Here is a 56,731-nt window from a genome sequence, read left to right on the forward strand (position 1 = left end):
GGTGAGCCTCACCGAACCGCCGGAACAGACCCTCACCCTGCCGGGGTGATTCGGCGGCGGGCCGCCGCCCAGATCCTGTTGAGCATGTTCAGGGGACGGGAACGCAATGCGCTGCGCCGCACCTCGGACCGGGTGGAGAGCCTGCTGGTGTTCCTGCTGGTCCTCACGTTCCTGGCCGGTGCGCCGCTGCTGGCCTGGCGCGCCGGCGACGCGAGCTACCGCTCCGACCTGCGGGCCCAGCGGTGGAAACAGGAGCATCTCTTCCCGGTGGACGCCGTGCTCGTGGAGAACGCCACGGTGGAGACCGCGAAGGCGACCTGGAACGCGCCGGACGGCTCCGCGCGCGACGGAACCATCCAGGTCACGGCCGGTGGCCGGGCCGGCTCCCGGGTGCCGATCTGGGTGGACCGTTCGGGAGTCCAGCAGGCGGCACCGGCCGGTCACAACCCCGGCATGCAGGCCGTCATGGTCGGCGTGGCGGTGGTGCTGTGCCTGGCCGCGGCCCTGGCCGGGATCCATCGGATCGCCCGTGGCGTGCTCGATCGCCGCCGGGACCGGGCGTGGACCCGGGAGTGGTGCGAGGTGGGCCCACGGTGGAGCCGCGGCAGCGGCAGATACTGAACTTGGAGGCGCGACCGCGATGGCGGAACAGACCAGAGCCGGGAGATTCCCGGCGGAACTCAGGCGGGCGCTGATCCCTTTCGCGCTGGCGCAGTTCATCTGCAGCTTCGCCGGTTCCAACATGAATGTGATGATAAACGACATCAGTGAGGATTTGGACACAACCGTGGCCGGAGTCCAACTGGCCATCACCATCTTCCTGCTGGTGATGGCGGCGCTGATGATCCCCGGCGGCAAGCTGACCGACCGGATCGGCCGCAAACGCAGCCTGAGCGCGGGCCTGCTGGTCTACGCGGTCGGCGCGCTGCTCAGCGCGGCCGCCCCCGGCCTGGGGCTGCTGATCCTCGGCAACTCGATCCTCGAGGGCATCGGCACCGCGATGCTGATCCCACCGGTCTACATCCTGACCACCCTGCTGTTCACCGAGATGACCTCCCGCGCCAAAGCGTTCGGCCTGATCAGCGCGCTGGGCGGGGTCGGCGCGGCGACCGGACCGCTGATCGGCGGGTTCATCACCACGGTGATCAGCTGGCGGGCCGCGTTCGTCTTCCAGGCGGCGGTCGTGCTGCTCATCGCGGTGCTCAGCCGCCGCTGGGTGCACGACCCGCTCCCGCCGGACCCGAGCCGGCCGACCGACCCGGGCGGCGCCGTGCTCTCCGCGCTCGGCCTGGTGCTGTTCGTCTCCGGGATCCTGGCGGCCGACGACAACGGCTGGGTGATGCTCGGGCTGATGGTGGCCGGCGCGGCCGTGCTGGCGTGGTTCTTCGCGTCGATGCGGGCCAAGGAGCGGGCCGGGCGGCCGGTGCTGCTCTCCACCACGCTGTTCCGCAACCGCATGTCGAACCTCGGCATGCTCACCCAGTGCGCCCAGTGGCTGATGCTGATGGGCACGTCGTTCGTGGTCTCCGCCTACCTCCAGGTGGAGCGGGGATACAACGCCATCGAGACGGGCGTGGTGTTCACCGCGACCACCGCCGGGCTGCTGCTCTCCTCGCTCGCCGCCGAACGGTTCGCCAGACGGCGGGCGCAGCGCACGCTGATCCTGGCCGGCTTCCTGGTCACCGTGGCCGGCGTCGTACTGCTGCTGTCGCTGGTCCTCGCCTCGGAATCGGTGTGGGCGTTCGCCCCCGGCCTGTTCGTGATCGGATTCGGGCTCGGCGGGATGCTCACCCCGTCGGTGAACGTGGTGCAGTCCGCGTTCGGCGAGGACCTGCAGGGCGAGATCTCCGGGCTGTCGCGCAGCGTCTCCAACCTGGGGTCGGCGCTGGGCGGCGCGGTGGCCGGGACGATCCTGGTCGCCGGGATCGGGACGCAACCCGGGACGGCGTACACGCTGGCGATGCTGGCGGTCGCGGTGACCGGGGCTATCGGTCTGGTGGCGGCGTGGTTCCTGCCGCGGGCTCCCGAGCCTGCTCCCGTCTGAGCAGCTCCCAGGCGCGCAGGTCGGCCGCCGTCGGCCGGGCCGGATCCAGGCTTCGAGGCCAGAGCCGGGCCCAGCGGACGGCGGCCACCTCGGCCGCGAGGACCAGGACATTGCTGAGGAGATAGAGAAGCGTGAAGATGCCGGCGACGGTGGCGAATCCACCGTAGACCGGCCCGGCCTGCCGGATCAGTCGCGGCAGCACGGTCGAACCGAGCTCCAGCGTCGCGGTGATCGCGCCCGCGCCGAGCGCCGCCGCCGGCCACAGCGCCCGCGGCGGCGCCGGCCGCTCCAGCAGCAGCCAGGTCATCAGCAGCAGCGTCCCGAAAGCGATGAGGAACGCGTAGTAGCGCGGAGCTGTCGCCGTGGCAAGCAGTCCGGCCAGCAGGATCACCAGTCCGGCCAGCACCCGCAGGATCCAGGGGAGCACGTCCGACCGGTCGCGGTACGGGACCGCCGCCAGGTGGTTGAGCGTGTGATAGATCGAGAACACCACCCCGGCCGCGGTGTAGGCCAGCCCGACGGAGCCGAGCAGCAGCGCGGTGTGGGACGTCGGCAGCCCCGCGATCGCCGCGTCCACATCCGCGTGCAGGGCCGCCGGCACGAGCTCGTCGATCACCTTCCGGCGCAGCTCCGGCCGGTCGGCCAGGACCTGGGACACGATGGTCACGCCGAGCAGCAACACCGGGAAGAGGCTGAGGAAGCCGTAGTACGTGATCAGGGCGGCTTCCCGGGCGCCCGCGTCGTCGAGGTACTTGCGGAGCACCGCGTACCCGAACCCGGGAACGCGGTGCCGTCGCTGCCACTCGTCGAGGCCGTGGATCACGACCCGTACGCGTCGGCGACCTCGCGACCGTGCGCCGCGACCGCCCAGGCGATCAGCACGGCCAGTCCGATCCCGATGACCGACCAGACCGGGTGGACCGCGATGAACGCGAAGTTGACCAGCGCCGCGAGCAGCGCGAGGCCGACCGACACCACGCGCGCCCAGGTCAGGCCGCGGATCAGCCCGACCCCGGCGACCAGGGCGATCACCCCGAGCGCGACATGCAGCCAGCCGATCGACGTCAGTGAGATGTCCAGCAGCTGATCGGCGCGGTCGCCGGCGATCAGCTCCGGGCGCAGCAGCGCGATCAGGCCGACGGTCAGATGCAGGGTGCCGAGCAGCACCAGCAGGATGCCGCCGAACAGCACCCAGGCCACCCAGCCGGTGGCCGTGCTCCGCTCGATCTCCATGGTCAACGGCCCCCTCAGCAGGTTGAGATCATCGCGTTGTGCAGGGTGTTCGCCGTGCCGCGGACCGAGCTGACCGAGGTGCGCACAGCGGCGAGGTTGATCGCGCTCGGCGCTTCCTTGGCGACCCGCAGGTCCGCCGCGAGCTGCTCCACCGACGCTTTCAGAGCGTCCGCCTGCTCGCTGAACTGGCTCTTCGCGTCCGTGTAGAGCTGGTTGAGTTCGGTGCGCAGCTGCGTCAGATAAGGCCGCAGCGCGGACAGCCCGTTCTCCGACACGTTGACGTGCCGGATGTGGTCCACGGTGTTCTGCACCGCGTCCCAGCTGTCGCAGACCGGCGGCTTCGCGGCCTCCTCGGCCGAGCAGCCCGCCATCGCGAACAGTAGCAGTACGACGACGACCAGGTTGCGCTTCATGGCGCCAGCGTGCCGCGCGCCCCCGTGACGGGTCCTCACCCTTGCCGGATGAGGCGGGATCCGGGCGCCGGGCAAGAGGATCGGGTTCCTGGAGCAGTGATTGGCGAAGGAGCAGCAGATGGCCATCGGACCCGTTCAGCTGATCGTGCTGGGCTTCCGGCATCCGAACTTCCACGGCGAGGTCATCGCCGAGCTGGAACGACTGCGGCAGAACGACACCGTACGCGTGATCGACGCGCTCGCCGTCCACAAGGACGCGCGAGGAGACATCGAGGTCGAGCACCTGAGCAATCTGACCAGGGAGGAGGCCATCGAGCTGGGCAGCAAGATCGGCGCCCTGGTCGGCCTGGGCATCGAGGGCGAGGCCGGGCTGGAGGCGGGCGCGGCGCTCGGTGCGGCGGCGGCCGACGCCGCCGGACGGGTCGCGGTCTTCGACGACCCGCAGGCCTGGGACGTGCTGGCCGAGATCCCGAACGACAGCGCGGCCGCGCTGATCATGATCGAGCACCACTGGGCGGTGCCGCTGCGGGACGCGATCGCGCGGGCCGGTGGGTTCCGGATCTCGGACGGGTTCGTCAGCCCGTTCGACCTGATCGGAATCGGCCTCCTCACCGCCGAGGAGGCCAAGGAACTGCACGACATCGAGACCGCTGGATCCTGACCTCGGGATCGCTGGAGCCTGACCTCGATCCCGCTGGAACCTGACGAGAGGAGTCGCAGATGTTCGGATCACGTCGAGTAGCCCGGCGTACCGGCCGGCGTACCGCCCGGCGCGTCGCCCGTCGCCGATAACGGCGCCGGGGATCAGCGGCGGCTGGGGAAACCCAGCCGCCGCAGTCGTGTCCAGTCCAGTTGCGGGGGCGGCGCGGGGACGCCGGGCCGCTGCCGCGGGACCCGGACCCGGAGTGCACCGGGAACGATCTCGCAGCGTACGGGCGTCGAGAAGAGCAGCGCCTCACCGTCGACACCGACCGGGATCTCGGGCAGATCGGCGTCGACGGTCGCCTCGCGGCCGGTGCCGGCGCGCACCGCCCGGGCCCGGCCCCGGCGGCCGATCAGACCGGCCGCGTCCAGGGCGCCGCGCAGCGTCACGGCGAGGACCCCCAGCTCACCCCGGTCGAGACCGGAGCGCCGGCCGGAGTCGGTCCGGTAGGCGTTGTTGCTGATCAGGACCGCTTGTGGGCCGTTAACCGTGGTGCCGTCCACGGTCAGGCGCAGCGGTGACTCGCCGGCCAGCGCGGCGGGCAGCAGGTCGAGGGCGGTGCCGAGCTTGGCGTCGCGATAGTGCGGGCTCTGCACGACCGTCGCGTACGCGCCGAACGACGCGTTGTTGACGAACGTGCGATCGCCGATCAGGCCCAGGTCGATCCGGATCTCCTCACCGTCGGTGAGCGCGTCCAGGCAGGTCGCCGGGTTCTCCCGGTCCAGGCCCAGGTCGAGAGCGAAGTGGTTGCGGGTGCCCGCCGAGATGACCAGGAACGGTACGCCGTGCTCGGCGGCCACCCCGGCGACCAGGGCCTGGGTGCCGTCGCCGCCGGCCACCCCGAGCAGATCCGCGCCGTCGCGGACCGCCCGGCGGGCCACTGCGGCGACGTCGACCGCGGGACCGTCCAGGAGGAACACCTCGGCGCCGAGGGCGCGGGCGGTCTCGGCGAGGCGGAACCGGCCGACCTTGCCGCCGCCCGAGCGCGGATTCATGATCAGGTACGGCCGCTCCGGAGCCTTGGTCGGCACGGTCGCCGGCCAGTCCGCCGCAGGTGCGAGAGCGCGCCGTCCCGCGGCCACCGCGACGGTCCAGAGCAGGCCGAACAGGACGACCACCCAGACCAGCTCGGCACGCGCGTAGAGCACGGCCACCACCAGCGGGGCGAGCACCACGACGAACCCGGCCGCCCAGCGCAGCAGCCGGCGATGGGTGAGGAACCACCACGCGCCGGCCAGGGTGATCGCACTGCCGAGCGCGGCGACGAGCAGCAACCCGAGGCTGCCGTCGAGGCCGGCGACCGCGAGGACCAGCACGGTGGCGGAGATCGCCGCGGCGAACGCGAGCCGGGCCAGCCAGCGGCGCATCTGATCGGGTTCACCGGTCACGTCAGCCTCCTCGGTGGCTCCCACGGCTTTGGCGCATAACCGCTAACGGGAGTCGTAGGTCGTACTAAATTCGGAATCTGTGAGCCTGCGGCGGACCGCCCGCATCTTGGACAGCCTCTCCGGACCGTCGGCGACCGGCCTCACTCCAGTGGGATGAGGTGCCGGGTCGTCCCTGCGCGGATCGTCGGCACGAAGCCGCGGTGCCCGAAGCCGCGGGCAGGAGAGGAGGCACCGTGTCGACGTCATCAGCCGCCGGCCCCCGGTTGCGGCACCCGGCCGAGATGCCGTTCTACGTATTCATGGTCGTGCTCAACCTGATCATCGTCTGGTTGATCCTGCAGTTCGCGATCACCCTGCCCTACCTGCCGGAACGCCTGCAGGGCACACCATGGGCGACCGCGATCCGCAGCGCGTTCATCGGCCTGCTCCTGCTGGTTCCGGTCCTGGTGATCATCAGGGAGACGCAGCGCGCCTCGGTGCGCGGCACCGCGGTCGAGCTGAGCCCGCACCAGTACGGCGACCTCTACCGGACCGCCGACGACTTCGCCCACCGGCTCGGGCTGCCCCGCCGGCCGACGATCTACCTGGCCAACGGCAACGGCACGCTGAACGCCTTCGCGGCGCAGGCCACCGGGCACGACTACGTGGTGCTCGCCAACGAGCTCTTCGTCAACCTGCAGCAGAACAACCGGGAGGGGCTGCGGTTCATCCTCGGCCACGAACTCGGGCACATCCGGCTGCACCACGTCTCGCTCTGGTACCAGCTGTCGGTCGCCTACTCGGAGCGGATCCCGGTGCTCGGGCCGACGCTGTCCCGGCTGCGGGAGTACTCCTGCGACCGGCACGGCGCCCACCTGTGCCCGTCCGGCGCGTCCGGGCTGGTGCTGCTCGCCTCCGGGCGGCACACCGAGCACACCACCGACGTGGAGCAGCTGGTGCGGCAGGGCCGGGCGCTGCGCGGGTTCTGGGTCGAGCTGGCCCAGCTGCCGCAGTCGCACCCGTTCACGGTGCGGCGCATCGAGCGGCTGTTCAAGCTCGGCCTGCTGCACTCGCGGGTCCACGACAGCGTCGCGAAGTAGGGGGGCGAGTGATGCCGGACCCGACCTACCAGGTCCGAGTCTCCGGGGTGATCCCCGACGAGCTACTCGCCGAGCTGCGTGACCTGACCGTCAGCGTGGAGCCGCCGGAGACGGTACTGCACGGAAATTTGCCGGATCAGTCCGCGGTGGTCGGCCTGATCTCCCGGATCCACGGGCTCGGGCTGCGATTGATCGAGGTGCGCCGCCTGCCGGCGGACGACGACCCGGCCGGATGACACCCCGCCACGGGTACGGCCTGGTCCTGCTCCTGATCGTGAGCACCTACGTGCTGGCGATCTTCGCCGAACGGCACTGGATGGTGACGGTGCTGCTGGCGGTCCAGGCCGCCACGGTGTGGCAGTCGCTGCGCGTTGCCCGGGCCCGTCCGGGTCTCCGGCTGGCCGGGGCGATCACGCTGCTGCTGGCGCTGGCCGCCGCCGCGGCCACCCAGGTCAACCAGGGGCGGCTGCTGACCGGGCTGGCGTTCTCCACCGCCAGTGCGCTGTACCTGCTGGCGCCGATCGCGATCGTCCGGGACCTGAGCCGCCGCGACCGGGTGGACCTGCAGACGATGCTCGGGGCGCTCGCCGCGTACCTGCTGATCGGGATGGCTTTCGGGTTCGCGTACGAGTGCCTGGCGGTGATCCAGCCCGGTCCGTTCTTCGGCGAGCGCGGCGATCCGTCGCTGGCCGAGGCGCTCTTCTTCAGCTTCGTCACGGTGACCACCACCGGATACGGCGACCTGGTCCCGGCCGGCAACCCGGGACAGACGGTCGCCGTGTTCGAGGTGCTCACCGGTCAGATCTTCCTGATCACCGCGGTGGCCAAGGTGGTCGAGAACTGGCGCCCGCGCAACTGGAACCGCGGCTCATCCACCGGGGATGACGCGACCGGGCGCGAACTCCGGTGACCATGCCGTCGATCGATGAACGTGAGGGGATCCCGTGGTGACGTCACTGTTGTTCCTCGTCCTCCTCGCGGCGATCGCCGCCGTCGCCCGGGAACGGCGTCGCCGGCGGGCGTTCGCCGAGGACGGCCCCACCTTCGAGTGCCGGGTCCGGGCCTGCGGGCCGCCGCCGGCCGCCTGGCGGCGGTTGCGGCGGCGCTGGTCGCGCTGGATGTGGGCGCGCTGGGCCGGTGAGGTCCTGGTGATCCGGCGCGGGCCGGTCCTCGACCGCAACCTGAGGCTGACCGCGGAGGTCCTGCCGAAGGGCGTCTTCCGGCTGCCGGCGCAGGAGGGCCGGCGGTGCGGGCGGAATCCGATCGCGGTGCGGCTGCGCACCGACGACGGTGCCGTGATCGAAGTGGTCGCGGCCCGGGCGGCCCGGACCGAACTGGTCGGGAGCTTCGTGGCCGCGGCTTTCAGCGACCTGCCTCGGGCGCCGGTCCGGCGCCGCGAGAATTGATCTGGAGGGAGAACGGCATGTCGGACACCCAGCAGACGACCAACTATGCGGAGGAGCCCTACACCCCGCCCCGAACCGCCCGGGAGCCGACCGCGTGGGTCGGCGCGGTGGTGTTCGCGGGGGTGATGCTCCTGCTCATGGGCGGCTTCCAGGCGATCGAGGGTCTGGTCGCCATCGTCCGGGACGAGTATTACCTGACCACCAACTCCGGGCTGGTGCTCACCTTCGACTACACCGTGTGGGGCTGGACCCACCTGCTGCTCGGGGTGGTCGCCGTGGGGGCCGGCATCGGGGTCTTCGTCGGGCAGATGTGGGCCCGGGTGGTGGGCATCATCGTCGCGGTGTTCAGCGCCCTGGCAAATCTGATGTTCCTGCCCGCGTACCCGGTCTGGTGCACGATCATGATCGCCGTGGACGTCCTGGTGATCTACGCCCTGTCCGTGCACGGCCGCGAGGTCCGTTACCGCTGAGGGGGTCGGCATGGTACGCAGCGCCGGGTGGGTGAGCCTGGTCGCCGGGGTGTTCGCCCTCATTCTGGGGATCATCGCGTTCGCCTGGCCGTCGGCCACCCTCAAGGTGGTCGGCCTGCTGTTCGGCATCAACCTGTTGATCCTCGGCGTGGTCCGGATCATTCAGTTCGTCATGTCCCCGGACGCGCCGGTCGCCGGCCGGATCCTGGGCGTCGTCTTCGGCGTCCTGGTCGGGCTGCTCGGCATCCTGTGCCTGCGTGATCTGGCCGGTTCGATCAAGCTGCTGGTGGTGTTCGTGGCGCTCGGCTGGCTCCTGGACGGCCTCGCCGAGATCTTCATCGCGATCGGGGACCGGCGGGCGGGGAGCGGGTGGCGGATCGCACTGGGGTTGTGCGTGACCCTGGCCGCGGTGGCTGTCCTGATCTGGCCCGGCCTCGGGATGGCGACATTCCTCCTGTTCGGAGCGACGACGCTGTGCTTCGTCGGGATCTGCGGGATCGTTCTGGGCATCGCCGGCCTGCGGGCCCGCCCAGCCTGATCCGTGTGCCGGCGCCCCGCCTTACGCGGAGCGCCGGCCTTCCGCGTTCGCCTCTGACCACCAGACCGGTACCTGTCCGGATCGGGAAGCCGACAGCAGACACCCGCACCGACCCCGGTTGCGCCAGGATCGGCTCGCGACGCCTTCCGCGGGTTGATCAATCGGGGGTCACCGATGAATGCTGAGGACCGGACCACGAACCGAACGAGGCTCTGGTCGGAGACCTACCTGGGCGGTTCACCCGAGGCCGAGCGGCGGCTCTTCGAACAATTCGCTGTCAAGATCATGAAGACGCAGCTGAAGAACCGCACGGCTTCCGGCGGCGGGCCGATCACCGCAGGGTTCCAAGCCAAAGGCATCTTCGGCACGGAAGAAGCGGAGCTGCGGTTCCTCGACCTGCCACCTGACCTGCGGACCGGCTTCGCCCAACCCGGTGCGATCTACCGCACGGCGGTGCGGTTCAGCAACGCGGAAGGCCGGATCCGCTCCGACCATGAGGCCGACCTGCGTGGCGCGGCGCTGCGGGTCAGCGTGGCCGCCGACGAGCAGCACGACCTGCTGATGACCAACGCACCGGTGTCGCACGCCCGGGACGCCCGGCAGTTCGCCGAGGTCGCCGTGGCCACGGCCGGCGGCGGATGGCGGCGATACGCCGGGCTGCTGCGGCTGGTGTTCGTGCTCGGCCCGGGCGAGACGGTCCGCATCGTGCGCAACCTGACCGCCGCCCGCAGCCGGATCAGCAGTGTGGCGACCGAGACGTTCTGGAGCCGCATCCCGATCGCCTGGGGCGACGCGATGGCGGTGCAGTACCTGCTGCGGCCGGCGCCCGGAACACCGGCCGCGGACGCTCCGCCGGCCGGCGATCCCGATTTTCTGGGCCACGAGTTGGTGAGCCGCCTGGCGCGCGGGGAGGTGAGCTTCGAGCTGTGCGTGCAGCGTTTCCGCGATGTCCGGTCGACGCCGATCGAGGACGCCGCCGTCGACTGGCGCTCGCCCGCTGCCCCGCCCGAGCCGATCGCGGTGCTGACCATCCGTGCCGGGTCGTCCGACGACCCGGCGGTGCACGCGCTGCGGTTCAACCCGTGGAACACCACCGACGAGTTCCGGCCGCTCGGCAACCTCAACCGCGTGCGCAAGGCCGCATACGACGCCAGTGCGGAACACCGGGACCGGGAACGCTGGCTCACCGACGTCCCGATCCGCAACCACGTCGCCGGCGCCGTGCTGCGGGCGATTTTCGGCGCGGTCAACCGGTTCCGGCCGTGGCACCGCCTGCCGACCTCGTTGGCGCTGCTCAACCTGGCCGCTCTGCGAGAGGTGCTGCGCCGGGACAATCTGATCGACACCGAGGTGCGGGTGGCCCCGCCGCGGGCGCGGCCCACGCCGGTTCGTCCTGCCCGGGACGAGCGTGACTTCCGTACCCATGACGGTCGCTCGAACGATCTGTCCGAGCCGGACATGGGTGCCGTGGGCGCGGCCTTTGGCCGCAACGTGCCGGCTGTGCACCGACCCGATCTGGTCGACGAGCCGAACCCGATCGTGGTCAGCCGCGAACTGCTGCACCGCGCGACGTTCCGTCCGGCGACCTCGCTGAACATCCTGGCCGCCGCCTGGATCCAGTTCCAGGTGCACGATTGGGTGGTCCACGCCCGGCACCCGCTCGGCGTTGACGACGTCCGGGTGCCGCTGCCGGCGGACATGCCCGGCTGGATGAACACGCCGGGCGGCCCCCTCGAGCCGTGGATGCGGATCGGCGGGAACATCAGCCGAGGCACCGGCGCGGACGGGGTCGAGCAGCTGTTCGGCAACGTCGTATCGCACTGGTGGGACGGCTCCGAGGTGTACGGTTCGGACGCCGCGAAGGCCGCCGAACTGCGGGACGGGGCGAAGCTGCGGATGACCCCGGAGGGTTATTTGCCGTTGGACGTCCGCGGCGCCGAGATCACCGGCTTCAACGAGGCCTGGTGGCTCGGGCTCAGCAGCATGCACACCCTGTTCGCCCGGGAGCACAACGTGCTCTGCAATGAACTGCGTGGACGCAACCCGGACTGGAGCGACCTGCGGGTCTACGAGACCGCCCGGCTTGTCGTGTCAGCCCTGATCGCCAAGATCCATACCGTGGAGTGGACGCCGGCCATCCTGAACACCGAGGTGCTGCGCCGGGGGATGAACGTCAACTGGTACGGCGTTCCGGCCAACGACCTGCTCAGCCGGATCGGACTCTGGCTCACCGACGCGAACGCGCTGCACGGCATACCGAAGACGACACCCGACCACCATGGCACACCGTTCTCGCTCACTGAGGACTTCGTCACCGTCTACCGCATGCACCCGCTCATCCCGGACGACTACGCGTTCCACGACGCGGCCACCGGCCGCCTTCTTCGCGACGCCGCCTTCCCGCAGTTGCGCGGCGACCTGGCCGACGACGTGCTGCGCGAGCTTGGGCTGACCAACGTGCTCTACTCGTTCGGCACCGCCCATCCCGGCGCCATCACGCTGCACAACTACCCGAAGGCGCTGCTCGAACTGGAGCGCGAGGGCGAGTTGATCGACCTGTCCGTGGTCGACCTGGTGCGCACCCGCCGCCGCGGCGTTCCTCGCTACAACGACTTCCGCGCTGCGCTGCACCTGCCCCGCATCAAGCGGTGGGAGGACCTGAGCACCGACCCGGAGACGGTACGACGGCTGCGCGCCGTCTACCGCGGCATCGACGAAGTGGACACGATGGTCGGGCTGTTCGCCGAGACACCGCCGGACGGTTTCGGCTTCTCCGACACCGCGTTCCGGGTCTTCATCCTGATGGCGTCACGCCGCCTGCAGAGCGACCGGTTCCTCACCGCCGACTACCGACCGGAGATCTACACCCAGTTCGGCCTGGACTGGATCGCCGCGACCTCGATGACCAGTCTGATCCACCGGCACTGCCCTGACCTGACCGCGACCCTGCCCACCGATGCGAACGCGTTCGCACCCTGGTCCGGTCCGACCACAGCCGACCAGTGACCGGAGGGCCGAACGGGGCCGCGTCCGGCCATGGACGCGGCCCTGTTGGTTCCGCCGGCTAGCCTCCTACCTGCGGTACCGCTGGAGGAAGAGGGCCTCGGCGAGCGCCAGGTCGGCGATCTCGGACGGAGCGACACTCTCGTTCGGCGCGTGGATCAGCGCCTGCGGCTCCTCCACCCCCATCAGGACGATCTCCGCGTCCGGGTACGTGTCCGCGAAGACGTTGCACAGCGGGATCGACCCGCCCTGACCCAGCGTCGTCATCTCCCGCCCGTACGCGGTCCGCATCGCCGACGCCAGCGCCTCGTACGCCGGCCCGCCGGTCCGCGCCTCGAACGGCTGCCCGAGCGCCTCCGGAGTCACCGACACCCGCACACCCCACGGCGCCGCCGCGTGCAACTGGGCGATCAGCGCGTCCTGTGCCTTCACCGCGTCGGTCCCCGGCGGCACCCGCAGGTTGAGCCGGGCCCGGGCGAGCGGCTGGATCGCCGCGGCCGAGCCGACCACCGGCGGGCAGTCGATGCCGAGGACCGTGACCGCCGGCCGCGCCCAGATCATGTCCGACACCGTGCCGTCACCGAGCAGCCGGGCCTCGTCGATCAGGCCCGCGTCGGCACGGAACTGGATGGGCGGATACGGCGCCCCCAGCCAGGTCTGCTCGTTCTCCAGCCCGGCGATCGTGGTGTTCCCGGCCCGGTCCCGCAGCGTCGACAGGATCTGGATCAGGGCGGCGAGGGCGTCCGGTGCGGCACCCCCGAACATCCCGGAGTGCAGCTCGCCGCCGAGCGACTGCACCTCGACCACCACGTTCACCAGGCCGCGCAGGGTCACCGTCGCCGCGGGCAGGCCGACCGCCGCGTTCCCCGTGTCGCAGACCAGGATCGCGTCCGCGCGCAGCAGGTCCGGGTTGCGGGTCACGAAGTCCTCGAGGCCGCCCGTGCCCTGCTCCTCGGAGCCCTCGACGATCAACTTCAGATTGACCGGTACGTCCGGACCCAGCGCCCGTAGCGCCGTCAGATGCATCACGATGTTGCCCTTGCAGTCCGCCGCCCCACGGCCGTACCAGCGCCCGTTGACCGTGGTGAGCTCGAACGGCGGCGTCCGCCAGGCCTTCTCGTCGAGCGGCGGCTGTACGTCGTAGTGTGCGTACAGCAGGACCGTCGGCGCGCTCGGGTCGGTCCCCGGGCGTACGCCGAAGACCGCCTTGCTTCCGTCGGACGTCTCGTGCAGGCCCAGGCCGGTGAAACCGACCTGGGCGAAGTTGTCCACGACCCAGTTCGCCGCGCGCTCGCACTCGGCGGGCGGGAACTGGCGTGGGTCGGCGACGGAGCGGATCGCCACCAGGTCGGCCAGGTCGGCCCGCGCCCGTGGCATCAGCTCGTCGATGTGTTCCCGCAGCTCCATGTCAGGCGTCCTTCAGATCGTCGATCACGTCCTGGAAGGCGTCCACGTACTGCGGGCAGTACACCTTCATGATCAGGAGCTGGCCCTGGAGCAGCTTGTTGTCGACCAGAACCGGTCGCTGGCCGGGGCCGGCCGCACCGTTGGTGAGCATCCCGTAGAGGGTGCTGCGGCGCAGCGCGTCGCCCGGGTCGTAGCAGATCGCCCCGCCGTCGTCGCCGAGGACGCGGACGATCCGGTCGGTGGGCGGCACCCGCAGCCCGGCGGTCGCCAGCGCGGTCTGCAGCTGCTGCGCCTTCGCGGTGGCCTCCGCGGTCTCCTTCTTCCCGTGGTAACTGACCAGGGCCAGGCCCCCGAGCAGCAGGAAGACCACACCGAGGACCAGGTAGAGAACTCGATGCTCCTTCACGCCGTCACCTCCTCCTGCGTCTGCGTCTTCCAGCTCGGCTTACGGAACCGGTAGAACAGGTACGGCACGAGCAGGCCGAGTCCGAGCGCCCCACCGGCCACGATCGCGAGGTAGACCCCCGTGCTGCCCCCGCCGAACTGCGACGACGGTACGAAGCCGATCAGCAGTGCGGCCAGCGACGCCGCGAATCCGACCCCGCAGAGTCCGGTCAGCATCGGCGCCTTGTAGCCACGCGGGTGGTCGGGCTGGTTGCGGCGCAGGCGCACCGCGGCCACGAACATCAGCAGGTACATGATCAGGTACACCTGCGTGGTGATCACCGAGAAGATCCAGTACACACTGGACACGTCCGGGATGAGCGCGTACGCCAGCGCGATCACCGTCGTCACCAGACCCTGCGTGACCAGGATGTTCTGCTGCACGCCCTGCTTGTTGAGCTTCTGCAGGAACGGCGGCAGGTAACCCTCCTTGCGGGAGATCAGCAGCAGCCCGCGGGACGGTCCGGCCAGCCAGGTGAGCATGCCGCCCAGCGACGCGGCGACCAGCATGACCCCGAGGATCGGGGTGAGCCACTGCGAGTCGAACGCGGCGAACACCGCGTCGAACGCCTGCATCACGCCGGCGGTCAGGGACAACTCCTCGGCCGGCACGATCCAGCTGATGGCCAGCGCCGGCAGGATGAAGATGAGCAGGACCAGGCCCATGGCCAGGAACATCGCCCTGGGGAACTCCTTGCCCGGCTTGCGCAGCGAGGAGACGTGCACGGCGTTCATCTCCATGCCGGAGTACGACAGGAAGTTGTTGACGATCAGCACCAGGCTGGAGAGCCCGGCCCAGGTCGGCAGCAGGTGGTCGGCGGTCATCGGCGCGGCTGACTCGTTGCCCTGTCCCAGGAACGCGATGCCCAGGATCACCAGCAGCGCTCCCGGGATCAGCGTGCCGATGATCAGGCCACCGCTGGCCAGCCCGGCCACGCCCTTGGTGCCGCGGGACGACACCCAGACGCCGGCCCAGTAACAGACCATGATCACAATGGCGGTCCAGACGCCGCTCGACGCCAGGTCCGGGTTGATCACGTAGGCCAGGGTGCTCGCCACGAAACCGAGCAGGCTGGGGTAGTAGAAGATGGTCATCGCGAACTGGCACCAGACCGCGAGGAAGCCCATCGGCTTCGACAGGCCCTGGCTGACCCAGTTGTAGACGCCGCCGTTCCAGCCGGAGGCGAGCTCCGCCGAGACCAGCGCGGTCGGCAGCAGGAACACGATGGCCGGCACGATGTAGAGGAAGATGCTGGCGAGGCCGTAGACGGCCATGGTGGGCGACGGGCGGAGGCTGGCCACCGAGCTGGTGGTCATCAACGCGAGCGCCACCCAGGAGATGTAGGACACCGCACGTGCGGTCTTCGGTCGCGAGGTCGCCTGGTCTTCCGCCTCAGCGCTCACGCCGCCTCCCTTCGGGTAGTGGAGAGTCCGGCGGAATCATCGGCGGCCCTGGATATCGGTCGTCTCATCCCTGGTGAATGGTTCGGTTCCAGACGACCGCCGAACCAGGAGGCGGCGAACGCCGCCGCGAATCCGAGCAGCTCCAGCAGCAGGATTCCGGTGTCGGCGGTGCGGTCACCGGTGCGCACCCGGATCAGGGCGAGGGTCGCGAAGTAGAAGAGCACCCCCAGGTCGAGCAGCAGGATCGCCACCCGTGGCCGGCCGACCAGCGCGCCGAAGATCCCGCCGGCCAGTCCGGCCACGACGTTCCAGTAGGCGAGGGTGCCGATGATGGCGGGGGCGCCGAGAAGCGTTGCCAGGTCCAGGATGATCGCCACGGCGAAGAGGCCGAGCGGGAACATCAGCAACAGCGGTTGCACCGGGTTGCGGCTCTGCATGCTTTCCGAGGGTGGATTCTTTCAAGATCAAGAGCTTCATCCCGTACGGATGAAAGGCTCCGTCGTCATCGGACGGCGGCCCGGAACAGCGGGTGCCCACAGAGCACGCCGAGTGCGATCGAGATCATCGAGGCGGCCGCGCCGATCAGGTCCTCCGCGCCGCGGACGGTGTCCTGGCCGAGATACTCGGTCATCCCGATCAGGGTCAGCGCGCCCGGCACCAGCAGCCAGAACCCGGGCAGGAAGGAGACCAGCGCGGGCGGACCGCCCGGGACCCGCTCGACGGCGTACGCCACCAGGGTCAGCACCAGCGCGCCGACGAACCCGCTCAGGTATCCGCCGAGGACGAGATCGCCGAGGTACTGGCCGAGCCACCCGGCGTAGAGGACCAGCGTCAGCCAGCCGAACGAGCGCCGCGGGCCGGCGTGCAGCAGATAGTTGCCGATCGCCACGACCAGCGGGCCGAGCCAGGGAGCCCACCAGCCGATCGTGTTCGGGACGTCCTCCGGGGCGATCGGCGCCGGCACGCCGACGACGTGGGCGGCGCCGATGATGCCGAACGCGAGCAGCAGCAGTTGCAGGGTGCCGGCGACCAGCCGGCTCGAGCCGGTGATCATCTCGTACGCGGAGAGTTCGACGACCCCCATGGTCAGCATCGCGCCCGGCAGGAACGTCACCAGCGGGGCGACCATGGCCCGCAGGTCGGCGTCCGCCCAGCCGCCGCCGGCCAGCAGGAACGTCACCGCGGAGACGGTGAACGCGGCGATCACCGGCATGATCATCTGAGCGCTGGCCCACCGCGCGCCGACCAGCCGGAGCATCCCGATCACCACGCCGAAGAGCACCGCCAGGAGGATGTCCGCCCAGGTCGGCGCGAGGATCAGGCAGATCCCGCCGATCAGCACGGCATGCCCGGCGGTACGCGTCAACGCGCCGAAGCGGGGCGGCATGCGCACCGCGGCGAGCACCCGTTCACTGCCCTCGGCCGGGGTCGGCTCGCCCCGCTCGGCGGCGCGCAGCACGTCGTACACCAATGCGGTCTGATCCAACCGCAACCCACCACGCAGCTGTCTCGTCGGTTCCAGCGTCGCCGGCTCCCCGGGCTCCAGCGCCACCACCAGGTAGGTCGGCAGCACGCTGACCCGCGCGTTCGGCGAACCGTACGCGCTCGCCACCTTCAACAGGTGCTCTTCGATCTGATTGACGGCCTCCCCGGCGGCGGTCAGCGCGCTGCCCAGGTAGAGCAGGAACTGTCGCAGCTCTCGCTCGTCCATGCCGAGCAAGGTAGGCGGAACCGGCGGCCCGGCGATTCATCCGGCGCGAGCGATGCCCTGGATCGCGGGCTTCGGGAGGCTGGCCGCAGCAGACCGGAAAGGAGCGGGCCATGGCGTCGTCGACCGACTCACCGTCGCAGGTCAATCGTGCGGCAGGACTCGGCGTTCTGCTCGCGGCCTGCGTGTCCGCGCTGGTGGTGAACGCCAACACGTCCGCGGTGACGATCCTGCTGCCGGCGATCAGCCAGGACCTCGGCGCCTCGATCGACACGCTGCAATGGGCGGTGACCGGGTACATGCTGGTCGGCGCCGCGGTGATCGTCACGTCCGGCGCGCTCGGCGACGTCTTCGGCCGCCGCCGGATCTTCCTGGGCGGGCTGGTGCTCTTCGTGCTCTCCTGCGCGCTGATCGCGCTCTCCTCGGCGGCCGGCGGGGTGATCGCGGGGCGGATGATCCAGGGCGCGGCCGGCTCCACCATCCTGGCCTGCGGGATGAGCCTGCTCTCGGTGGACTCCGCCGGAACCGGGCAGATGCGGGCGATCACGCTCTGGGGCGCGGCGTCGGCGATCGGCGCGGCGGCCGGGCCGCTGATCGGTGGGGTGCTGGTCGGCTCCACCGGCTGGCAGGGCCTGTTCTGGATCGACGCCGCGATCGCCGCGGCCTGCGTACCCCTGACGTATTTCACGGTCAAGGAGTCGCGCGACCCGGACCGGCCCCGCGAGATCGACCTGCTCGGCACCGTGCTGGTCGCGGTCGCGCTGGTCCCGCTGGTGCTCGCGCTCAGCAAGAGCGGGACCTGGGGCTGGATCTCCGTGCCGACCATCGCCTGCCTGGTCGTCGCCGTGCTGGGCGGCTTCGGATTCGTGCTCGCCGAGCGGCGTGCCAAGGCGCCGCTGGTCGACCTCGCGCTGCTGCGCAACCGGGTGCTGGTCGGCTCGACGTGCGCGATCCTGCTGGTGGCCGGCGTGATCAACGCGCTGATGTATCTGCTCAGCCTCTACTTCCAGGACCCCGCCGGGTTCGGGATGACCGCCCTGGAGGCCGGCCTGGCCACCCTGCCGGCGGCCGCCGCGATGATCGCGATCACCCCGCTGATCACCCCGGTCGCGGTCAAGATCGGGCCACGGTACGCCGTAGCGATCGGATTCGGTCTCTCCGCCGCCGGCTGCGCGGCCCTGGTGTTCGTCGGCCCGTCCTGGTCCTACGGCGCCTTCGTCCTGCCCCTGATCGTGCTGTCGATCGGGCTCGGGCTGGCCAACGGCCCTGCGTCGTCGGCCTCCACCTCGGCTGTCGACGCCGATCAGGTCGGCCAGGCCTCCGGGATCTCCAACATGGCCCGCTACGTGGGTGGATCACTCGCGGTCGCGGCCGCCGCCACCGTCTCCACCGCGGTCTCCGACGGCCGGACCGCGGCCGGCGAACCCGCCGCCGACGCGCTCGCGGCCGGGCTGGCCGGTGCGGCGCTGCTGCTGGCGCTGATGTCCGCCGGTGGTGTCGCCCTGGTACTGCTGCTGCGGCGGCACCGGGCCGAGCCGGTCACCTCCGTGCACCTGGCGGCGGCCGCCGCGGCCACCAGCCACACGATCCCGACCCGGCCCCTCGGAGGTGCTCGATGACCCCCTTCACCAGCAAGGACTTCACCCAGCGAATGGAACGAGGGGTGACCCGGGCGACCGAGGCCGGCCTGACCGGGCTGCTGGTCACGCCCGGGCCCGACCTCACCTACTTCACCGGATACCAGCCGACCGCGATCACCGAGCGGATCACCCTGCTGCTGCTGAGCGCCGACCAGGAACCACACCTGATCGTCCCGGTCCTGGAACAACCGGACGCGGCCGCGGCGGCCGGGGCGCCCGCGGTCATCATGACCACCTGGGCCGACGGCGCCGACCCGTACGCGGCGCCGGCCCGGCTGCTCGACCCGGCCGGCCGGTACGCGATCTCCGACTCGGCGTGGTCGATGCACCTGCTCGGGCTGCAGCAGGCGGTGCCCGGGTCGTCGTACACGTCGATGACCCAGACGCTGCCGATGCTGCGGGCGGTCAAGGACCAGGACGAGGTGGACCGGCTCGCGGCCGCCGGTGCGGCCGCTGACGCGACCTATGAGGACATTCTCGGCGTACGGTTCGAGGGCCGCACCGAGCGGGAAGTCGGCGGAGACCTGGCCCGCCTGCTGATCGAACACGGTCACTCGCAGGTCGACTTCACCGTGGTCGGGTCCGGGCCGAACGGCGCCAACCCGCATCACGAGATGGGCGACCGGGTCATCCGGCGCGGCGACCTGGTGGTGCTCGACTTCGGCGGACTCAAGGACGGCTACGGGTCGGACACCACCCGGACCGTCCACGTCGGGCCGCCGGCCGCCGAGGAGCGGGAGATCTTCGACGTGGTGCGCCGGGCCCAGCAGGCCGCGTTCGAGGCGGTCCGGCCCGGCGTTCCGTGCCAGGAGATCGACCGGGTGGCGCGGCGGGTGATCGACGAGGCCGGTTACGGGGAGTACTTCATCCACCGGACCGGTCACGGGATCGGGCTGACCACCCACGAGCCGCCGTACCTGGTCGAAGGGGAGGAGCAGCCCCTCGTACCGGGAATGTGCTTCTCCATCGAACCCGGCATCTACCTGCCGGGCCGCCTCGGCGTGCGGATCGAGGACATCGTGACCGTCACCGCGAGCGCCGGCCGGCGCCTCAACAACACCAGCCACGACCTGCGGGAAGTGGCCTGAGGCCAAACCCTGGAGTTACGTCGCGGCCGATGGGGGTCGCCCGCGACGTGCGGGGCGCCGGCCGGTTCAGCCCATCCGGGTCCGGCCGGCGCCCCGCCCACCGTCGTACCCGGAATGAGGAATCGATGAAGTCCCTGCGATATCGGCGCACACTCGCGGCGCTCGTTCTGACGGGTCTGCTGCCGGTCGGCCTCGCGGCCTGCACCGGCGAGGGCACACCGGAAGGGCTGCCGTCGAACCGGCCGTCCGCCGAGCGCACAGCCGACCGGACGACCCGGCCGACGCCCACCGACGACGAGACCACCCGGACCGAGGAGCCGGAGCCGACCCGGACCCAGGAGCCCACCCGCACCCAGGAACCGACGAGGACCCAGGAACCGGCCAGGACCCAGGAGCCGACGAAGACGCAGGAACCGACGAAGACGCAGGAGCCGACCAGGACCCAGGAACCGACCAGGACGCAGGAGCCCACCGCCGCCGCGACCAGCATCTCCGCCGAGGTCGTCCCGATCGCCGAGGAGGACGACAGCGACTCCGGGATCTGGGGCTGGCTGCTGCTGATCGGCCTGCTCACCGGGCTGGTCGGGATCCTGCTGGTGAACCGCAATCGCAAGCTCACCGTCTGGGACGCCGAGGCCCGAGGACTGGCGGGGGAGACCCGTACCGTGCTCGGCGTCCGCCTCCCGCCGGTGCTGACCACCCTGAACAGCGCCCAGCGCGGCCTGGCCTGGCCGACGGTCCGCGACGAGCTCACCGCGCTGGAGAGCCGGTGGGCCGCCCTGCTGCCGGCCACTCCGGACGGCGAACGTCAGGCGTACGCCGGCCAGGTCAGCGGCATGCTCCGCGACCTGGTCAACGCGGTCGACGCGGAGAACGAGGCGATGGCCGCCGACCGTGACTGGCGGCTGCTGCGGCCCCGCCTCGACGCCATCCTGGCCGCGTTGACCGCCGCGCTCGAACCCGCGCCAGCCCCGGCCGCCGCACCGGCTCCGGCCCCGGCCACCGCCTCCCCGGCTTCAGCCGCCGCCTCTCCGGCCCCGGCGGCGGGAGCACCCGGCGCCACCAACGAATACGGCGAGCCCTTCGACGACGACGATCCCTACAACCCGCCGCCCCCGCCCCGGCACGCCAGATAGGCGTGACCGCTATCGGGCCGGGACGTGCCGCAGGCCGTCCAGCAGGAACCGCAACCGGCGCTGATAGTCCTCCCTGGACTGCCGGAGGCCCGCCTGCACCACCACACCCCGCTCCAGGATCAGATGGTGCAGGTCCTCCGGCGTCAGGTCGGCCCGGACAGCCCCGGCCCGCTGAGCGTCGGTCAGCACCCCGAGGGCGAACCGCTGTGCCCGCTCGCACAGGTGGACGAGGGGCTCGGAGTCCGGCATGGCCCGGAGGAGCACGTCGTTCGCGGCCGGCTCGTCGTACTGCAGAAGCCACATCCGCAGCAGGTACTCCTCGAACCGCGCGAGCGGATCGTCGAGCCGGCCGACCGCCGCGATGATCCCCTGGATCCGCTCGGCGACCAGCTCGTCCACGACCGCGTCGATCAGCCCGCGCCGGCTGCCGAACCGGTGATAGATCGTGCCCTTGCTGACCCCGGCCGCCCGGGCGACCTCGTCCAGCGGGGTGGTGAGGCCACCCGAGCGGAACACGTCGAGGGCGGCCCGGCGGATGCCCTCGACGTTGCGCCGGGCGTCGGCCCGCCGGGGCCGCTCCGGTCCGGTCATGCCGGCTGGGCGGCCCGGTCCTGCCAGGACAGGTCCAGCGCCTTGCGGAACATCTCGATCGGCTGCGCGCCGGAGACCGCCCGCTTGCCGTCGAAGACGAAGAACGGCACCCCGGAGATGCCCAGCTCCCGGGCCTGCGCCAGGTCGGTCCGGATGTCGTCCTCGAAGGCCCCGGTCGCCAGCGCCTCGGCCGCGCCGTCCCGGGACAGGCCCAGCTCGGCGGCGAGATCGGCGAGCACCCCGTGGTCGGCGACGTTCAGCCCGTCGGTGAACTCGGCCCGGAACAACCGATCCACCATGTCGTGCTCACGCCCGGCCGCCTTGGCGAAGTGGATCATCCGGTGGGCGTCCAGCGTGTTCACCATGAAGCTGCCGTCGAACCGGAACTCCACCCCCGCCTCGGCACCGCGCGACGCCAACTGGGCGTGCGACGCGGCGATCTGCGCGGCGGGCATCCGGAGGCTCTTGGCCAGGTACTCGTCGGCCGGGATCGCCTCACCGGCCGGGAAGCCCGGGTTCAGCTGGAAGCTGTGGTAGCGGACCTGGACGGCTCCGCCGTGCGGGAATTGCTCGATCGCCTGCTGCAGGATCTTGTCACCGAGGTAGCAGAAGGGGCAGACGACGTCGCTCCAGACGTCGATCGTGATCGGCTCGGCCGCGGGGCCGAAAGCGCTCGCCGTCATCACAGACACATCCCGTTCACGTCGCACACGCCGGCGTCGTCCGCCGACTCCAGCAGGATCAGCGCCGGGGCCGGGGCCGCTGCGGGCTCGGCCCCGGGCTGCTCGGCGGCGGGGGAGACCGGCTCCACCGCTGCCGGCACAGAAGTTGACTCCATGGTCAAGAAGCTAACACCAACTTGACGCCACCGGCAAAATGCTGCGGAAGGCAGAGTTTTCGCAGGTGGCGTGCGCCACTCCGGTTGTCGGCGGCGACCTGACGTTGGGGTGTCAGGTGGTGGCGATCTCGTTGACCTTCGCCTTGACGGTCAGGGTCTTGGACTTCGTGCCGTCGGGGCCGATGGCCTTCAGCGTGTACGTGTGGGTCTGGAAACTGCCCGGGTCGCCGCCGCACGGGAAGTTCAGCGTGGCCGAGCCCGTGGCGCCGTACTCGTCGTAGATGCCGGGGCCGTCGACGGAGAGCGTGGTCTTGTCGGCTCCCGTGGCCTTCCACTCGAGGACCACCGGCTGGCCCTCGTACCGGACCTGGTCGGTGCCGGACGGGCAGGACGGCTTCGTCGCGACACGGAAGTAGGCGATCGACGGCCCGGCCGGGGCGGTGGTGGCCGGTGCGGTCGAGGTCGTCACCTTGTGGGTCGGGACACTCCGCGAGGTTTGCGTGCCCGTCGCCGCCGGCGCCGACGCCGGGTCGGAGGCGGCCACGGACGGTGCGGCGAGGCTGGTGGTCGCGGTGGGGCTGGTGCCGAGGCCGGTCGCGGCCTCGGTGTCGCGCGACCGGGACAGTGCGATCCCGGCCACCACGGCCAGGATCACCATGGCGAGCAGAACCGTGATGAACCAGCGGCGTCTCGCCGCCGATGACGTGACATCCTGAGCCGACACGGTGTTCCCCCTGGTGAGACGTTTGGGGAACTCTATGGGCGACGTTCCCGGCGCGGTATCACCCGTAGGACGACCTGGCACGAAGCCGGTACCGCGAGCGCGGCGGACGTGATCGGGCAGCACGAACAAGATCCTTTATGGCAACCTGTTGCGATGCCGCGTGCCCGTCTGTCCCGGCTTGCCGGGGCCATCATGCTCATCGTCGCGTTCGTGCTGCCGTGCATCGCGTTCATGGGCGCCGCCGGAGATCTGCTGCCCGATCAGGACCCGACGCCCGAGATGCTCAAGGAGCAGGCCGCGGCTGACTTCCGATTCGGCGTCGCGGTCGCGGTGAGCTGCGCTCTCATCGCCGGCGGCCTGATCGCCTTCATCTACGCCTACAAGCAAGGACAGCCCGGCAAGGTCCGGAACAACAGCTAGACCAGCCATCGAATAGCACCTGGCCGGCGCCACAGCGGAATCAACTTGGTGGGTGGATGCCATTCGCTCGATTCGCGCTGCTGTTGGTGGTTCCGGCCGTCAGGAATTGGCCGGTGATCTCTTCGATGAACTGCTCGAGCTTGCCGAGAACTTCGACCTGATGCCGCTGTGGCAACTGTTCGTGGGTCTCTCGTACTGCGTCCGGGGTGAAAGCGTCGGAGACCAGCTCCGATCTGGCCAAGGAGACGCTGGCGGCTCTCTACGACGCTGTTCGCGACTGTGAGGATCTGCCCGAATTCCCGGTCGCGACGGCCGAGGAGGTGGTGTTCGCCGCCGAGTTGGCGAACGAGAGGTGCCTCCGTGCGATCGTCCGCCAGAAGGAATTGATCCGGGCAGCCGCAGGCGTGTCATCAGGCGGTTTGTAGGTCGGATCTGACCTGCCACCAGGCCGGCGGGCATGCGGCTGCCGAAGGAACGCGGTGGCGGTGCGGTTCTCCGCTCACTTGGTGGCCACGCATGCCTGGCCGAGGGAGTGCCAGCGGCCGCCGCTGTACGACCAGCCCTCGGCGCAGACTCTGCCGCTGCCGTGGCCCCTGTACCGCCGGGTGTTCTGGCCGGCCCGCCACGGACTGTCCGGTGTGGTCACGTTCAGGCGGGGACCCCAGATGTGGAAGCGGCCCTTGGTGACGTTGACCCTGAACTCTGCCCAGGCCTCGTAGTCGACGCCGACGTTCGCGGTGTGGACGCAGAGACTGACGTTGCAGTCCGCCGGGCCGCTGACGTGTGGCGATACCGGCGCCGCAGCCTCGTCCTGTGCGGCGATGGCACCGGCACCGCTTACGTTCTGGCCGCCATGCGTCGGTGCGGCGTGGGCGTCCCCGGATGAAAGGGCAACGCCGAGCAGGCCCGCCGAGACGGCCGCGAGGGTCGATCGCACTCGCATGCGGGGTGCGGTTCTCGTGAAGGTGGATCTCATCGTTGTTCCTTCTGCTTTGTGCCATGCCGGTGCTCCTGAACGGCCGCGACCGGGCATGGAGGATCGGCGCGTGGGCGTCACCCCGCGGCCTGGCTGGTTGATGGACGCGTGTCGAGGCATGCATCCACACCGATGGGGCCCGCTATTGGGCCATGCGTTTCCGGAACGCCGTCGAGTTGGACGGCGTTGCTCCGCGGCGAAGCCGGAGTGGGAGGCGCGCCTGACGCCTCGGACTCGGCGATAAAATTCCGTACGCCCTGCCTCTCGCCGATTCACCCAGCACTGTTGTGCGTGTGGCGTCGGCGCAAGGCATCAGGGCTTGTACTGGATGCGTCGCAAGAGAGAATACCGCGTGGTCGGGGCGGGGCACGTGGCTTCGACGACCGAGGTCTGCCGCAGGTGATCACCGGTCCGCTGGGGAACTTGTCGCTTGGCCGCATGCGTGATGGGCGCGGATGCGGGCCGGTGTCACCATTTCGGCTGCGGCGGGCTCAAGGTAGCGGGTGAATCAGTTGCCCATGATGTTCTCGGCGTGGGCCGCGGATGCGGTGAAGACGGCGATGCCTGTGACTGCCAGCGAGATCACGATGCGGATGGCCTTACGTCCCAGCGCGCGCATAGCGGAACCCTCCTTGATCGGTCTGCGTGAATGTGTCGTCACTGTAGAGGAGTCCGGGCCTTGTCGGTGGCCCGCCGATGGGGCGGAACGGGGCCGTGCGGCGCGGCTGGGCCTGGAGGCTGGGGGGCGCCGCGCGAGTGCACCAGGGGGCTTGGCCTCCGGGCCTGGTTGCGGGGCTCCACAGGTCGTACCGGGGAAAGGTTTTGAAGGCGCTCCGCGAGATTGGTAAGCAACCTGAGTTGCCTATGGTCTGATAAGCAACTACGGTTGCTTACATGTCCGTGGAGATTTCCGCAGCCGGCGAGGTCGCCGATCGGCTCGCGGCCGTCGGCGCGTTGCGGCGGCTGGCCGATCGGCTCGAGGACGCCGCCGTCGAGGAGGCCATGCGGTCCGGCTGGAGCTGGCCGCAGGTCGCCGAGGCGCTGGGCGTGACCCGTCAGGCCGTTTACAAGAAGCACGCCAAGCGACTCATCGCCGCCGGTGTCGCGCTGAGGAGGCGCTTGGGATGAGCAGTTTCGACCATTACCTCAACAAGATCCTTGTCATGGCCGGGGCGGAGGCGAACGCCGAGGGCTCGGCCATGATCGAGGCGCACCACATGCTGCTTGCGATCGCCCAGGACGGGTCGCCGACTCTGGCGGCGGCCGGGATCGATCACGCGGCCGTGCGTGCTGCGCTGGATCATGAGTTCACCAGAAGCCTCGCTGTTGCGGGAGTGCGCGTCGATGGCGGGCTTCCGCAAGCGACCCCGCAGACGGCGGGCCAGCCGGGTCTGGGCGCGACCGCGAAGGCCGCGCTCGACCGGGGCTTCGCGGGGGCACAGCGCAAGCGCGACTGCCGGCCCGGGCACGTGCTGCTCGGCGTCCTGCTCGCCCCGGTCGGCACGGTGCCGCGGGCCCTCGACTTCGCGGGTGTGGACCGGAGCCGCCTGATCGAGGACGTACGCCGGGAGATCGCCGGTGGCGACGATGAGCGCTGACGGCGCCGGGAACTCGCCGGTGGCGATGAGCGCTGACGGCGCTGGGAGCTCGGCGGTGGCGATGAGCGCTGACGGCGTTGCGAACTCGCCGGTGGCGATGGGCGGCGACGCCGGCGTGGCCGACGACGCCGTCGTGATCGACGTGGTCGGGCTGCGGATGCGGTACGGGACGGCCGACGTCCTGCACGACGTCACGTTCCGGGCCCGGCGCGGCGAGGTGCTCGCCCTGCTCGGGCCGAACGGCGCGGGCAAGACCACCACGATCGAGATCCTGGAGGGTTTCCGCACCCGCTCGGCCGGCCACGTCGAGGTGCTGGGCGCAGACCCGGCCCGTGCCGGCGAGGAGTGGCGGGCCCGGGTCGGTGTGGTCCTGCAATCGTGGCGCGACCACGGTAAATGGCGGGTCCGCGAGCTGCTGGCGCAGGTCGGCGCCTACTACCACGGGTACACGACGCCCTGGGACCCGGACGACCTGGTCGACGTGGTCGGCCTCAGCGGGCAGGCGAACCAGAAGATCCACACCCTCTCCGGCGGCCAGCGCCGCCGCCTCGACGTGGCCGTCGGCATCGTCGGCCGGCCCGAGGTGCTCTTCCTCGACGAGCCGACCGTGGGCTTCGACCCGGTGGCTCGCCGTGATTTCCATGATCTCGTGCGCGGGCTGGCCGCCGAGCACGGCACGACGATCCTGCTCACCACCCATGACCTCGACGAGGCCGAGCGGCTCGCGGGTCGCGTCCTGGTGCTGGACGGCGGCCGGATCATCGGCGACGGCACCGCCGAGGAGTTGGCCCGCCGCGTCGCCGGCCAGAACGAGGTGCGCTGGTCGCTGAATGGGGACCGGTTCAGCCGGCCCACCGACCGGCCGGCGCGACTGGTCTACGAGCTGTATCGCGAGCACGGCGACGACTTGCGTGATCTGGAAGTCCATCGGGCATCGCTCGAGGACACGTATCTGTCTCTGTTGAGACCCGTGGACGGAGGAGTGCGATGAGCCCGGTCGGGAACGCCCTGCGGGCCGGTCGCTCGCGGGGACTGGTCGAGTTGCGACAGTCGGTCACCAACGGCGGCGACCTGTTCAACCACTTCTTCTGGCCGGTGCTGATGCTGGTCACGCTCTGGTTCCTGCGGGATCGCGAGTTCGGGCAGAGCGGCTTCCCGCTCGGCGCGCTGGTCCTGCCCAGCATTCTCGGGATGAACGCGGCCATGGCCATGGTGACCATGAGCCAGCAGCTGACCGCCGACCGCGAGGACGGCACCCTGCTGCGCGCCAAGGCCACCCCGAACGGCCTGCTCGGCTACCTGACCGGCAAGCTGATCTCGGTCTCCGGCGGCCTGCTGATCGACCTGTCGATCTTCCTGCTGCCCGCGCTCTTCCTGGTCCGGGGGCTGGCGGTGGACCGGCCCGGCGCCTGGCTGACGCTGCTCGGCGTGCTCCTGCTCGGTCTGATCGCGACCCTGCCCACCGGGGCCGTTCTCGGCTCGGTCTTCACCAGCGCGCGCGGCCAGGGCCTGCTGACCCTGCCGATCCTCGCGGTGATCGCGATCTCCGGCATCTTCTACCCGATCAGCGTGCTGCCGGGCTGGTTGCAGGGCGTGGCGCAGGCGTTCCCGATCTACTGGATGGGGCTCGGCATGCGGTCGGCGCTGCTGCCGCCGGAGGCGGTCGCCGTCGAGCTCGGTGACTCCTGGCGGCACCTGGAGACGGTGGCCGTACTGGGTGCCTGGGCCGTGGCCGGGCTGCTGATCGCCCCGGTGGTGCTGCGCCGGATGGCCCGCCGCGAATCCGGCTCCAGCGTCGCCGAGCGTCGCGACCGGGCCCTGCAACGGGTCGGCTGACCCGGGACCTCAGCGACGGCGGTAGATCTCGCCCCGCGCCGCCAGTTCGTTGAACCACCCCGCTTTGGCAGCCGGCACCCAGGGGCCGCTCGATGAGCGGCTTCCCGGTCCGCGCGGCGCACCCGCCGGAGACACAGACCGCCACCAGTCCGGCAACGATCACAGTCGGGGCGATCAATGCGCGCTTCGCGACCCGCGACGGTAGCTCCTTCAGCGGCAACATGTGGAGCCCGGCGTTCGGATCTCCGGCCTGCCCGGTCCCGGATCAGACGCTGCAGGCACGAAGCGTTTGCTGTCAAGGGGTTCACCACTGCGCGTCGAGTTCGGCGAGGCGTTGGCGGAGCCGGCGGGCGTCGGGTCGGGGCAGTGCACGGGTTATGACGTGCAGGGTGCGCCGGAGTTCTCGTGGGTCCGGGCAGCACTCGACGATGCCGCAGCCGTGTGCGGGATCGAAAAGCCGGTGGGCCGGGTCGTGGAGGAATTGGCTCCAGGCGCTCAGGGCCTGGTGCGCGGCTCCTGGCCATAATCGCGTGCGTTCGAGCTGAGCGATCGTGGCCCTGCCTCGCGCTGTCAAACCGGGCAAGGTCGGGACGGTGTGGTCGAGGCGGCGGTGTGCTGCGGCGCGCACTTGCGCCGGCGACTTACGCGCCATGGGCCTCTCTGAAGATCGTCATGGCTGACATGGTGACATACCGGCCGGCTGGTGTTCCTGTGCGCTGCACGCCGCGCCGCCCAGCGGTCCATCGTGGCTCGGCCGGGCCGAGCGATCTGCAGCGTGCCGGAGGGCGCCAGAATCGCCTCGTCAGCCCTTGGCGGCGCCCTCGTTGGCGTCCCGGACGAAGTAGCGCTGGAAGACGAGGAAGATGACCGCGACGGGGATGATCGTCAGCAGGGACGCGCCGAGCTTGAGCGGGTACTGGGTGCCGGACCCGAGCGAGCCGGTGACCAGGTCGGCGAGGCCACGCGGCAGGGTGTACAGGTCCGGGTTCTGCACGGCGATCAGGCTGTGCGTGAAGTCGTTCCAGGAGCCCTGGAACGACAGGATGGTCAGGGTGATCAGGGCGGGCCGCACCATCGGTAGCACCACCGACCAGTAGGTGCGGACGATCCCGGCGCCGTCGACGTGGGCGGCCTCCTCGACGTCGATGGGGACGGCCGCGAAGGCCTGTTTCATGATGAAGATTCCGGTGGCGTCGACGAGCAACGGCAGGATCAGCGCGGTGTAGCTGTTGTAGATGCCGAGCTGGTTGAGCACCAGGAACTTCGGAATGAGCAGGACGACGCCGGGTACGGCCATCATGGCGAGGATGGTGGCGGAGACGGTGTCCCGGCCACGGAAGCGCAGCCGGGCCAGCGCGTACCCGGCGAGCGAGTCGAAGAAGACCCGGCCGAGCGTGACCAGCACGGTCATCAGGACGGAGTTGGCCAGCCAGAGCGGGAAATCCGTACCGTGCAGGATCTTTTTGAAGCTCGCCGCGGTGAACGGGTGCGGGATCGGGGAGAGCGGGTGGGCCGCGGCGTCGGCTTCGGTCTTGAAGCTGTTCGCGATCTGGATGACGAACGGATACAGGAAGATCAGAGCGAAGAGGACGAGTACGGCGTACCCCGCGGCCTTTCTCCTCATTCCTCGCTCCCGGAGCGCATCAGCCGCCGTTGCAGCAGCGTCATCGCGATGATGACGACGAAGAGGAGGAACGAGATGGCCGCCCCGGAGCCGTAGTCGAAGTCCTTGAACGCGGTGCGGTATGAGAGATACGCCGGGGTGAGCGTGGTCTTGGCGGGGTCGCCCTGGCTCATCACGTAGACCTGATCGAAGATCTGCCAGGTGCCGATGAGCCCGAGCGTGACGATCAGGAGCAGGGTGGGTCTCAGCTGGGGCAGGGTCACGAAGCGCAGGCGCTGCCAGGGGCCGGCGCCGTCGATGAGGCCGGCCTCGTCGAGCTGGACCGGAAGGTTCTGCAGGGCCGCCAGGAACATCAGCATGAACGTGCCGGAAGTGGTCCAGACGGCCAGGGCGATGATGGCGCACATCGCGACGCTCGGCCCGGCCAGCCACTCCCACCAGGAGAGGCCGAGCAGGCTGTGGCCGGTCAGCATGGCCGGCGGTGCGGCCGGGTCCACCAGGCCGACGGTCCCGAGCAGCAGGTGCAGGACGCCGCGCGGGTCGGCGAACCACTGCGGGCCGGCCACGCCGAACAGGGCCAGCAGCTGGTTGACGGCGCCGGTGCTGGTGAACAGGAAGAGGAAGACCACGCTGATCGCCACCGAGCTGGTGACCGAGGGGAAGTAGAACGCGCTGCGGAAGAACGACTTGGCCCGGAGCAGCTTCTGGTTGACCACGAGCGCGAGGAACAACGCCAGCACCGTCTGCGCGGGCACCACGATGAGCACGTAGTAGCCGTTGTTGCGGATGCTGGTCATGAAGTCCTGGCGGGCCAGGCTGTCCACGGTGAGCAGGCCGGTGTAGTTGTCCAGCCCGGCCATCGGCACGCCGGAGCGGAACGGGCTGCCCTGGCCGTTCCACGCGGTGAAGCTGACCCACAGCGCCATGCCGATCGGCACCACCAGGAACAGGGTGATGATCACGATGGCGGGTGTGACGAACAGCCAGCCGACGGAGCGCTCGGGCCCGCGGATTCCACCGGCGCGCACGATCAGCCGCTCAGGACGGCTTGGGTGTACTTCTGCAGGCGTGCCAGGATCGTTTCCGGGTCAGCGGTGGCCAGTTGCTGCAGGCCGGTGTCGAAATCGGACAGAACGCTGTCCATCTTCGGGGCGTTGACCGGGCCTCGCGCGTACGCGGCGCCGTCGATGAAGGGCCTGTCGGCGGGGAACCGGGCGATGTATTGATCCTTGGCGGACTGCCGCGACGGCATCACACCGAAGGCCTCGGCGAACCTGAGTTGTTGCCGGCCGGTCGTCATCGCCTCGACGAACTCGATCGCCTGCTGCTTGTACCTGCTCCTGGCCGCGATGCCCCAGCACTTGGTGAAGGCCAGGGTGCCTCTGCCCTTCGGGCCGGCCGGCAACGGGTTGATCGTGTACCTGACGGCCGGATAGTCGGCCCGCAGCGCGCCTTCGATCCAGTTGCCCTCGAACGTGATGGCCGCCTCGCCCCGGCCGAACGCCTCCCCGGCCCAGCCCGCGTCCAGCTGCTTCGGGTATTTCAGGAGGTCTTCCCTGAGCAGCGCTTGTACGTACCGCAGGGCCTGTAGATTCTCGGGGGTGTCGGCGGTCGCCCGGGTGCCGTCGTCGCTGATGATCCAGCCGCCGGCCTGCACCAGGAACGCGCCGATCCGGTCGCGGCTGTTGCCCAGCACGATCGGCGTGATCCCTTTCGCCTTCAGCCGCTGCGCGGTCGTGGTCAACTGCTCCCAGGTGGTGGGCACATCGGTGGGGGAGAGACCGGCGGAGGCCCACAGCGCGGTGTTGATCTCCATGGCGAGGGTGGAGAAGTCCTTCGGGACGCAGTACAGCGTTCCGTGGTAGGTGAACGACTGGCGCAGCGCCGGGTAGAAGTCGTCCACATCGGTGATCTTGTCCGCGTACGGCTCGAGCGCGCCGACGCTGACATAGTCGGCGAAGCGGGCCGCCTCGACGTAGAACACGTCCGGCGGGATGCCGCCGGCGAAGGCCTGGCCCAGTTGCTGGGCGAGGTCCTGCGCGGGGATCACCGTCGCCGTGTTCCCGCTGAATGCCGCCCACGCTGTAGCGGCACCGGTGACGGCCGTGGTCTCAGCCTCGCCGGAGGAGGCGATCAGGATCTGCAGCGACGCCGGACCGCTACGCTGAGCCGGCGGCGTGCTGTCAAAGCCGCTGCCGCCACAGGCGGCATTCGCGAGGAGCACAGCAGCTGTTAGTACGGCCAGCGTGGTGTCCCGAAGCGGTACGGCAACCACACAAACCACTTTAGTCGGGTGGAGCGGGCCAGACGCCCGAAACGGGGAGGCCGCCGAGTCGACGGCCGGCGCAGCCGGCCCGTGGGGGTTAGCTGCCGCTACAGAGTCGTCGACTGGCGATAATGTCGGCAAGCCGGGCGGTGTGGTAATAACGGTTGCCTGTTCCGGGCAGTTGGTTGCCGGACGGTATCCGGCTTCGACCAGTTCCCGTCCGAGCAGAGTTGATTGAAGTGTCTCTATCTGGCCACCCGGTCGCTGGACCCGGCTGGGCGGGGCCGGGGACGATGGGCGATGCGCGGGAAGGCGGCCCTGAACGCCCTCTCGATCACTTTCGGCGACGGGTTCACGGCTGCCGAAATCTACTAACCGAGAAGCCGGAAACACCGCTAGCGAGCGAGACAGTCCCGACGCTAGCCGTCGGCTGACACTGTTGCTGTCGGTTGAGTAGCCGACGTGGGTATGGTCGGTCCGGGTGTCCTTGACGTCACGGGCGTGGTGGCCGTGCTCTTTGGTTTGTTGCGCTCCTGCTCGTCGCCACGGTAGGCGAGATAGGCGATCCAGGTCCCGATCAGGGTGATTAGGAGCCCCGCAAGAGCGATCATGGCGCCGACTTTCGGCAGCCCGAGAACACGAAAGCGTTCGACAGCTGGCTCTTCCTTCGGCTCGAGGGCAAGCTGTGGGGCATGCGGCGACGGGTGAACTGGAGCTCTGGAAGACTGGTCTTCCACGCCGTCGAGCAGCAGGCTGATCGGGAATTCATCAATCATCCCTTGTGGGGTGACCTTCTCGATGCCGGCCGATTCCAGATTGAATAAGTGGGTATAAGGAACCCAGAATCCGGGGTAGCCGGGCACGGGAACCTGCCCTTCGCCCGTGAGACCTGGAATGGTGAGTTCAATTGTCCGCAATTGGACGCGAATGGCTTGAAGAAGGCCGCGGCGTCCCTTGGCTGGACCCGACACTCTGATCGTAATCACTGCGTCCTCGCGGTCGGCCTTGACCAGTGCCCTGTTGCCATCCAGAGCGAACACCACACCGGTCCGCCAGACTGTTCTCTGGCTGATTAGGTAGTGCAAGCGAACAATGAGCCGCCCGATAATGCTGGACGGCAGAACGCCGTAGCGCACTGTAAAGTCGAGGGTGTCCTCCCACCGCCCCGTGTCCGGTTCCTCTTTGGTAAGAAGGTCCGGGATCAGGAATACATCGTCAGATTCGAAGCACAGTTCGAACTTCTTCATCATCTCAATGATGTATTGACGCTTCTCCGGAACGTACTTCTCCTCGTCTAAGATCGTGTCGATCTTCTGCCACGTCAGTAGGCCCTTTTCTTGGGCGGCCACATGCGAGTTGAGCAGGCGATACACACCGCCGGTCACCCAGCTCGGGTTGAGGATGTTGGTGTCCCGGAGGCGAGGATCCTTACGGAAGCAGAGCACCGTGCCGAGGTCGTGGAGGAACTCGACGAGCCGCTCCTGCGAGGCCAGCGTGGTCACGCCCCGCTCCCCGCACAGCACTTGGTATTCTGTAAAAGGAAGGTAATCGGCCTCAAGTTGTTCCAGATGCTCCTTGACTCTGAAGAAAGATGCGGGCAGCAGATCCTGGACATGCGACATGTCGCCAAGTGTGTGCTGGAGTGATGCACGGACAGCGTCAATACCCTCATTATTAGCACAAGAGGTCTCGACGATGTCGACGATATCGGGGTACTTTCCACGTAGGCCGCGTTGGTCGATGTCGAGACCGAAGTCCTCGCATTTGTTGCCGACCAGTATTACCGGCGAGCCACCCGAGAAGCCCTGGATCAGTTTGAGCCAGTATTCGATCCGGTTCTGTTCCTCACTCTGGCGAGCGTCCACCACGAGTAGATATACACTGCGACGGGTGAGGAAGAACTGGTGAGTTGCATGCATGATCTCCTGGCCACCGAAATCCCAGAGGTTTACGGCGATTCCGACGCCGTCAACCGACACATTCCAGCGAGTTACGTCGATGCCGTCGGTCTTTCTCTCGTCCGAGTCAAAGTCCCCGCGGGTCAATCGCCTGATGATCGAACTCTTGCCGACCGCCCCCTCGCCGACGACGAGAACCTTCGCCTCGTTGAGGCGCTTCTGATCTTTTTGGATGCTGTCCAGGTAGGCCCAGATCTCGGTCGGTTCCTGTGGCCGCGAAAGAACCTCGGGCGGGACAGGAAGGCTGTTGCCATTTAGGCCGAAGTATGAAAGCCCGCGAAGATTGGAAGTATTGTCGGGTAGCGAATATATTTTGTTTCCTGCAATATTGACAACCTTGAGCGTCCCGAGTCGGGAAATTGAATCTGGAATGCGCGTCAGAAGATTTTCCGCGAAAAGCAGGCCACGCAGGTTTTCAAGATTCCCGACGTTCTCCGGTATCTCCGATATTCGTTGGCCAGTGAAATCGAGCCACTCCAGGCCCGGAATGTCGAATAGCCACGAGGGCAATGCTACAACCAATCCGTGCCTACTCCGGGGGCCTACGCCGGACACGCGCGCGAGACTTCCCGGAAAGGGTGGCTGCAAGGGCCTGATCGATGCATCGTATCCAGCGCTGTAAGTACCTGATGAGTTAAACTCTAGAACGCGAAGTTTGTCCAATTTGCGTACAGATATCGGCACTGCGTTCAACGGATTTCCGGATATTATGAGGTGTTCCAGGCTTGGTGGAAGTGCGATTTCATTCGAAGCTTTTATGCGGTTGAAGCCAAGGTTAAGAGCGGTGAGATGTTTTAGTTTATGGAGACCTGCGGGAGGGGATGAAAGATTGCATCCAGTCAGGCAAAGAATCTCCAAGCGAGCTAGTCTTTCGATGCCTCGAGGGATTCGACCTAATCCGGGGATGCGCACCCCTAGGTGCCGCAACCCGGTCATACTAAAGATTTCTCTAGGGAATGCCGTGAAGGTGTTACATGAAATATCTAGCGATTCGATGTTAAGCTCGGGGAACCAATTGGGTAGCGCTGCGGCTGGATAGTCGAGCATCTGCAAAGAATGGAGCTTCGGGATATCCAAAAGCTCGCGGGGTAATTCTCTATCCTCTTTGCCAGAGAAACTGAATCGACCCGTATGGTCGGCAAGTTTCAGTTTGTCTTCGATGTCGCCCATGTTGATGGCAAACTCCATTTATGCAACTCGACTATTTCGGTCATGCTACGCGACCAGTGGTCTCGTGTGGACATGTGTTCGACCCGTCGAGCTTTCCTCGCCGTGGCGGGGTTGGTGATGGTGAGCCCCTCCTGTGTCGACACACGATGCGGATTATGGTACGACGGCAATCGACCAAGATCGTTTTACGTAGCCTTGCCCTATCGATCGGGTTACGAAATTTTTTCGTGTCGACTGCACGATCGGTGGGCGAATCCGTTCAAAGATGGATGACCGGGGCGCCGATCGACCCGAGTGGATAGGCAACTAATCGTCGCGCATCGGCACTAACTAGAACTAAACATCCAGCTGGCGCTCCATCCCGACGCCCGGCTCGCCACCGTGCAGTACCACTGGTCTGGGTCGCTCTTCGCGTCGGCCTGGACTCTGCCAAGCGGCCGATGGACGGCGCTCCGCTCCGGTGCCTCAGCGGGTGTTCGGGGCGCGGCAGGGCGTTGCGCGACCTATGTTTCGCGTTCCGGCACGAGGGCAGCGTCCGGCGTGGTCCGGCTGGTTCTGGTGGTGGTGACAGAAGCCGTGACACCACTGGGGGACAGCCACACGGACCGGGCTGGGCGCCATTGCGGTCTACAGGCGACCGTTGCTGCGGCGATATCCGGCTATAGGTCAGCCCAGGAGTTGCCATTCGGCGAGCTGGGTCATCGGGGCGCCGTGGTTGGCGGTGATCTGCAGGCGGTAGTGCTGGTAGGCGCCCGGATCGCCGGGGAGGACGAAGGCGCGGGTCTGGCGACGGTCGGCGAAGTCGATGTCGCTGCGGCTGTCGAGGGTGGCCCAGTTGACGCCGTCGGTGGAGCCCTGCAACGTCCAGGCCCGCGGGTCGCGCTCCGGGGCGTCGTTCGCCGAGGTCAGCGTGTACTGCTTGATCGCCGTCGACGTGGCGAGCCGGTCGGTCAGTGTCGCCGTCGCGGCGGTGACGAGCCACTTGGTCAGGGAGTTGTCGTCGGTCAGCTGTGCCTTGGTCTCGTTCGGCGGGTTCTCGCCGGTGACCGTGAGCGTGCCGCCGGTGGCCCGGTCGGTCAGCTGTGCGGGGGCGCCGGCGCCGGTGGTCAGCGAGGGCGGCAGGTCGGCCGCGGCGCTGCCCCACGACGACGGGTTCGGGCCCATCACGAATTCGAGGGTGCCGCCGGCGGTGAGGTCGGCGTGGGTGAGGTAGTTCCTCGAGTACGCGACGCCGTTGAGCTTGACGCTCTGCACGTAGCGGTTGGTGTCGCTCACTCCCGGTGCGGAGATGGTGAAGGTGCGGCCGTTCTCCAGGGTGACCGTGGCCTTCGGGTGCAGCGGGGCGCCGATCGTGTAGTCGGTGCTGCCCATCCGCGCCGGGTAGAAACCCAGGGTGCCGAAGACGTACCAGGCCGACATCTGGCCGTTGTCCTCGTCGCCGAGGTAGCCACCGCTGGGCCCGGGGCCGTACTGGGTGGTCAGGACGGTGCGGACGCGGTCCTGGGTCTTCGACGGGACGCCCGCGTAGTTGTACATCCAGATCATGTGGTGGATCGGCTCGTTCGAGTGGGCGTACTGGCCGAGGTTCGCGTCGTACGCCTCGCGCATCTCGTGGATGACGCCGCCGTAGCAGCCGGGCAGGTAGTCGCGGGACGCCGCGAAGACGGAATCGATCTTGGCGGCCAGGCCGGCGCGGCCGCCGTACAGGTTGGCCATGCCCTGCGGGTCCTGCGGTGCCGGGGTCGCGTAGTGCCAGGGTGCTCCCTCGGTGAACTCGCAGCCCCACAGGTTGGGCTTGAAGTCGGCGTCGGTGGTGCGCCAGGCGCCGCTGCTCTGCTTGCCGCGGAAGAACCCGACCGAGGGGGAGTAGAGGTTCGTGTAGTCGAGCGCCTTGTTGCGGAAGTACGCCGCGTCCTCGCCGTAGCCGAGCGCGGTGGCCAATTGGAAGATGCCGAAGTCGTCGTTGGCGTCCTCGAGGGTCCAGGCCGCCGACTCCGACGCGGTGTCGGTGGGCACGTAACCCTTGAACAGCGACACCTGGTTGCCGATCCGGCCGTTCGCGTTGTTCGCCGAGTAGACGGTCGCGTTCTTCACCATCGACGCGTACGCCGCCTGGTAGTCGAAATTGCGGACGCCTTTGACGTACGCGTCGGCGAAGGCCAGATCCTGGTTGCTGCCGACCATCATGCCGACGTTGTGCGGGCCGGACCAGCGAGGCGTCCAACCACTTTCCTTGTACGCGTTGACGAAGCCGTCCAGCATCTCCCCGCTGCGCGTGGGAGTGAGCAGGGTGTACAGCGGCCACGCGGCCCGTGAGGTGTCCCAGAAACCGTTGTTGACGTACATCTGCCCGTCGTGGAGCTGATTGTCGTACGGGCTCTGGTGCCGCCGCACCCCGTTCACCAGCTCCGACCGATTGTTCGGGTACATCAGCGCCCGGTACAGATTCGAGTAGAAGGTGATCATGCGGTCGGTGGTCGCGCCCTCGATCCGCACCGCGCCGAGCTGGGCGTCCCAGAGCGCGGCGGCCTCCTCCCGGACCGTGTCCAGGCTCTTCGTCCCGACCTCCTGGTCGAGGTTGCCGTGCGCCTGCGCCACGCTGATGAAGCTGGTGGCCATGCGCAGCGTGACCTGCTCCCCGGCGCCGGTGGCGAACCGCACCCAGCTGGTCGCGCCCTGCCCGGTGATCGTCCCGGAAGCCGTGATCGCCTTGTCGACCGTGGCGTACACGAACATCTTCTGCCCGCGGTGGGTGATCTCACCGGAGATCACCCGGGCGGCGGTGTCGACCGCGAGCGAGCCGCTGCCGCTGTCGACCGTGTCGAACAGGATCACCGCCTCGCTGGTGGCCGGGAAGGCGAAGCGCAGGACCCCGGCGTGGTCGGTGGGTGCCATCTCGGCGGTGATTCCGTACGTGCTCAGCCTGCTCTTGTAGTAATGCGCCTTGGCGACCTCGTCGGCGTGGCTGAACGTGGATTTGCGGGCGTCCGGAGTGGACTTCACCGCGCCGGTCATCGGCATCACCTGCAGTTGCGCGTAATCGGCGATCCACGGGCTCGGTTCGTGGCTGATCCCGAAGCCCTGCACGGTGGTGTCGGCCCATTCGTACAGCCAATTGTCGCTGTTGCCCTTGGTGATCGGGGTCCAGAAGTTGAATCCGTGCGGCACGGTCACGCCGGGGAAGGTGTTGCCACGTGAGTAGGCACTGGTCGAGTCGGATCCGCGCCGGGTCTCCACATAGTCGCTGAGCCGGGTGGGTGCGGCGCTCTGCGCGATCTCGATGTCGTCGAGGTATCCGCGGAACGTGCCGGTGTTGGCCGGCTGGTCGTAGCCGATCAGGATCCGGTCGACGGTCTTGCCGGCCACGTACGCGCCGATGTCGGAGACGACGTTGTTCCAGGTGTTGAAGTTGAGCACGTTGCCGTTGCCCTGGAAGGACGGGTGCACGCGGACCCCGTGCTGGTCGACGGCGCCGGAGTCGCGCAGGAACGTGCCGTCGGTGAAGGCCAGGTCGACCGCGACGTCCAGGTGGCCGCCGGACTGCGGGTACACCCAGTACGACAGCCTGCTGGCGGCGGTCACCGGCAGATTCACATCGAAGATCCGCTGGTACGAGTAGGAGCTGGTGGCGCTCTGGTCGTTGCCGGAGTACATCAGGGCGGCGGAGCCGGTGTGCGCGGTCTCGGCGCGTACGCCGCTCTCCATCGCGGTCAGCCCGCAGCAGTAACCGCCGACGCCCGCGCTCGCCTCGCTGGTGTCGGTCCAGGTCGGCTGGGGCTGCCCGGTCTCGAATCCGCTGCTGAAGTCGCCCTCGGCGGCAGCGGCCGGCAAACCGATGAGCAGGCCGGCGAGCAGGGTCCCGACGGCGATCAGACAGCGCATGAGCCCGCTCCCCAGAGAACAGTGAATGTCATCTATGACAACGCTGTCAGTAAACTGCCCTATCAGTTACGACGGTGTCAAGGATGTCACTGACCGTGTTGGTCAGCCCGGGTCGTCAGTTTTAGCCGCACCGGCAGTGCAAAATTTCTGGGCTGGTGGTCAACCTTTCAGCGCTCCCCCGCGTACCGATAGGCACGTACCTATTGGCGGATAGGAGAGGTGAGATGGTCACTCGACGTAATCAGCCAGGTAAGGGTCGGCGCATCGCGCTGATCGGGGCCGGTGCGGCGGTCCTCGGCGTTGCCGCGATAGTCACCCCGCAGGCGTTCGCCGGCACGGAGACCCGCGCCGGCGCCGGCTGCTCTGATGTGGAGCTCGTCTTCGCCCGTGGCACCGGAGAACCGCAGGGCCTGGGCATCGTGGGGCGGCCGTTGGCCCAGCAGCTCGCCGCGAAGCTGCCCGGCCGCAAGGTCGGCTCGTTCGCCGTGGTCTACGCGGCCGCCGCCAACCAGGCCAGCGCCGGCCCCGGCGCCACGAACATGACCCAGCACATCACCGCGGTCGCCAAGAGCTGCCCGGGCACGCGGTTCGTGATCGGCGGCTACTCGCAGGGCGCGAGCGTCACCGACATCGCCATGGGCATCCGTAACGCGGGCACCGCCGGAGACGCGATCCCGGCCGCCCTCGCGGGCCGCGTCGCGGCAGTCGTGGTCTTCGGCAACCCGCTCGGGCTGCAGCGGCGGACCATCGCCGGCAGCAGCGCCGTCTTCGCCGCCCGGGCCAAGGAGTTCTGCAACACCGGCGACCCGGTCTGCGGCAACGGCCGGAACTTCGCGGCGCACCTGGCCTACCCGCGCAACGGCACCGTCGGGCAGGCGGCCACGTTCGCGGCCGGAAAACTCGGCGGCTGACCGTGCCGGTCGCCTGACCGCCGGCCGGAGATTCGCGGGCAGCCGGGAATTTCCGGCCGGTTACCGGTCAGATGGTCGCCGTTCTCGCCGAACGTACGATTGTGACCATCCTCAACCGGATGCGGCTGGGCATGCGTTTGGCCGTCGCGTTCGCCAGCGTTGTCGTGCTGCTGCTCGTCGTCATGGCCGCCGGCCTGCTCACCGCGTCACGGCAGGGCGACGCCGCCGACCGGATGGCGCAGTCGCAGCGGTTCGTCGGGCTGATGAAGGACGCCAAGTTCTCGGCCGCCGACTTCAACGGCTGGCAGACGGCGTACGCGTTCGACGCCCGGCGCGGCGTGCCGGACGCCGCGCAGGACACCGGATCGTCGCGCAAGTCGTTCCTCGAGTCGATCGAGACCTTCCGGACGACGGTGGCCGCCGCGGCCGAGGCCGCCACGAGCACGGCGCTGCGCGACGAGTTGAAGCAGGTCTCCGCGCTGGTCGACGAGTACGTGACCGTCGACTCGCAGATCGCACAGCTCTACAGCGACAACACCCGCGCTTCGACGAAGGCGGCCGACGCGCTCGTCATCGGCAAGGAGATCGAGACCTTCAAGCAGATCAGCGATCACCTCGACAAGGTCGTCGCGGCGGCCGACGCCGATTTCGCCGCCGCGCGCGCCAGCGCCACCGACGCGGAGCACACCGGCAAGGTGCTGATCTGGCTCAGCGGGCCGCTGGCGGCGCTCGTCGCCGCCGCGCTCGCCGTGCTGGTCACGCGTTCGGTGACCGGTCCCGTCGACCGGGTGCGCAAGCGTCTCGTCCTGCTGGCCGACGGCGATCTGGCCACGCCGGTGGCCGTCACCGGCCGCGACGAGATCGCCGCGATGGCCGTCGCGCTGAGGCAGAGCCTGGACGCGCTCGGCGCGGCGATGAACACGATCGACAGCTCCTCGACGTCGCTCGCCGCGGCGGCCGAGCAGATGTCGAACACCTCGCTGCAGATCGCGGCGTCCGCCGAGGAGTCCGCCGTCCAGGCCAAGGAGGTCGCCAGCGCGACCTCGGAGGTGTCGAGCAACGTGCACACCGTCTCGGCCGGCAGCGAGGAGATGGGCGCCTCGATCCGCGAGATCGCGCACTCGACCAGTGAGGCCACCGCCGTCGTGGCGTCGGCGATGCGGGCCGCGAAGGCCGCCAACTCCACGGTCGCCACCCTGGGCAAGTCGTCCCGGGAGATCGGCGAGGTGGTCCAGGCGATCACGTCCATCGCCGGGCAGACGAACCTGCTGGCGCTGAACGCCACCATCGAAGCGGCCCGGGCCGGCGAGTCCGGCAAGGGATTCGCGGTGGTGGCGGGCGAGGTGAAGGACCTGGCCCAGGAGACCGCGCGGGCGACCGAGGACATCACCCGGCGGGTCGAGGCCATCCGGGCCGGAGCCGAGGACGCGGTGGCGGCGATCGAGGAGATCACCACGGTCATCGACCGGGTCAACGACTACCAGATGACGATCGCCTCCGCCGTCGAGGAGCAGACCGCGACCACGGCCGAGATGAACCGCAGCATCTCCGAGACCGCGGTCAGCGCCGAGGGGATCGCCGCGAACGTCGCCACGGTCGCGCAGGCCGCCCAGCAGACCACCGAGGGTGTCGCGCAGGCCCAGGCGGCCACCGCCGAGCTCGCCCGGATGTCCGGTGAGCTGCGCACCCTGGTCGCGCAGTTCCGTTACGCACCGTGATTGATTGACGAATATCGCTAGATCGTGAGAGCGTTCTCTCAGCCGAGCCTGGGGGAGTGGTCTCATGCCCGTCCGCAGCGTCGCCGTCCTCGCCGCCGTCGTCCTCTCGTTGCCGGCCGCTGTCCCGGCCGCGCACGCGGCCGCACCCGGCATCACCACGGTGACCGTGGGAAACGCGCGCTTCCAGGTGCTCTCGCCGACGCTGATCCGCACCGAGTACGCCGCGGACGGCCGCTTCACCGACGCGGGCACCTTCAACGTCGTCGGGCGCGGCGGCTTCCCGCAAAGCCGCCTCGCCCGCGGATCCGTCCGCAAGAAAATCGACGACGGCTGGCTGACCATCGAGACGGGCGCGGTCACCCTGCGCTACCAGGTCGGCTCCGGACCCTTCGCCGGGGACAACCTGTCGGTACGACTGAAGGCCGGGCAGCAGCAGGTCGACGCCGCGCCGTGGGCCGGCCCGGTCTGCACCCCGGGCCTGCTGTGCGAGGCCGAGACGCTGCGGCCCGCCGCGACCGCCACCGATCACGCCGGCTACACCGGGACCGGCTTCGCGGCCGGGTTCACCGCCACCGGCGACGAACTGGGCTTCACCACGACCGTCCCGGCCGCCGGCGCGTACCAGGTCGGCCTGCGGTACGCCAACGCGCAGGGCGGCGACGGGCAGAACACCAGCCGCAGCCTGAGCGTCACGGCCGACGACGGCGCCCCGGTGCGGATCGCCCTGGCGCCCACCGGCTCGTGGGACACCTGGAAGGTCGTCACCGCGCAGCTCACGCTGGCCGCCGGCCGCCACCGGATCACCGTCGGACGGACGGCGGCCGACTCCGGCAACGTGAACGTCGACAGCCTGGCGCTCGTGCGACCCGGGGATCCGTACCCCCAACCGGTCCAGACCACCGCCCGGCCGTGCCCGTTCGACGCGATCTGCGAAGCCGGCACCGGCGCTCTGAGCGGTGGCGCGAAGCACGCCGCCGACCACAACGGCCACTCCGGTGACGGCTTCCTGGCCGGCCTGGAGCACGCCGGAGCGTCCGCCGCCTTCACGATCACCGGCATCCCCGCGGCCGGTGACTACGCGGTGCAGCTGCGGTACGCGAACGGGCAGGCCGGCAGCCGGCCCATCCAGCCACGCGACGTCACCGTCAACGGGACGACCGTCTCGCTCGCGCCGACCAGCGGCTGGGACTACTGGCGCACGCTGGCCGTTCCCGTCCGGCTGAAGGCCGGAACCGACACGGTGACCCTGGGTTGTCCCACCGACGACAGCTGCAACGTCAACGTCGACACCGTCGCGGTCGCCGCCGCGACGGCACCCCTGAAAGCGCCGCACGCGCCGCTCGGCGGCTACCGGCGCGGCCTCGACGGCGTGGACGGCGGCGCGCTCACCCAGCCCGGCCTGCTCTACCAGGACGGCTGGTCGCTGCTGGACGACAGCGCGTCGGCGCTCTACGACCCCGCGACGCGCAAGGTGACCCAGCGCCCGGCGAAGGAGCAGGACGGCTACCTCTTCGCGTACGGCAAGGACTTCGCTCGCGGTCTTCGCGAACTGTCCACACTGACCGGACCGACCGCGCTGCTGCCGGAGTGGGCCTACGGCGTGTGGTATTCGGAGTACTACGACCGGACGGCGGCCGACTTCCAGCAGACGATCGTGCCCCGGTTCAGGTCCGAGGGCGTCCCGCTGGACGTGCTGATCGTGGACACCGACTTCAAGTCGCCGGACACCTGGAACGGCTGGGAGATCGACCCGGCCAAGTTCCCCGACCCGCGGGGCTTCCTCGACTGGGCGCACGGCCAGGGCCTGCACCTGTCCTACAACGTCCACCCGAGCATCAGGACGAGCGACCCGAAGTACGCCCAGGCCCAGGCCATCGCCAAGGGAAAGATCAAGGACGGGGTGTTCGACTGGGGCGACCCCGACCAGCTGGCCGCGTACTTCTGGCTGCACCAGGATCTCCAGCAGGACTTCACCTGGCTGGACTGGTGCTGCGACAACGCCGGCTCGTCGCTGCCCGGCGTCACCCCCGACTCCTGGATCAACCAGCAGTACGCCGACAGGGACGGTTTCGCGTTCTCCCGTGGCTACGGCTCGCTGCAGGCCGGCGGCTACGGCAACCCGACCGCCGTGCCGGCCGGGCCGTGGGCCGAGAAGCGCACCACCCTGCACTTCACCGGCGACACCATCTCCAACTGGCAGACCCTGCGGTTCGAGGTCGGCTACACGCCCGGGGAGTCCGCGGCGACCGGCCTGGCCGCGATCAGCCACGACATCGGCGGCCACACCGGCGGACTCCAGGAACCCGGCGGCGAGCCGGGCAGCACCAAACTCCCCGACGACCTGTACGCCCGGTGGGTGCAGTTCGGCACGTTCCAGCCGATCGACCGCCTGCACTCCAACCACAGCGACCGCCTGCCCTGGCAGTACGGCGCGGACGCGGCCGCCTCGGCCAAGACGTTCCTGCGACTGCGGGAACAGCTCCGGCCCTACACCTACGCGGCGGCGCGGGAGGCCAATCGCACCGGGATGCCGATCGCCCGGCCGCTCTACCTGGCCTATCCGGACTCGCCGGAGGCGTACGCGGTCGCCGGCTCCGAGTACCTCTACGGCCCCGACTTCCTGGTCGCCCCGGTGACCACGCCGGGAGCGACCGCGACCACGACGGTCTGGTTCCCGCCGGGCGACACCTGGACCGACTACTTCACGCACCAGGTGTACCAGGGCGGCACGACCGCGCAGATCACCACGACGCTCGCGACGATGCCGGTCTTCGTGAAAGGCCACACCGCCCGGCGGTAGGGAACCTCGGCTGTTCTTGCGGTCCGCCGGGCCTTCGACGATGCTGGATTCCCTGATGACCGAGAAGCTGGGAGACGGTGACGACCTCGGGTTCGGGGTGGGACTGCGGCCCGAACTCGTCGACGAGCTGCTGGCGCCCGACTCCGGGTTCGACTTCCTCGAGGCGATCACCGAGGACTACCTGACGCCCGATGAGCAGCGCCGGGACGTCCTGGACCGGCTCGCCGAGCGGTACCCGATCGTGCTGCACGGGCTGTCGCTCTCCATCGGTGGCGTCGACCCGCTCGACCTGGCGTACCTGCGGGGCCTCCGGGAGCTGGCGGACGGCATCGGCGCCCGATGGGTCTCCGACCACCTCTGCTGGACCGGGGTGGACGGGGTGCGGACCCACGAACTGCTGCCGCTGCCCCGAACCCGGGAGAGCCTCGCGCACGTCACCTCGCGTGTGCTCGCCGCGCAGGACGTGCTCGGCCGGCCGCTGGTGCTGGAGAACGCGGCCGCGTACCTCGGCTTCGACGAGTCGACGATGCCCGAGCCGGAGTTCCTCGGCCTGCTCGTCGAGGCGACCGGGTGCCGGCTGCTGCTCGACGTGAACAACGTCCACGTCTCGGCCAGCAACCTGGGCTTCGACCCGACGGCGTACCTGGACGCGCTGCCGGCCGGCGCGGTCGTCCAGATCCACCTGGCCGGCAGCCGGGACATGGGCGCCTTCCTCCTCGACACCCACGACGACCGGGTGTCGGCGCCGGTCTGGGAGCTCTACGAGCACGCGTGCCGGCGCCTCGGGCCGGTCTCGACGTCGTTCGAATGGGACTCCGGGGTGCCCAGCCTCGCGCTCCTGCGCGAGGAGCTGCGCACGGCGGCCGAGCTGCGGGCCCGGGTGGGACCCCGGCCTCCGCGGCCACCGTCGCCGGCGGTCGCGCCGCCGATCCGGGCGGGGGCGGACGCGCGGCGCCTGGCGGATCGCCAGCGGGCGCTCCAGCTCGCCATTCTGGACGGTACGGCGCAGCAGGCGGTGCCCGGCGGCGAGACGGTCCTGCGCCCGCTGTCGCACGGGGAGGGCATCGCCGTCTACGGCAGCGCGTACCGCGCCCGGCACCTGGACCTCCTGCGGACCGCCTATCCGGTGCTCGGCGAGCTGATCGGCGACGACCTCGACGACCTGGCGCTCGACTACCTCGCCTCGGCGGCCGGGCGCGGCGGCGATCTGGACGAGTTCGTGAGCGGGTTCGCCGGCTGGGTGACCGGCGCGTTCCGCGATCGTCCCGGCGCCGCGGCCGTGCGTGACGTGCTGACCCTCGAGACGGCCCTCGCGGAGCTGGGTGGACGGTCGTCCGGGGAGGCGCGGTTCACCTGCCTGGGCGCGCCGGGACACCTGCGCAGCCTGGCGATTCGCGCGGGCGTGCTGTCCGGCTGGACCGGGGAGCCGGGCGCGGAGGTCGCGCTCGTCCGGCGGGACTCCCGGGTGAGCGCCACGTTCCTGGGCCGGGAGCCGGCGTCCGCCGACCCGAGCGACGGCGGGGCATGAGCGAGCCTGCGAGCGAATCGGCTGGCTCAGTTGTTGGCTCATGTCGACGCCGGAGCGCAGCGGAGGTGGCGGCGTGAGCGAGCTTGCGAGCGAATCGGCTGGCTCAGTCATGAGTCACCCGTCGTTCGAGTGGCCCGACCTGCTGCTCGAGATCGACACGGTGACCCGGGTCAGCGGCCGCCTGCACCTGAGATTCCACGGTGTCGCGGGCGGCCGTGACCGGCTGGACTTCGGCGAGACCGAGATCGCCGACCCGGCGGTCCGGCTCGGCGAGCTCGGTGACGCGCTGGACGGCTGGGCGGCGGGCTCGTCGGACGAGCGCCGGTCGATCGAGACGCACCTGCAGGGCGTCGGCATCGAGCTGTACGAGGAGCTGATCCCGCCGGCGCTGCGGGAGTACTACTGGGCGCGGCTGCACGGCCGGACCGGATCGAGCGTCCTCGTCCTGGTCGAGGACGAGGCGGCGGTCCTGCCCTGGGAGATCGTCAAACCGGTGTCGGGTGACGTGGTCGCGCCGTACTGGTGCGAGGAGCTCGGCATCTCCCGATGGCTCGGCTCGCATCCGATCGCGACCGCGCTGCCGGGCGAGCGGGCGGCGTGCGTGCTGGCCGACCCGGAGCTGCGCGACGTCGGCGACGTCGCCCGGGAACGGCTGGGCCTGGCGCCGGCCGACGTCGTCCGCGACTGGGCCGGCCTGCAGGCGCTGCTCGCCGGCGACGGACTGGGGATCTTCCACTGGACCGGCCACGGCCGGCTCAACCCGCGGCACGCCGGCCTCAGCGAGTTGCCGATCGGCGACGCGACGTTCCGGCCCGTCGACGTGCTGCACCCGGAGCAGCGGGGATTCCTGCGCTCCGGCCCCTGGGTGTTCCTGCACGCCTGCTCCACCAGCCGGTCGTCGGTGGGCTCGATCGGCCTCTCGGGCTGGCCCCGGGACCTGATCCGCAACGGTGCCGGTGCGATGCTCGGCGCGGCCTGGGACGTCCGGGCCGGCACCGCGCTCACGTTCGTCGACCGGCTGTACGAGCTGCTGCTGACGGGCGTACCCGTCGCCGACGCCGTACGGCAAGCACGCATCGCCGCCCGGCTCGCGGGGGACCCGTCCTGGCTCGCCTACCAGCTGTACGCGCATCCGAACGCCCGCCTGCTGGCCGGTCGCATCAGCGGCGCCTTCACGGCGATCCCGGTGCGGGCGCTGGTGGAGGAGAGCTTCCGGCCGCCGGGCGACGAGGCGACCCAGTGGCGCCGCCGCTACCTGGAGACGCTCGCGGGGGAGCGGCTGCGGCCGTACGCGGACGTGGTTCCGCTGGGCGGCAGCGTCGAACCGGCCCAGGATCTCGAGTACTCCATGGTGTACGTCGAGCCGGTGGCCCCGCGGGTCGCGGTGGCGTGCGAGGTCCGGGACATCGCGGAGGCGGTCGGCGAGCAGGACGGCGTCGTGCTGCTCGGCGGATCCGGGGCCGGCAAGACGACGACGCTGCGCCGCATCGCCCGCGACCTGGCCGGTCGTGCCCTGCGCGGCGATCCCGGCGTACCCACGCCGATCGTGATCTCCCTGGACGAGTTCGGCGTCGGCGACGACCCCCTCGAGTACGTCCGGCGGCGCTGCCGGGACGACGTCGTGCGGTCGCGGCTGCGGCAGGAGCTGCGGGCGGGTCGGATCTGCCTGCTCTGCGACGGGCTCAACGAGATGGGGCACCGCGGTTACCGGCGGAAGGTGCGCGCCTGGCGGCAGTTCGTCCGGGACTGGCCGGGCAACCGGTTCGTCTTCGCGTGTCGCGCCCCGGCCTACCGCGGCGAGCTGAACCTGCCCGAGATCCAGATCGCCCCGCTCGACGACGAGCGCATCCTGCGCACCCTGTCCGTCAGCGTCGGCTCGTCGGCGGACGAGATGTGGGACGCCCTGGAGAGCGGCGGCCTGCTCGACGTGGCGCGGATGCCGCTCTTCCTCGAGCTGCTCATCGTCTCGTTCCGCGGGAGCGGCTCCCGGCTGCCCGCCAACCGGTCCCGGCTGCTCGAGGGGATCGTGAAGTCGATCGTCACCCGGGAGGAGGACCGCGGCTCCTTCGAGGACGCCAGGTTCGCGCTCGTCATGGTGTCGCTGGGCGAGCTCGCGCACGCCATCCTGCTGGACTCGCCGAACGGCGCCCTGCCCACCGACCGGGCGCTGGTCGTCTTCGAGACGGCGCACCGCGGCGCCGAGCCGTCGGTGGTCGACGAGGGATGGCGCTTCGCCGTCGAGACCGGCATCCTCTCCGAGCACGACGAGCAGGTCCGGTTCCGCAGCGTGCAACTGCGGGACTACTTCGCCGCGTGCGCCCTCGACCGCAGGCAGCGGACCGGCGAAGACATGAGCCGGTACGCGGCGGTGCCCGTGCCGGACGACGACCACGCCGGCGCGGCACCGGAGAGCGAGTGGGCGGAGGCGGTCATCCTCGCGTCCGGCCTGACCGCCGCCGCCGACTCCCTGCTCGACCAGGTGCGCGCCGTGAACCCGCGCCTGGCCGGCGAGTGCCTGGCGCGCAACTCGCCCGCGGTCACCGCCCGGACGGTCGAGGAGATCCGCACGACGCTTGTGGAACGGGCGACCGACGAGCGGATCGGGCTCGGCGAGCGGGTGGCGACGGGGCTGACCCTGGGCCGCGTCGGCGATCCCCGGTTCCGCCGCGACGGCGGCTTCGTGCTGCCCGAGCTGTGCGCGGTCCCGGCCGGTGTCGTCTGGCTCGGCAGCGCGGAGGACGACGAGTGGGCCTTCGCCGACGAGCGTCCCCAGCGGCCCGTCCAGGTCGCGGCGTTCCGCATCGGGCGCTACCCGGTCACCAACGCCGAGTACCGGGCGTTCGTGGCGGCCGGTGGCTACGACGATCCCGGCTTCTGGACCGAGCGCGGGTGGGTGTGGCGCAAGACTCGGGACAACGGGGACGGCTCGCTGAGCCGGCGGCTTCGCAACCTCGCGTACTTCCGCGGCCACCCGGAGGACATGGAGCGGTGGTTCGCGGAGGCCGGCCTGGAGACCTCCGACCGCGAGATGTGGCGGCGACTCACCACGATGGACGACGCCGCGGCCCGCGCCCACCTGCGTGATCTCGGGCTGCGGCAGGTCCGGTCCAGGGACGCGCCGGCGTTCTCCCGCTACCCCATGCTGAACTGCGACAACCAGCCGGTCGTCGGGGTGAGCTGGTTCGAGGCGGTCGCCTACTGCCGGTGGCTCGGCGCGGTCAGCGGCCGCACGTTCGGCCTGCCCGCCGAGGAGCAGTGGGAGCGGGCGGCGAAGGGCGACGACAAGCGGATCTATCCGTGGGGCGAGCGGTGGGAGGCCGGGCGCTGCAACGCGCTGCCCGCGAACCTCCAGCAGACGACGTCGGTCGGGGTGTTCCCCGGCGGCCGCAGCCCGTTCGGGTGCGAGGACATGGCGGGCAACGTCGCCGAGTGGACCTCGAGCCTCTACCGGCCGTATCCCTGGGTGAGCGGCGCCCCATCGGCCGACCCCGAGGCGGAGGGGGTTCGGGTCACTCGCGGCGGGGGATGGGAGTCGACGGCGCGGGTGGTCCGGTGCGCGCTGCGCGGCGACATGAGCGAGCCGCACACCCACGGGGCGAGCCTCGGCTTCCGCGTCGTGACGGGCGCCGAGAACGGCCACAACGGGTGATGGGGACGGTGCTGGAAATCCACTATGGTCGGCTGTGATCGCGTCGACCGGCTACCCCGTGAAGGTGGGATGTCATGCGGGAACCTCCGAAGCCGTACGAGGAGCTCAGCCTCGAGGAGCTCGCTGATTGGATCGTCCAGCTGGTGAATGCGGCCGACTCGACCCGACTGGAGATCAATCTCGCGCTCGCGGAGGTGTACCGGCGCCACGGTGTGCGGGTGAATCCCGACTCGGAGCGCCTCTACGAGATGCGTGACGCCCTGGAGGAGTGGCTTCAGCGCGATGCCAACCGGCGGATGGGCTGGCCGCGCCGCGGCGACCGTCCGCCTCGCTCGTGCGGGGCCTGCATGTGCTCCGCCACGCGCCTGGAGCCCCGGGCCGGCGGCGGCGACTGACCCTCAGTCCGCCGCGACGCGCCGGCGGTAGGCGGCGGCCGCATAACCGGCGAACGTGTCCTTGAAGTCGCCGCAGTCGCACGATCGCGGCTGGGTGCTCCCCTGCCGGGCGAACGAGTCGTACGGCGATCCGCCGCCGCAGTACAGCGCGAACTTGCAGCCGGTCTCCCCGCACCGGCCGGTCCCCTCGCCGACCCACCCGGACGAGCGCTCCGGCTCAAACCCGCCGCCGAGATAGCTGCCGGCGGCGAACCGCGTCTCGCCCGCGAGGAAGACGCACGGGTAGACGTCGCCCCGCGGGTCGAGCACGACCGTCGGCGTGCCGTAGCAGCAGTTGCCCACCGCGGGCAGCGGCGGTATGGCGGCCAGCGCGGCGGCGACCCGGTCGTAGGTCGGCGGGTAACCGCAGAAGGCCGTCGCCAGTTCGGTGCTGCCGCCCAGCCGGGCCGCGAGCGCGGCCTCCCCGACCAGCGACCGGGACAGCACCGTGTTCCCGGCGTCCACGTGCGCCTTGGTGTCGAACATCGGTGCCAGGTACGCGCTGAACAGCGGGTTGCCGAGCAGCCCGCCGGCCGCCAGCTCGTCGCGCAGCGTGCCGAGCTCCTCGAGGACCCGGTGGTTGACGTTGACCCGCATCCGGACCCGGGTGCCCCGGCCGAGCGCGAGTCCGATGTGCCTCATGATCGTTTCGTAGGTCCGCGCGCCCCGCGGACCGACCCGGAGCCGGTCATGCGTGGCGGCCGGGCCGTCGACGGTCACGTGGATCGCCTCGATGCCGGCCGGTCCGAGCAGGTCCTCGTACCGGTCGAGGTTCCACGCGTGGGTCGACGCCATCAGGCGGATCCCCCGCTCACGCGCCGCCCGGCAGAGAAACTCGACCACCGCGCGATTGTCCGGGCTCAGCGCCTCGCCGCCGTAGAGGGTCACCTCTCGCGGATGGTCGCCCAGCACCGCCACCGCGTGGTCCAGGGCCGCCAGCGCCACGCTCTCCGACATGGTGACCGACGGCGTGGTACGCCGGATGCCGTGCTGGAAGCAGTAGACGCACTTCAGGTTGCAGTCGTAGCTGGGCATCAGGTAAACGCGTGGCGGAGCGTCCAGGGCGGCCCGACCGCGCCTGTGCAACTCCCGCGCGAAGGCGTCCCGCTCCGCCTCGGGGGAGAGGGCCGTGACGATCCAGCCGTCGGCCAGCGACGACAGCACGTCCGCCGGCAGCCCGGCCGGCTCGCCCAGCCGCCCGTAGGTTTCCTCGCTCAGCTCCACGACGGTGCCGTAGCAGGTGTTGAGGGCCAGCACGACGGCGTGGTCGCGCACCGGCACGAACATCGCGTAGTCGCTGATCCGCAAGCCGGTCACGCCCGCACCACCGATCCGCCCACGATGATCCGGTCCAGCGCGCCGGCCAGGACGGCAATGGCCGTCTGCGTCCCGAAGCCCCACACCAGCACGGCGCTGTAGTCCTGCCAGGTGCCGAACGGCCGGTCGAAGTAGAGCGCGGCCAGTCCGGTCCAGACCGTCACGGCACCGATCGCGGCGAACGCCAGGGCATTGCGGAGCCGGCGGGACAGGGCGGCGCGACGAGCCATGGCGGTGGCCGTCTCGCGTACCTCGTCCCAGGTGTGCGGCGCGTCGGCGGTTCGCGCCGGCGGCCCTGCCCGGCCGTTGTCCGGGACCGTGCTCTGGCCACCGAGCACGCCCAGGTACGTCTGCCGCAGGGCGATCAACTCGGTCCCCGGCTCGTCGAGCCGGGGACCGACCTGCAGTTCGGCGTACGCCGGTCCGTCCTTCGCGCCGCGCATGTCGTCACTGATCCTCCGCACCGCGGCCACCGCCCGGCCGAGCCGCTCCTGCCCCCGTCCGGCCGGGACGGCGCCGTCGAGACGGACGCCGAGATCGAGCAGACTCCGTACGGTGCGATCGTCGGCCGCCCACGTCAGCAGCGCCGACTCGGTGCGCTCCGCCTCCTCGACGAGCGGCCGGACCTCGCCGGTCGACGGAAGCTCCCGGCCGTGCAGCAGCTCATCCGCGTGGGCCGCGATCCCCGACTCCCCGGTCACCGCGTCCCGGGCCGAGGCCAGCGCGGCGAGCCGGGCCGCGAACGGCTCCCACGCGTCGACCAGATCGCGCTGCTCGGCCAGCACGTCGAGCAGCTCCTTGTACCGTCCCTTGTCGACATCGATCTCGCTGACCAGCCAGCGCAACCCGCGCAGCTCCCGCCGGACCGCCTCGAGCCGGCCCTGCAGGCTCGCCATGAACGAGTACGCCCGCCAGGAGCGCCCCTCGGCGGCCGCCCGGAACCGCTGGTGCGCGGCGGCCGCGTCCGCCTCCACCAGGAACGTCTCCTCGCGGGCCCGGGACAGGGTGGTCAGCCGCCCCGACTGCCACGATGCCACCAGGGCCAGCGCGATGCCGGCCAGCAGCAGGAGGGCCGGGTACACGACGTCGTCGGTGTGCCGTACGGTCAGCGCCAGCTCGCCCCCGTCGGCGTCCGGCGCCAGGTCGATCTTGCCGGCGTAGTCGCCCGCGGCGCCGAGGCCGCGCAGCGACAGATCCACGGACGTCATCCCCGGACGGCAGGTGGCCGTGACCGTGGCCGTGCCGCCGGCGGGCCGGGCCACCGCGCCCACGACCACGACGGCGGCGTCGCCGCACGAGGTGTCCTTGGCCAGCGGCACGGTGGCGTTGTACGGGCCGTGCAACACCGCTCCGCGGTACGAGGTGATCCGCCAGTCGGCGACGGACGGCTTCCACGCCGGGGCGGCGCTGACCCGGAACGGGCGGCGCGCCACCACCGGGGCGACACCGGCGGCCCGGGCGACCGCGACCAGGAACCCCTCCGTCCCGGCCGGGTTCAGCGCCGGGACCGTGACCGTGGCGACGCCGCCGGCCGCGAGGTCCACGGTGGCCGGGGGAGCCACGCTGGTGCCGTCGGTCCGGGTGGCGGTGACCGTGACCTCGTACCGGACCGTGGTGTTGTTGTTCACGAGCGTGACCGGCGCGGGTTTGCCGACCGGTATCGCCACCGGCGCGCTGTCGGCGAACTCCACATCGGATGATTCGGCCGAGGCGGCGGCCGGCATGGTGATCAGGAGCAGTGCGGCGACCGTGGCGGCACGCCAGAGACGATGCACATGCCCTCCCGGACGCCGGCCACTACCACCCGACACCATGGCACAGCGATCACCGGACCGGGAAGCCCCCGAACCGCGAGCGGCGGCCGGGACAGTGACCGGAAGCGTACGGTGGCCGCCGGGCCGCCGGGCCACCGGTGGCCCGGCGGCCGGGTCCTGCTCACGGCCCGAAGTGCGGACCTCGGCAGTACGGGGGACGGCAGACCAGGTCGGACGAGTGCCCGGGGTGATAGCGCGTACCGGGGCCACTCGCGTTCTCCGCGGCAGCGGACGTTGCGGGATCTGCGGGTGACCACGGCCCGGTCCGCGGCCGGTGCATCGGCCCCCGATCGTGCCCGTGCCGGTTCGGGCCCCTCTTCTTGAACCGGGGCACGACCACGAACGGGGCTTCATCGCCGCGTGAGGTGGCCGAATCGGTTGCCCGGACCGGAAACGAGGCCGAGGCGGGGGCTCTCAGACCACCTGGTACGTATGCGGTGAGGGAGAAGCTTCCATCGGCACCGGCCTGGCCCTCGGCGACGACAGCGGCGTTGAATCGAACCGTCACTCTGCCCCTGGGGCTGTAGCCCCGCCCGCTGACGGTGAACGCGCTGCCGGCCGGACCCACGGCGGGACTCAGCGAGATCTGGGGATCGACCACCGCGGGTACGGCGGGCGCCTGAGGTCGGTGCGAATTGGACCTGCCGGGCTGCTGAGTGGCGCGGCCCGCATTCTTGGGGTTCTGAACGGTATTGCCGGCACGGTTGGGGTTCTGAGCGGCATGGTCGGCGCCCTTGAGATCCTGAGCGGTGGGCTTGGGGCGCTGAGCCGACTGCGTCTTCGCGGCGTCGAGTTCGCTGACCGCTTTCGCGCTCGCGGTACTGGCATTCGCCGCCGGCCGGAATCCGGGGATCGTGATGTCGAACAGATCCCGGCCGAGCGCCAGAACGGCGACCAATAGGCTGACCACCGCCGCCGCGACGGTCGCCCGCTCCCGGATCTTCATCCCGCCCTCGCGCACCGCTGATCAATCTCCTGGTTCGGGTATGAAGAGTGCAAGCTTCCCGCTGATAACGGGGCACCGGTCGCAGTGGTTACGGATCACCGCCCGCCCCGGCCACAGCGGTTCCGGGGTGCTTCGCGGATGACCGATCTGATCGACCGCCGCCGAAATCGCATCGATCCCTCGCAGAACGACGCTGCCGCCGCGCTGCCGCCGCGCTGCCGCCGCGCTGTCGCTATCGGCCGAGTACGGCGCCACCGTTGAGGCCGATGATCTGCCCGGTGAGGTATCCGGCGTCGGCGGAGGCGATGTACCCGATGGCCGCCGCGACGTCCGCCGGAGTCCCGGGCCGGCCGACCAGGGTGTCGGCGATCTTGGCCGCGACGAAGTCAGGGGTGTCCTGGCCGTGGAAGATGTCGGTGTCCTGGATGTAACCGGGCGCCAGGACGTTCACCGTGATGCCGTCCTTGCCGAGTTGCCTGGCCAGCCCGAGCGCCCAGCCGTGCAGCGCGGCCTTCGCGGCCGCGTACGACCCGGCCGAATGCGAACCGGCGCCACCCCGCTGGGCGGCCGCCGAGCTGATCATGATGACTCGGCCGCCCGGTCGGGTCAGCTGTCCCAGCAGCGCGTTCGTGAGCAGCACCGCGGTGATGAGGTTGGTGTCCAGATCGTGGCGCCACGACGCGGCCAGGGCCGCGAGCCCGTCACCGGCCGGTGGCGTGATGATCGCGCCGGCGTTGTTGACGAGCACGTCGACGGTTCCCAGCTCCGCGATGCGGTCCGCGGCGTGTTGCACCTGCGCCGGATCCGTCAGGTCGGCGCTGACCGGGAACACCACCTTCGCCCCGATCGCCCGGTCGATCTCCTCGGCGGCCTGACGCAGCAGTTCGACACGGCGCCCGATGATCACCACCCGATCTCCGTGGGCGGCGAAGCTGTGGGCGATCTCGCGACCGATGCCCGTCGCGCCACCGGAGACGACCGCCAGACGTGAAGAGATTTCCATGATCGAACGGTAACGGAGGCGGGCCGGCGGGTATTTGTGATCATGTCTGCTGTGCTGGATTGGCGTAACGAGCTCCCCGCCCTGGTCCGTGCCGAACTGCCGGCGCACGTCGCGGACGCCTTCGACCGGTTGCCGCTGCGTCCGGCGATCAGGCTGACCCCCGCGCGGCCGGGTGACCCGGTCGTCGGCCGGCTCGGTGGCGAGGCGGACCTGCCCATCGGCCAGGAGTGGCCGCTGCGGGACGACGGTGAGCCGGAGATCTTCGTGGCTCGCCTGGACTGCGCAGTGCTGAGCGCCTACGAGGTCGACCTGGAACTGCCCGGCAGCGGGACGCTCCTGTTCTTCCTGCCGCGGCTGGAGGAGATGGAAGAGGTCGTCAGGAGCGGCCGCCCCACCGTCATCCACGTGCCGGAGGGCATCGCCACGGCTGCCCGGCAGGTGCCGTCGCACCTGCGACACCCGTCCGAGGAGTACGAGTACCCGCTGGTGGCACTGACCGCGCGGACGATCCTCAGCGCTCCGGGGTCGTACAACCCCGCGATGGCCGAGGATCCGGCCGCGATCGCGGATCTCTCCCGCCTGCTCTGGCGCGACGAGTACAACGGCCGATACCTGTCCGACATCGTCAGGCGCTACCGCGGTTTCATACCGGACCACCAGGTCGGTGGCTACTCCGATGCCTTCCAGCATCCGCTCGAGATGAGCGCCGCTCATCACGGCCACCGATCGCCGGCCGGAACCGACCCCTACCAGGATCCCGCCTTCCTGGCCGAGGCCCGGCAATGGGTCACCCTGCTCCAGCTCGACGAGGACGACGACGCCCGGATGATCTGGGGTGACGGCGCCGTGGCGCTGTGGGCGATCCGCCGTGCGGACCTGGCCGCCCGCGACTTCGGAGCCACCTTCTTCACCGTCGACGGCCACTGAGCGTCCGCACCGGGTCGTCCGGGGAAGACGCCGAGGCGGCAGGCGTCCGGGGCGTACAGTGTGAAGCCGATTCGCACTGGCGGGTCGGGACGGTTCCCGACCATCGACCGCGCCGGCCATCCAGGCCGGCCGTGGTCTCCCGGAAGTCGACTCAGGAAGCCGGGGCACGCCAGGACCGTACGAGGAGCTTCATGCCGCTGACGCCAGCCGATGTAAACGGCATCACCTTCCAGAAGGCCGCCCTGGGCAGCCGCGGCTACGACGCGGAGGAGGTCGACGCGCTCCGCGAGGAGATAACCCAGGAGATCGCCCGGCTGCTGGCCGAGAACGCCGCCCTGCAGGACCAGGCCCGCCGGGTCGACGCCGCCGCGGAGGACGACCAGGCCGCGCTCTCCGCCGTCAGCGCCGAGCTGGACCGCGCGCGGGCCGCCCGGGACCGGGCCGAACGGGACGCGCACAGCCTGCACGGCCGGCTCGAGGCCGCCCGCCGGGAGACCGCCGGCCGGGAGACCGCCCGCCGGGAGACCGCCGGCCGGGAGACCGCCGAGCCGTTGGCCGATGACGGCGGCCGGGTCCTCGCCGTGGCGCGGCGGACCGCCGAGGAACATCTGGCAAGCGTCTCCCAGGAGAGCGAGGACATGCTGCTCGACGCCCGGGAGCAGTCCGAGCAGCTGATCGAGCGGGCGCGGTCGACGGC

Annotated in this window: 50 protein-coding genes and 1 pseudogene (1 of these 51 only partly in view); 29 read left to right on the top strand and 22 right to left on the bottom strand. The window is 70.1% G+C overall.

Annotation, left to right across the window (positions count from 1 at the left end; translation table 11 throughout):
* Positions 1-84 precede the first annotated feature (84 nt).
* Positions 85-621 carry an Rv1733c family protein gene (locus CHC09_RS38980; protein ID WP_089298359.1) on the top strand — a complete coding sequence of 179 codons (537 nt, stop codon included), beginning with the start codon at positions 85-87 and terminating at the stop codon, positions 619-621.
* A gap of 19 nt (positions 622-640) precedes the next feature.
* Positions 641-2,044, top strand: coding sequence for an MFS transporter (locus CHC09_RS38985; RefSeq protein WP_089298304.1), 1,404 nt, complete (start codon positions 641-643; stop codon positions 2,042-2,044).
* On the opposite strand, the gene CHC09_RS38990 is transcribed toward CHC09_RS38985, so the two are convergent.
* From CHC09_RS38990 to CHC09_RS39000, 3 genes are read right to left on the bottom strand one after another with little or no spacing between them, the layout of a single operon-like run.
* Positions 1,986-2,867, bottom strand: coding sequence for a YihY/virulence factor BrkB family protein (locus CHC09_RS38990; RefSeq protein WP_239138823.1), 882 nt, complete (start codon positions 2,865-2,867; stop codon positions 1,986-1,988). The two genes, CHC09_RS38985 and CHC09_RS38990, sit on opposite strands and share 59 nt — an antisense overlap.
* Complete coding sequence (locus CHC09_RS38995; protein WP_089298305.1) at positions 2,864-3,277, bottom strand: DUF7144 family membrane protein; 414 nt, start codon at positions 3,275-3,277, stop codon at positions 2,864-2,866. The genes CHC09_RS38990 and CHC09_RS38995 overlap by 4 nt, the downstream gene beginning before the upstream one ends.
* Positions 3,278-3,291: 14 nt before the next feature.
* The gene (locus CHC09_RS39000) at positions 3,292-3,690 is read right to left on the bottom strand and encodes a hypothetical protein (protein WP_089298306.1); all 399 of its coding nucleotides are present in this window, start codon (positions 3,688-3,690) and stop codon (positions 3,292-3,294) included.
* 118 nt (positions 3,691-3,808) lie between these two features.
* Here CHC09_RS39000 and CHC09_RS39005 point away from each other — a divergent pair, with 118 nt between their 5' ends.
* Positions 3,809-4,351: a hypothetical protein gene (locus CHC09_RS39005; RefSeq protein WP_089298361.1), complete on the top strand. Its 543-nt coding sequence runs from the start codon at positions 3,809-3,811 to the stop codon at positions 4,349-4,351.
* Between the two features lie 143 nt (positions 4,352-4,494).
* Here CHC09_RS39005 and CHC09_RS39010 read toward each other — a convergent pair whose 3' ends face one another.
* Positions 4,495-5,781 carry a diacylglycerol/lipid kinase family protein gene (locus CHC09_RS39010; RefSeq protein WP_239138824.1) on the bottom strand — a complete coding sequence of 429 codons (1,287 nt, stop codon included), beginning with the start codon at positions 5,779-5,781 and terminating at the stop codon, positions 4,495-4,497.
* 233 nt (positions 5,782-6,014) lie between these two features.
* Here CHC09_RS39010 and CHC09_RS39015 point away from each other — a divergent pair, with 233 nt between their 5' ends.
* The 7 genes from CHC09_RS39015 (at position 6,015) to CHC09_RS39045 (ending at position 12,280) form a co-directional block, all read left to right on the top strand.
* Positions 6,015-6,860, top strand: coding sequence for a M48 family metallopeptidase (locus tag CHC09_RS39015; RefSeq protein WP_239138825.1), 846 nt, complete (start codon positions 6,015-6,017; stop codon positions 6,858-6,860).
* 11 nt (positions 6,861-6,871) lie between these two features.
* Complete coding sequence (locus tag CHC09_RS39020) at positions 6,872-7,096, top strand: hypothetical protein (RefSeq protein ID WP_089298307.1); 225 nt, start codon at positions 6,872-6,874, stop codon at positions 7,094-7,096.
* Positions 7,093-7,770, top strand: coding sequence for a potassium channel family protein (locus CHC09_RS39025; protein ID WP_089298308.1), 678 nt, complete (start codon positions 7,093-7,095; stop codon positions 7,768-7,770). Before CHC09_RS39020 ends, CHC09_RS39025 begins: the two co-directional genes overlap by 4 nt.
* A gap of 37 nt (positions 7,771-7,807) precedes the next feature.
* Positions 7,808-8,266, top strand: coding sequence for a hypothetical protein (locus CHC09_RS39030; RefSeq protein WP_089298364.1), 459 nt, complete (start codon positions 7,808-7,810; stop codon positions 8,264-8,266).
* A 17-nt stretch (positions 8,267-8,283) separates the two neighbouring features.
* Positions 8,284-8,736 carry a DUF7144 family membrane protein gene (locus tag CHC09_RS39035; RefSeq protein WP_089298309.1) on the top strand — a complete coding sequence of 151 codons (453 nt, stop codon included), beginning with the start codon at positions 8,284-8,286 and terminating at the stop codon, positions 8,734-8,736.
* Between the two features lie 10 nt (positions 8,737-8,746).
* Positions 8,747-9,274: an HdeD family acid-resistance protein gene (locus CHC09_RS39040; protein ID WP_089298310.1), complete on the top strand. Its 528-nt coding sequence runs from the start codon at positions 8,747-8,749 to the stop codon at positions 9,272-9,274.
* A gap of 174 nt (positions 9,275-9,448) precedes the next feature.
* On the top strand, positions 9,449-12,280 hold the full coding sequence (locus tag CHC09_RS39045) for a peroxidase family protein (protein ID WP_089298311.1): 2,832 nt from the start codon (positions 9,449-9,451) through the stop codon (positions 12,278-12,280).
* Positions 12,281-12,346: 66 nt separating this feature from the next.
* Here CHC09_RS39045 and CHC09_RS39050 read toward each other — a convergent pair whose 3' ends face one another.
* The 5 genes from CHC09_RS39050 to CHC09_RS39070 all read right to left on the bottom strand — a co-directional run bounded on the left by CHC09_RS39050 (position 12,347) and on the right by CHC09_RS39070 (position 17,243).
* Entirely contained in the window at positions 12,347-13,684 is a 1,338-nt protein-coding gene (locus tag CHC09_RS39050) for a dipeptidase (protein WP_089298312.1), read from the bottom strand.
* 1 nt (position 13,685) lies between these two features.
* Positions 13,686-14,090, bottom strand: a complete 405-nt coding sequence (locus tag CHC09_RS39055; protein ID WP_089298313.1) for a hypothetical protein — start codon at positions 14,088-14,090, stop codon at positions 13,686-13,688.
* Positions 14,087-15,532, bottom strand: a complete 1,446-nt coding sequence (gene gadC, locus CHC09_RS39060; protein ID WP_089298314.1) for a glutamate/gamma-aminobutyrate antiporter GadC — start codon at positions 15,530-15,532, stop codon at positions 14,087-14,089. The genes CHC09_RS39055 and gadC overlap by 4 nt, the downstream gene beginning before the upstream one ends.
* The gene (locus tag CHC09_RS39065; RefSeq protein WP_179277462.1) at positions 15,529-15,969 is read right to left on the bottom strand and encodes a DUF2231 domain-containing protein; all 441 of its coding nucleotides are present in this window, start codon (positions 15,967-15,969) and stop codon (positions 15,529-15,531) included. The genes gadC and CHC09_RS39065 overlap by 4 nt, the downstream gene beginning before the upstream one ends.
* 65 nt (positions 15,970-16,034) lie before the next feature.
* Positions 16,035-17,243: a threonine/serine exporter family protein gene (locus tag CHC09_RS39070; protein ID WP_089298365.1), complete on the bottom strand. Its 1,209-nt coding sequence runs from the start codon at positions 17,241-17,243 to the stop codon at positions 16,035-16,037.
* Positions 17,244-17,353: 110 nt separating this feature from the next.
* Here CHC09_RS39070 and CHC09_RS39075 point away from each other — a divergent pair, with 110 nt between their 5' ends.
* From CHC09_RS39075 to CHC09_RS46860, 3 genes are all read left to right on the top strand, one after another.
* Positions 17,354-18,859, top strand: coding sequence for an MFS transporter (locus tag CHC09_RS39075; protein WP_089298315.1), 1,506 nt, complete (start codon positions 17,354-17,356; stop codon positions 18,857-18,859).
* Positions 18,856-19,968: an aminopeptidase P family protein gene (locus CHC09_RS39080; protein ID WP_089298316.1), complete on the top strand. Its 1,113-nt coding sequence runs from the start codon at positions 18,856-18,858 to the stop codon at positions 19,966-19,968. Before CHC09_RS39075 ends, CHC09_RS39080 begins: the two co-directional genes overlap by 4 nt.
* Positions 19,969-20,093: 125 nt before the next feature.
* A complete protein-coding gene (locus tag CHC09_RS46860) occupies positions 20,094-21,104 on the top strand; it encodes a hypothetical protein (protein WP_089298317.1) in 1,011 nt (336 codons plus the stop codon).
* 9 nt (positions 21,105-21,113) lie between these two features.
* Here CHC09_RS46860 and CHC09_RS39090 read toward each other — a convergent pair whose 3' ends face one another.
* From CHC09_RS39090 to CHC09_RS39100, 4 genes are all read right to left on the bottom strand, one after another.
* Positions 21,114-21,695, bottom strand: a complete 582-nt coding sequence (locus CHC09_RS39090; protein WP_089298318.1) for a TetR/AcrR family transcriptional regulator — start codon at positions 21,693-21,695, stop codon at positions 21,114-21,116.
* A complete protein-coding gene (locus CHC09_RS39095) occupies positions 21,692-22,378 on the bottom strand; it encodes a DsbA family oxidoreductase (protein WP_089298319.1) in 687 nt (228 codons plus the stop codon). The genes CHC09_RS39090 and CHC09_RS39095 overlap by 4 nt, the downstream gene beginning before the upstream one ends.
* Positions 22,378-22,533 carry a hypothetical protein gene (locus CHC09_RS46865; protein WP_179277463.1) on the bottom strand — a complete coding sequence of 52 codons (156 nt, stop codon included), beginning with the start codon at positions 22,531-22,533 and terminating at the stop codon, positions 22,378-22,380. The genes CHC09_RS39095 and CHC09_RS46865 overlap by 1 nt, the downstream gene beginning before the upstream one ends.
* Positions 22,534-22,645: 112 nt before the next feature.
* On the bottom strand, positions 22,646-23,257 hold the full coding sequence (locus CHC09_RS39100; RefSeq protein ID WP_089298320.1) for a hypothetical protein: 612 nt from the start codon (positions 23,255-23,257) through the stop codon (positions 22,646-22,648).
* Between the two features lie 153 nt (positions 23,258-23,410).
* Here CHC09_RS39100 and CHC09_RS39105 point away from each other — a divergent pair, with 153 nt between their 5' ends.
* Positions 23,411-23,677, top strand: a complete 267-nt coding sequence (locus tag CHC09_RS39105) for a hypothetical protein (RefSeq protein WP_089298321.1) — start codon at positions 23,411-23,413, stop codon at positions 23,675-23,677.
* Between the two features lie 206 nt (positions 23,678-23,883).
* Complete coding sequence (locus CHC09_RS39110) at positions 23,884-24,102, top strand: hypothetical protein (RefSeq protein WP_089298322.1); 219 nt, start codon at positions 23,884-23,886, stop codon at positions 24,100-24,102.
* 74 nt (positions 24,103-24,176) lie between these two features.
* Here the strand turns inward: CHC09_RS39110 and CHC09_RS39115 are convergent, their stop codons facing one another.
* Complete coding sequence (locus CHC09_RS39115) at positions 24,177-24,620, bottom strand: hypothetical protein (RefSeq protein ID WP_089298323.1); 444 nt, start codon at positions 24,618-24,620, stop codon at positions 24,177-24,179.
* A 927-nt stretch (positions 24,621-25,547) separates the two neighbouring features.
* Here CHC09_RS39115 and CHC09_RS39120 point away from each other — a divergent pair.
* The 4 genes from CHC09_RS39120 (at position 25,548) to CHC09_RS39135 (ending at position 28,087) form a co-directional block, all read left to right on the top strand.
* Entirely contained in the window at positions 25,548-25,781 is a 234-nt protein-coding gene (locus CHC09_RS39120; protein ID WP_089298324.1) for a hypothetical protein, read from the top strand.
* On the top strand, positions 25,778-26,251 hold the full coding sequence (locus CHC09_RS39125; protein ID WP_089298325.1) for a Clp protease N-terminal domain-containing protein: 474 nt from the start codon (positions 25,778-25,780) through the stop codon (positions 26,249-26,251). Before CHC09_RS39120 ends, CHC09_RS39125 begins: the two co-directional genes overlap by 4 nt.
* Before the next feature lie 97 nt (positions 26,252-26,348).
* Positions 26,349-27,242 (top strand): ABC transporter ATP-binding protein, encoded by an 894-nt coding sequence (locus CHC09_RS39130; protein ID WP_089298366.1) that lies wholly within the window; start codon positions 26,349-26,351, stop codon positions 27,240-27,242.
* Positions 27,239-28,087, top strand: coding sequence for an ABC transporter permease (locus CHC09_RS39135; RefSeq protein ID WP_089298326.1), 849 nt, complete (start codon positions 27,239-27,241; stop codon positions 28,085-28,087). Before CHC09_RS39130 ends, CHC09_RS39135 begins: the two co-directional genes overlap by 4 nt.
* Before the next feature lie 802 nt (positions 28,088-28,889).
* Here the strand turns inward: CHC09_RS39135 and CHC09_RS39140 are convergent.
* From CHC09_RS39140 to CHC09_RS39150, 3 genes are read right to left on the bottom strand one after another with little or no spacing between them, the layout of a single operon-like run.
* Positions 28,890-29,711, bottom strand: coding sequence for a carbohydrate ABC transporter permease (locus CHC09_RS39140; RefSeq protein WP_089298327.1), 822 nt, complete (start codon positions 29,709-29,711; stop codon positions 28,890-28,892).
* Positions 29,708-30,739, bottom strand: a complete 1,032-nt coding sequence (locus CHC09_RS39145; RefSeq protein ID WP_203833380.1) for a carbohydrate ABC transporter permease — start codon at positions 30,737-30,739, stop codon at positions 29,708-29,710. Before CHC09_RS39145 ends, CHC09_RS39140 begins: the two co-directional genes overlap by 4 nt.
* Positions 30,740-30,741: 2 nt before the next feature.
* On the bottom strand, positions 30,742-31,986 hold the full coding sequence (locus CHC09_RS39150) for a sugar ABC transporter substrate-binding protein (protein ID WP_089298329.1): 1,245 nt from the start codon (positions 31,984-31,986) through the stop codon (positions 30,742-30,744).
* Between the two features lie 207 nt (positions 31,987-32,193).
* Here CHC09_RS39150 and CHC09_RS45800 point away from each other — a divergent pair.
* Positions 32,194-32,352: pseudogene (locus CHC09_RS45800) on the top strand (IS256 family transposase); the annotation flags it as partial.
* Positions 32,353-32,396: 44 nt separating this feature from the next.
* Here the strand turns inward: CHC09_RS45800 and CHC09_RS39155 are convergent.
* Entirely contained in the window at positions 32,397-35,123 is a 2,727-nt protein-coding gene (locus tag CHC09_RS39155; RefSeq protein WP_089298330.1) for a COR domain-containing protein, read from the bottom strand.
* 648 nt (positions 35,124-35,771) lie between these two features.
* Complete coding sequence (locus tag CHC09_RS39160) at positions 35,772-38,987, bottom strand: GH92 family glycosyl hydrolase (protein WP_089298331.1); 3,216 nt, start codon at positions 38,985-38,987, stop codon at positions 35,772-35,774.
* A gap of 224 nt (positions 38,988-39,211) precedes the next feature.
* Here CHC09_RS39160 and CHC09_RS39165 point away from each other — a divergent pair, with 224 nt between their 5' ends.
* From CHC09_RS39165 to CHC09_RS39190, 6 genes are all read left to right on the top strand, one after another.
* Complete coding sequence (locus tag CHC09_RS39165; RefSeq protein WP_089298332.1) at positions 39,212-39,898, top strand: cutinase family protein; 687 nt, start codon at positions 39,212-39,214, stop codon at positions 39,896-39,898.
* Positions 39,899-39,999: 101 nt separating this feature from the next.
* A complete protein-coding gene (locus tag CHC09_RS39170; protein WP_179277464.1) occupies positions 40,000-41,616 on the top strand; it encodes a methyl-accepting chemotaxis protein in 1,617 nt (538 codons plus the stop codon).
* A 64-nt stretch (positions 41,617-41,680) separates the two neighbouring features.
* A complete protein-coding gene (locus tag CHC09_RS39175; protein ID WP_089298334.1) occupies positions 41,681-44,416 on the top strand; it encodes a TIM-barrel domain-containing protein in 2,736 nt (911 codons plus the stop codon).
* Positions 44,417-44,471: 55 nt separating this feature from the next.
* Positions 44,472-45,944, top strand: a complete 1,473-nt coding sequence (locus CHC09_RS46870; protein WP_179277465.1) for an MbnB/TglH/ChrH family RiPP precursor modification enzyme — start codon at positions 44,472-44,474, stop codon at positions 45,942-45,944.
* A gap of 73 nt (positions 45,945-46,017) precedes the next feature.
* A complete protein-coding gene (locus tag CHC09_RS39185; RefSeq protein WP_179277466.1) occupies positions 46,018-49,593 on the top strand; it encodes an SUMF1/EgtB/PvdO family nonheme iron enzyme in 3,576 nt (1,191 codons plus the stop codon).
* 74 nt (positions 49,594-49,667) lie between these two features.
* Positions 49,668-49,988: a hypothetical protein gene (locus CHC09_RS39190; protein ID WP_089298336.1), complete on the top strand. Its 321-nt coding sequence runs from the start codon at positions 49,668-49,670 to the stop codon at positions 49,986-49,988.
* Between the two features lie 3 nt (positions 49,989-49,991).
* On the opposite strand, the gene CHC09_RS39195 is transcribed toward CHC09_RS39190, so the two are convergent.
* Positions 49,992-51,344, bottom strand: a complete 1,353-nt coding sequence (locus CHC09_RS39195; RefSeq protein ID WP_089298337.1) for a radical SAM protein — start codon at positions 51,342-51,344, stop codon at positions 49,992-49,994.
* A complete protein-coding gene (locus tag CHC09_RS39200) occupies positions 51,341-53,119 on the bottom strand; it encodes a cupredoxin domain-containing protein (RefSeq protein ID WP_089298338.1) in 1,779 nt (592 codons plus the stop codon). Before CHC09_RS39200 ends, CHC09_RS39195 begins: the two co-directional genes overlap by 4 nt.
* 667 nt (positions 53,120-53,786) lie before the next feature.
* Here CHC09_RS39200 and CHC09_RS45805 point away from each other — a divergent pair.
* Positions 53,787-54,059 (top strand): hypothetical protein, encoded by a 273-nt coding sequence (locus CHC09_RS45805; RefSeq protein ID WP_143232821.1) that lies wholly within the window; start codon positions 53,787-53,789, stop codon positions 54,057-54,059.
* Positions 54,060-54,336: 277 nt separating this feature from the next.
* On the opposite strand, the gene CHC09_RS39210 is transcribed toward CHC09_RS45805, so the two are convergent.
* Positions 54,337-55,101: an SDR family NAD(P)-dependent oxidoreductase gene (locus tag CHC09_RS39210; RefSeq protein WP_179277468.1), complete on the bottom strand. Its 765-nt coding sequence runs from the start codon at positions 55,099-55,101 to the stop codon at positions 54,337-54,339.
* Positions 55,102-55,158: 57 nt separating this feature from the next.
* On the opposite strand from CHC09_RS39210, the gene CHC09_RS39215 reads away from it, so the two are divergent.
* Complete coding sequence (locus tag CHC09_RS39215) at positions 55,159-56,034, top strand: DUF1963 domain-containing protein (protein WP_179277467.1); 876 nt, start codon at positions 55,159-55,161, stop codon at positions 56,032-56,034.
* A 191-nt stretch (positions 56,035-56,225) separates the two neighbouring features.
* Positions 56,226-56,731, top strand: the 5' portion of a protein-coding gene (locus CHC09_RS39220) for a DivIVA domain-containing protein (protein ID WP_089298342.1). Its footprint extends 163 nt past the window's final position; 506 of the gene's 669 nt are visible here — the first part of the coding sequence; it begins with the start codon at positions 56,226-56,228; the stop codon falls past the right edge of the window.

Origin of the sequence: Actinoplanes regularis (genome assembly GCF_900188005.1) — a bacterium.
Taxonomy (GTDB): Bacteria; Actinomycetota; Actinomycetes; order Mycobacteriales; family Micromonosporaceae; genus Actinoplanes; species Actinoplanes regularis.

What these genes read in the sequence shown, in the direction of transcription:
- CHC09_RS38980 (WP_089298359.1), top strand. Translation starts at nt 85, where the DNA reads ATGTTCAGGGGACGGGAACGCAATGCGCTGCGCCGCACCTCGGACCGG.
- CHC09_RS38985 (WP_089298304.1), top strand. Translation starts at nt 641, where the DNA reads ATGGCGGAACAGACCAGAGCCGGGAGATTCCCGGCGGAACTCAGGCGG.
- CHC09_RS38995 (WP_089298305.1), bottom strand. Translation starts at nt 3,277, where the DNA reads ATGGAGATCGAGCGGAGCACGGCCACCGGCTGGGTGGCCTGGGTGCTG.
- CHC09_RS39000 (WP_089298306.1), bottom strand. Translation starts at nt 3,690, where the DNA reads ATGAAGCGCAACCTGGTCGTCGTCGTACTGCTACTGTTCGCGATGGCG.
- CHC09_RS39005 (WP_089298361.1), top strand. Translation starts at nt 3,809, where the DNA reads ATGGCCATCGGACCCGTTCAGCTGATCGTGCTGGGCTTCCGGCATCCG.
- CHC09_RS39020 (WP_089298307.1), top strand. Translation starts at nt 6,872, where the DNA reads ATGCCGGACCCGACCTACCAGGTCCGAGTCTCCGGGGTGATCCCCGAC.
- CHC09_RS39025 (WP_089298308.1), top strand. Translation starts at nt 7,093, where the DNA reads ATGACACCCCGCCACGGGTACGGCCTGGTCCTGCTCCTGATCGTGAGC.
- CHC09_RS39035 (WP_089298309.1), top strand. Translation starts at nt 8,284, where the DNA reads ATGTCGGACACCCAGCAGACGACCAACTATGCGGAGGAGCCCTACACC.
- CHC09_RS39040 (WP_089298310.1), top strand. Translation starts at nt 8,747, where the DNA reads ATGGTACGCAGCGCCGGGTGGGTGAGCCTGGTCGCCGGGGTGTTCGCC.
- CHC09_RS39045 (WP_089298311.1), top strand. Translation starts at nt 9,449, where the DNA reads ATGAATGCTGAGGACCGGACCACGAACCGAACGAGGCTCTGGTCGGAG.
- CHC09_RS39050 (WP_089298312.1), bottom strand. Translation starts at nt 13,684, where the DNA reads ATGGAGCTGCGGGAACACATCGACGAGCTGATGCCACGGGCGCGGGCC.
- CHC09_RS39065 (WP_179277462.1), bottom strand. Translation starts at nt 15,969, where the DNA reads ATGCAGAGCCGCAACCCGGTGCAACCGCTGTTGCTGATGTTCCCGCTC.
- CHC09_RS39070 (WP_089298365.1), bottom strand. Translation starts at nt 17,243, where the DNA reads ATGGACGAGCGAGAGCTGCGACAGTTCCTGCTCTACCTGGGCAGCGCG.
- CHC09_RS39075 (WP_089298315.1), top strand. Translation starts at nt 17,354, where the DNA reads ATGGCGTCGTCGACCGACTCACCGTCGCAGGTCAATCGTGCGGCAGGA.
- CHC09_RS39080 (WP_089298316.1), top strand. Translation starts at nt 18,856, where the DNA reads ATGACCCCCTTCACCAGCAAGGACTTCACCCAGCGAATGGAACGAGGG.
- CHC09_RS46860 (WP_089298317.1), top strand. Translation starts at nt 20,094, where the DNA reads ATGAAGTCCCTGCGATATCGGCGCACACTCGCGGCGCTCGTTCTGACG.
- CHC09_RS39090 (WP_089298318.1), bottom strand. Translation starts at nt 21,695, where the DNA reads ATGACCGGACCGGAGCGGCCCCGGCGGGCCGACGCCCGGCGCAACGTC.
- CHC09_RS39095 (WP_089298319.1), bottom strand. Translation starts at nt 22,378, where the DNA reads ATGACGGCGAGCGCTTTCGGCCCCGCGGCCGAGCCGATCACGATCGAC.
- CHC09_RS46865 (WP_179277463.1), bottom strand. Translation starts at nt 22,533, where the DNA reads ATGGAGTCAACTTCTGTGCCGGCAGCGGTGGAGCCGGTCTCCCCCGCC.
- CHC09_RS39105 (WP_089298321.1), top strand. Translation starts at nt 23,411, where the DNA reads ATGCCGCGTGCCCGTCTGTCCCGGCTTGCCGGGGCCATCATGCTCATC.
- CHC09_RS39115 (WP_089298323.1), bottom strand. Translation starts at nt 24,620, where the DNA reads ATGCGAGTGCGATCGACCCTCGCGGCCGTCTCGGCGGGCCTGCTCGGC.
- CHC09_RS39120 (WP_089298324.1), top strand. Translation starts at nt 25,548, where the DNA reads ATGTCCGTGGAGATTTCCGCAGCCGGCGAGGTCGCCGATCGGCTCGCG.
- CHC09_RS39125 (WP_089298325.1), top strand. Translation starts at nt 25,778, where the DNA reads ATGAGCAGTTTCGACCATTACCTCAACAAGATCCTTGTCATGGCCGGG.
- CHC09_RS39130 (WP_089298366.1), top strand. Translation starts at nt 26,349, where the DNA reads ATGGGCGGCGACGCCGGCGTGGCCGACGACGCCGTCGTGATCGACGTG.
- CHC09_RS39135 (WP_089298326.1), top strand. Translation starts at nt 27,239, where the DNA reads ATGAGCCCGGTCGGGAACGCCCTGCGGGCCGGTCGCTCGCGGGGACTG.
- CHC09_RS39140 (WP_089298327.1), bottom strand. Translation starts at nt 29,711, where the DNA reads ATGAGGAGAAAGGCCGCGGGGTACGCCGTACTCGTCCTCTTCGCTCTG.
- CHC09_RS39155 (WP_089298330.1), bottom strand. Translation starts at nt 35,123, where the DNA reads ATGGAGTTTGCCATCAACATGGGCGACATCGAAGACAAACTGAAACTT.
- CHC09_RS39160 (WP_089298331.1), bottom strand. Translation starts at nt 38,987, where the DNA reads ATGCGCTGTCTGATCGCCGTCGGGACCCTGCTCGCCGGCCTGCTCATC.
- CHC09_RS39165 (WP_089298332.1), top strand. Translation starts at nt 39,212, where the DNA reads ATGGTCACTCGACGTAATCAGCCAGGTAAGGGTCGGCGCATCGCGCTG.
- CHC09_RS39175 (WP_089298334.1), top strand. Translation starts at nt 41,681, where the DNA reads ATGCCCGTCCGCAGCGTCGCCGTCCTCGCCGCCGTCGTCCTCTCGTTG.
- CHC09_RS46870 (WP_179277465.1), top strand. Translation starts at nt 44,472, where the DNA reads ATGACCGAGAAGCTGGGAGACGGTGACGACCTCGGGTTCGGGGTGGGA.
- CHC09_RS39190 (WP_089298336.1), top strand. Translation starts at nt 49,668, where the DNA reads ATGCGGGAACCTCCGAAGCCGTACGAGGAGCTCAGCCTCGAGGAGCTC.